Raw genomic sequence first — 53,940 nt, forward strand, 5'->3', positions numbered from 1 at the left:
TTAGAAGTATGGCACTGACCTTTGAGGCAGTTCACTACTCGAAAGAGAGTAGGACAAAAGCGAACGCTTTTGAACGTTGCGAAGCAACGGCCCGAAGGGTGAATCACAGAGTGATTCATAAACTGCCAGGCATCAAATTACGCAGTAAACTGATGTAAAAATCAGTAGTTGTAGAAAAATTCGGTGGAGCGGTAGTTCAGTCGGTTAGAATACCTGCCTGTCACGCAGGGGGTCGCGGGTTCGAGTCCCGTCCGTTCCGCCACTTATTAAAAGCCCTGAGCATTTGCTCAGGGCTTTTTCTTTTTCCGTCGTACTATTGTTGCTGTTTCAGCAAAAATCCTCTGCATTTATCGATCTTTTTCCCCTCTATCGCCTCAGTCATAATCATTCTCAATGAGTTAACACTAAGTAAAAAAGAGGAATTTTATGGCAATCCCTGCATTTGGTCTTGGAACCTTCCGCCTGAAAGATGACGTTGTCATCGCATCAGTGAAAACGGCGCTGGAACTGGGCTACCGTACGATAGATACCGCCCAGATCTATGATAATGAAGCGGCCGTTGGCCAGGCTATCGCCGAAAGCGGCGTGGCGCGTGATGAGCTGTTTATCACCACCAAAATATGGATTGAAAACCTGAGCCCGGAAAAGCTTATCGCCAGTCTTGAAGAGAGCCTGCAGAAGCTGCGTACAGATTATGTCGATCTGACGCTGATCCACTGGCCGTCGCCGAACGATACCGTTGCCGTCGAAGCATTTATGCCGGCGCTGCTGGAAGCGAAAAAGCAGGGGCTGACCCGCCAGATTGGTATCTCTAACTTCACCATCCCGCTAATGGAACGTGCGATTGCCGCCGTCGGTGCAGAAAATATCGCGACCAATCAGATTGAGCTCTCTCCGTACCTGCAAAACCGTAAAGTGGTGGAGTGGGCTGCGGAACACGGTATCCATATCACCTCTTACATGACGCTGGCTTATGGTAAGGCGCTGCAAGATGAAGTGATTGCGGGCATTGCGGCGAAACACAATGCGACGCCGGCACAGGTGATTCTGGCCTGGGCTTTGGGAGAAGGCTACGCGGTGATCCCATCTTCAACGAAGCGTGAAAACCTGGCGAGCAACCTGAAAGCTCAGGATCTTCAGCTGGATGAGGAGGATCGCAAAGCGATCGCCGCGCTGGATTGCAACGATCGTCTGGTGAGCCCGGAAGGCCTGGCGCCTGAGTGGGATTGATCGTCTGAATCAGTACAGTGCCTGGCCGAGTGCGCGAAAAGAGCGGTCGGGAACGCGCGTATCACAGCTCCTGCGGGAGCTGTTTTACGTGCTCGCTAAGAAAGTCGATAAATGCCCGGATGCGCGTGCTAACGGCTCTGTCACTGTAGTAAACCGCGCTGAACGGCATTTCAACCGGCAGGCGTTTCTCGGCCAGCAGTTCAACAAACTCCCCGCGCACAATTTCCTGGTTGACCATATAATCGGACAGACAGGCAATACCATTCCCCGCCAGACATAGCTGCTTAAGGGTTTCCCCGCTGTTCGACGAGATCTCACAATTCACTTCCAGCAGTTGGCCATCGCAGCAGGAGACAGGCCAGGTATTCAACGAGACCGGCTCGGTAAAGCCCAGGCACAGGTGATCTTTCAGGTCAGCGACATTTTTCGGCGTACCGTGGCGAGCCAGATAGTCCGGGGAGGCGATAATTTTGCGGTAGCTGTTAAAAAGCGGCCGGGCGCGAAGGCTGGAATCTGTTAACGTGCCGGCGCGGATCGCGACGTCGACCTTACGCTCAATCAGATTGATAAAGGTTTCTGATGACACCAGCGACAGGGTCATTTCCGGATAACGCTCGCGGAAAGGTTTCACCAGCGGCATCAGGAAATGCAACATCACCGGCGTAGCGGCATCAACGCGTAGCAATCCCCTCGGCGTCGTCCGGGTCTCCAGAAGCTCATTCTCCGCCGCCGCCATCTCCTGCAGAACAATCTGCATGCGACGAAAATAGCGCTCTCCCTCTTCAGTCAGGTTGAGCTGACGGGTTGTGCGGTTCAGTAGGCTGACGCCAAGTTTTGATTCCAGCTTCTTTACCGCCCGACTGACGGCGGAGTTAGCCTGCCCCAGCTGTTCGGCCGCCCGGCTAAAGCTCCCGCTTTCAACGACGGCGATAAAGATGGCTATCTCTTCTGAAGTGGCTCTCATTATTGCACCTGTAGCAAAATTCTATTGAGACTTTGATAGTTTTTGTTATTTAAACACCGCTTCATACTACGTGTCATCTTAATCCTGATGATATGGAGTAAATTATGCCACTGGCGCTACTTGCCTTAACAATCGGTGCCTTTGCTATTGGTACCACGGAATTTGTGATTGTGGGGCTGGTCCCCACGATTGCGGAACAATTGGCGATCTCGTTGCCTTCTGCCGGCCTGTTGGTTTCTATCTACGCACTGGGGGTCGCCATCGGGGCGCCGGTGCTGACCGCATTAACCGGACGTATGCCGCGTAAACAGCTGCTTCTGGCGCTGATGGTGCTCTTTACCGCCGGTAACCTGCTGGCCTGGCAGGCTCCTGGCTATGCGACGCTGGTCTTTGCACGTCTGCTGACGGGCCTGGCACACGGTGTGTTTTTCTCAATTGGCTCAACTATCGCGACGAGCCTGGTACCGAAAGAGAAAGCCGCTTCGGCCATCGCCATTATGTTTGGTGGCTTAACGGTCGCCCTGGTGACCGGTGTGCCGATCGGGACCTTTATCGGTCAGCATTTTGGCTGGCGAGAAACCTTTCTCGCCGTCTCCATTCTCGGCGTCATTGCACTGGTGAGCAGTCTGATTTTGGTACCGAACAACATCCCAGGCCGCGCCAGCGCAAGCCTGCGCGATCAGATAAAAGTCCTCACCCATCCGCGCCTGTTGATGATTTATGCCATCACCGCATTGGGATATGGCGGGGTCTTCACCGCGTTTACTTTCCTGGCCCCCATGATGCAGGAGCTGGCCGGATTTAGTCCATCAACGGTGAGCTGGATTCTGTTGGGCTATGGTATCTCGGTGGCCATTGGCAACGTCTGGGGCGGAAAACTGGCCGACAAGCATGGGGCCGTTGCGGCACTGAAATTTATCTTTGCCGCCCTGGTCGTCCTGCTGCTGGTGTTCCAGTTTACCGCCAGTATCCAGTATGCTGCGCTGGCAACGGTGCTGGTGATGGGGATTTTTGCCTTCGGTAACGTGCCGGGGCTGCAGGTTTACGTAGTGCAAAAAGCCGAGCAGTATACGCCGGGTGCGGTTGACGTGGCCTCCGGCCTGAATATCGCCGCATTCAACGTTGGCATAGCGTTAGGTTCCGTTATCGGTGGGCAAACGGTGGAGCGCTATGGTCTGGCCGAGACGCCGTGGATAGGGGCCATCATTGTCTTCGCCGCGCTGCTGCTGGTAGTGCGCAGTGGGCGTCTGGATAAGTACCGACCGGCAAAGACGGTGAACGTCGAAGGATAAAGGTTTCTCGCGAATTGCATTGAAAGTACCCGTGAAAGTCCCTATAACAGAAGAACCAGCCGCAGTCAGGCTGGTTTCCTGTTATCGAGGTTTGATGCCCAAATTGCGAAAGAACACTTATGCTATGCGCTACGTTGCCGGACAGCCCGCGGAGAGAATTTTGCCTCCGGGGTCATTCGCAAGCGTGGGCCAGGCATTTCCTGCCGGCGTGCCATTAAGCACAGATGAAAAGATCCGCGTCCTGGTGTGGAATATCTTTAAGCAGCAGCGCGCTGAGTGGAAGTCCGTTCTCAAGAACTTCGGTAAAGATGCCCATCTTGTGCTGTTACAGGAAGCACAAACGACCCCTGAAATGGTGCGATTTGCGACGACGAACTACCTGGCCGCCGATCAGGTTCCGGCTCTGGTGTTGCCGCAGCACCCCTCTGGTGTCATGACGCTGGCTTCGGCGCATCCGGTGTACTGCTGCCCGCTGCGCGAGCGTGAGCCGATTCTGCGGCTGGCAAAGTCTGCGTTAGTGACCGTGTATCCGCTGCCGGATACGCGTTTACTGATGGTTGTGAATATTCACGCAGTAAATTTCAGCCTCGGCGTCGATGTCTACAGCAAGCAGCTGCTGCCGATTGGCGATCAAATTGCCCATCACAGTGGACCGGTGATTATGGCCGGTGACTTCAATGCCTGGAGCCGCTCACGAATGAATGCGCTCTATCACTTTGCGCGAGAAATGTCGCTGCGTGAAGTCCGTTTCCCTGACGATCAGCGCCGCCGCGCGTTTGGTCGCCCGCTTGATTTTGTCTTCTATCGTGGGTTAAGCGTACACGATGCTTCCGTGCTGGTGACGCGCGCCTCTGACCACAACCCGCTACTAGTCGAATTCAGTCCCGGCAAGCCTGATTAATTAAGGTATGTCAGGCCTGCCATCGGGCAGGTCTGCGCTCAGCACGATGCTGCCCTTAATTACTCACACAACCGAAGGACAACACAATGACAACACGCTCTCACCATGACAATGTCGAAAAGCAGTTCGGCTCACAGGCTAGCGCCTACCTGACCAGCGCCGTGCACGCTTCCGGGCGCGATCTGCAGCGCCTGGCCGAACGGCTGGCCGATTTCCCACAGGCAACGTTGCTGGATATGGGATGCGGGGCAGGGCACGCCAGCTTTACCGCAGCGGGGCAGGTGGCGCAGGTCACGGCTTATGATTTATCGAGCCAGATGCTGGAGGTGGTTGCTGAAGCCGCAAAAGATAAAGGTTTCACCAATATTGCTACCCAACAGGGGTATGCTGAAACGCTGCCGTTTGCCGATGCCAGCTTTGATGTGGTGATAAGCCGCTATTCTGCCCATCACTGGCATGATGTTGGCCAGGCGCTGCGTGAGGTTAAGCGCGTCCTGAAGCCGGGCGGCGTGATGATTATTATGGATGTGATGTCGCCCGGGCATCCCGTGCGCGATATCTGGCTGCAAACCGTTGAAGCGCTGCGTGATACGTCCCATGTGCGTAACTACTCGAGCGGAGAATGGCTGGCGTTAGCGAATGAGGCCGGGCTGGCCGTCAATCAGCTGTTGACCGATCGCTTGCCGCTGGAATTTGCCTCCTGGGTCGCCCGGATGCGCACGCCAGCGCCGCTGGTGGAGGCCATCCGTTTATATCAGGAGAGCGCATCCGCAGAGGTCAAAGCCTATTTCGCTTTGCAGCAGGACGGCTCATTTACCAGCGATACGATTATGTTTGAAGCGCATAAAGCGCTTTAAAACAAAAAACGCGTTAAAACAAAAAGGCACCGGATTCCGGTGCCTTTTCTATTAAGTCGATATATCAGGAATCTGGCCTGTCGCTGTTCTTCACGTACAGCGTCAGCTGGTCGCCAGGCTTCAGATCACCCGTGCCGCTATTCCAGCGCATCACATCACGTGTATTCACGCCGTGACGTTTCGCGATGCTCGACAACGAATCGCCTTTACGCACGCGATAGGTGATGCTATCGCTGTTGTTGGCAAGACGCTGCGCGCTGCTACCGGCGCCAATCACCAGGTTTTGGCCCACTTTCAACCCAGACCCGCGCAGGTTATTCCACTGCTGCAGATCTTTCGTCGATACGCCAAGACGCGAAGCAATCCCGGAAACCGTATCACCCGAACGCACCTTGTAGCTACGGCTGGTCAACGGCGTGTTGTCCGCCAGCAGCGTAGGTTGCACGGCGGCAATGTCGCCAGAGGCCAGTGATTCACGCAGCTGAGCGGCGTGCTTTTGTGGCACCATAACGTACTTTGGCCCGCTGGCACCGAGGGTTGATCCCTTGACGCCGGCGTTGAAGGTTTTCAGCTTGCCGACGGGTATACCTGCCATATCTGCGAGCTGGCTAATCTCAACCGGACTGTCGAGGCGAACACGCGCCAGCGCACGGCTTTCGTCTGCCGTCGGCAGCTTCACGCCATAACGTTTGCTGTTTTTGAGAATATCACTCAACGCCAGCATTTTAGGCACATACACCTTGGTTTCCCGCGGTAATGGAAGTGACCAGAAATCGGTGGGTTTACCACGCGAACGGTTCGCTTTCATTGCCTTCAGCACCCGACCTTCGCCGCTGTTGTACGCTGCGACAGTTAACAACCAGTCGCCGTCGAACATCTTGTTCAGACGCTGCATCATATCCAGCGCCGCCGTTGTAGAGGCGACGACGTCACGACGCGCATCGTAGCTGCGGGTCTGTTTCAAACCATAATTGCGCCCGGTGCTCGGAATGATCTGCCAGATGCCTGCGGCATTGGCGCCAGACGTTGCGTGCGGGTCAAAAGCGCTCTCCACTATGGGTAGTAATACCAGTTCCATTGGCATGTTACGTTTCTTAACTTGCCCGGCTATCCAGTACATATACGGCTCTGCCCGTAAAGTTACATCGTGGAGATAGCTCTTATTACTTAAATACTTCTGTTTTTGTTCGCGAATCCGGGGATTTTCCGGTATTCCCATCTTTAGCTCGTCGCCTATGGAAGTCCACAGATCCTGGTCTTGCGCGTAGAAGGTTCCATCATCTAACCAGCGCGCTTGACTTGTGAACTTACCTGCTTCCCCTTGACCAGCTGCAGAAAGGCTCTGTGCGTGCTGTTGGACGTTGCCATCGTTTTTCGACGACTGGCACCCCACCAGCAGGACAGAGGCGAGTAAAATCGCTCGTGCCTTCATGTGTGTGTCAATAGTTGCTTAAAAGACGAGCAAGAATAACGGTGAAGGCGGCGAATGACAAGAATTAAATATCAGAAGTCATCTTTCTTTGACCTTAACCAGGCAAATCTCTGCGCAGAGTGTTGCAAATTTGTTTCTTTGGATATTTCTTTAATTAAATCATTGTCATCCGTGCGTAAAAAAATATTTATACGTCGCTCATTTTTCAGAGTTACGGGGAGTGTTTTTTGTTTTTTTGCACGTAACTCATTAACTTTATGGTAGTAATCATTTATATCCCTGTCATGAGGCAGGATACTCAATGCAAACTTCATATTTGCTAAAGTATACTCATGTGCACAACAAATCAGAGTATCCTCAGGAAGCGCGTTTATTTTCCTAAATGATTGATACATCTGATCCGCCGTTCCTTCGAAAAGTCTTCCGCAGCCGCCGGAAAACATTGTATCGCCACAGAAAAGATAAGGTTCGCTGTAGAAACAGATGTGTCCTAAAGTGTGACCGGGCGTGGAAAAAATAGAAAATTCGTGACCCAAAATCATCACCCGATCGCCATCGGCCACCAGGTGAGTGGTGCCTTTATCCTGGGTTTCTGCCGGTCCGTAAACCACAAGACCCGGGAACTTTTCACGCAGTTGTTTTACGCCGCCAACATGATCGTGGTGGTGGTGGGTCAGCAAAATGGCTTCGGGTTGCCAGTGATTGGTCTCGATGGCGGCCAGTACCGGCGCCGCTTCGCCGGGATCGACGATAAGACAGCGGCCGTTCTCCTCACTAAGAACCCAGATGTAGTTGTCCTGAAATGCGGGAATGCTGATAAGATTCATTAATTACCTCTCAAAGCGTAGCGGAAGGTTGCGATGAAGCCGGCAAGGATACCTCAGACAATCACAGCGCCCGAGCACTGGTCCAGTATGCCCTGGGGCGAATACTATCGCGAATCGCTGGAACGGCAGATGAAACCGTGGCTGGCTAAATTATATGGCTTTCATTTGCTTAAGATTGGCAATCTGAGCGCGGAAATCAATACGGAAGCCTGTGCTATCTCTCATCAGGTGAATGTATCTTTGCAGGGCAACCCGATTCAGGTGAAAGCCGATCCGCTGCATCTTCCTTTTGCGGAAAAATCGGTTGATGCCTGCCTGCTGGCGCATACTTTGCCGTGGTGCAGCGATCCGCATCGTTTGCTACGTGAGGCCGACCGGGTATTGATTGATGACGGCTGGATGATTTTGACCGGCTTTAACCCCGTCAGTCTGATGGGGCTGCGTAAGCTGGTGCCGGTATTACGTAAGACGACCCCCTACAACAGCCGGATGTTTACGTTGACGCGCCAGCTGGACTGGCTGGCGTTATTGAATTTTGAGGTGCTGCATTATGGCCGCTATCAGGTACTGCCCTGGTCCAGGCATGGCGGCAAACTCCTCAGCGCGCACCTGCCGGCTCTGGGCTGCCTGCAGCTGATTGTTGCCCGAAAACGGACGGTTCCGCTGACGCTAAACCCGATGAAATCAGGAAAAGCAAAAACGCAGCTGCGTCAGACGGTTGGCGCCACGCGGCAGTGGCGCAACGGGCAGAGTTAGCTTTCTGGCTGGTAGCCGGTGTCGCTCTGCGTCGGGCTGGAGGCGGCAGCGCGTGCCAGCTCATCACAGCGTTCATTTTCCGGGTGACCGGCGTGGCCTTTGACCCATTCCCATTTGATTTGATGCTGACCGAGCGCGGCATCCAGGCGCTGCCAGAGATCGACATTTTTAACCGGTTTTTTGTCAGCGGTTTTCCAGCCGCGTTTTTTCCAGTTATGGATCCACTGGGTGATCCCCTGACGCACGTACTGGCTGTCGGTGCTGAGGATCACTTCGCACTGCTCTTTCAGCGCTTCGAGAGCGACGATTGCCGCCATCATCTCCATCCGGTTGTTGGTGGTGAGGTGATAGCCCTGACTAAAGATTTTTTCTTTTCCGCGATAGCGTAAAATTGCCCCATAACCACCGGGCCCAGGATTTCCCAGGCATGAACCATCGGTGAAAATTTCTACCTGTTTAAGCATCTCTGGTAGACTTCCTGTAATTGAAATCGATAGATAAACGGCAAGTCTGACATAAATGACTGATATGAGCACTGCAATTACACGACAGATTGTTCTCGATACTGAAACCACCGGTATGAATCAGATCGGTGCGCACTACGAAGGACATAAGATCATTGAGATCGGTGCGGTAGAGGTGATCAACCGCCGCCTCACCGGGAACAACTTCCATGTTTATCTGAAACCGGACCGGCTGGTGGACCCGGAAGCGTTCGGCGTTCACGGGATCGCCGATGAATTCCTGATGGATAAACCGGTGTTTGCGGATGTGGCCGACGAGTTTATAGACTATATCCGCGGCGCGGAGCTGGTCATCCATAATGCCTCGTTTGATATCGGCTTTATGGATTATGAATTCAGCAAGCTGAATCGCGGCATTGCGAAAACGAATACTTTCTGCAAAGTCACCGATAGCCTCGCGCTGGCGCGGAAAATGTTCCCCGGTAAGCGTAATAGCCTGGATGCGCTGTGCTCACGTTATGAAATAGACAACAGTAAGCGTACGCTGCACGGGGCATTACTTGATGCCCAGATTCTGGCCGATGTCTATCTGATGATGACCGGTGGTCAGACGACGATGGCATTTTCAATGGAAGGTGAGGGGCAGCAGCAGGCCGGAGAAATGGGAATACAGCGGGTTGTTCGCGCCGCCAGCAAGTTACGCGTGGTTTATGCGACTGATGACGAGATCGTGAGCCATGAATCCCGACTCGATCTGGTGCAAAAGAAAGGCGGAAGCTGCCTGTGGCGCGCCTGAGCCACTGAGATATGCTGTAAAAATCATCTGACGGGTGATTTTTACAGCAAACGATTCAAAACTGAAGAAAAAGCGTTGACGGCGTTACGGGGAATCCGTAATATTCGCCTCGTTCCCAAGGGAACAGTAAGTGGAGCGGTAGTTCAGTCGGTTAGAATACCTGCCTGTCACGCAGGGGGTCGCGGGTTCGAGTCCCGTCCGTTCCGCCACTATTCAGAAAGCCTGAATCAGCAATGATTCAGGCTTTCGTCGTTTCGGCGCTCGTAAAAACAAACTCACCGAGTTCATTTCATATATTTCAATTGCTTGCGAATATGATGTTGCATAACGGCCAGCATGCAGGCGCCGGACAGACCGATCATCAGCGCCCCGTTGACCGCCTCCAGCGGGCCGAGCAGCTTCCATCTGGCGCTCATCACAACATCGCTATACCCCAATGTCGCGAAGTTAACCCCGGAGTGATACACCGCATCCAGCAGCGTCGGAAACTCGCCCAGCCAGACAAACAGCACTCCCCAGAGCAAAATCTGCAGCAAATTACCCATTAAAATGATGATGATGGTGCCAAACAGCGCCAGTACGCCGGCAAGTAGCTCCTCTTTGCTGTGGAAACGCTTGAGATAAAAGCGAATGCACCAGATGGACACCAGAGATTGCAGCAGCATATTACACAGGATAACGGGCATGCCCGTAATCAGCGGAAGCAACATGTTAATCTCCTGAGTGAAGTTCTGTTGAGGATGAGTCAAGGGGGCGCCAGCGCTCGAGAAGGGCGATGCAGGCCCAGCCATAGAGCGCGATGATGAGATATAACGTGCAGCGCATCGCGGCGGCTGTCCAGACATCTTTTGCGGAATCGCTGTCCTGAATCGCCGGCCCGAACAGAATGAGGGCGGTTATCCAGACATTGCTCCAGAAAGAGGGCGGAAACCGTCCCGCCACCAGGCGAACCAGTCGCCGGGCCACCCACAGACTGGCCAGACTCAGCCAGAGAACCAGCATTAGCAGCGACGGCCAGAGGCTAAGACCGAACCACAGCCCCAGCGCCAACAGCGCGCCCAGTAGCGTCGATAGCACCAGTTCTTTCCCCGACGTTTTCGTGGTGAGCGTCGTCGCCTGCTGCGCCAGCGTGACGGTTTTCATCACCGCCGGGATGTAGAACGTCGGGTGGCTCAGCGCCAGAAGCCAGACGGGGAGCACAATGATCACCGCCCGTAGCGCTCTGAGATGGGGAGCGCTGACCGCCGGCGACTCCCTGGGCGGGGGCGCCTGGCCCGGCGATGGCGGGAATAACGCCACCGCCAGCCCGTTGACCAGCGTACCGGTAATAAAACCGATCCCCAGCATTTGCGCCAGTCCTATCGCCAGCGCCTGCTCAATCAGCCCGGCAATGGGAATCACCGCTATCGCCACCACCAGCAGCATCGACAGCGTGGTCTTCCCGTAAAGGCCCATTAACATCAGCTGATACAGCAACAGCGCCGTGAGCAGCACGCCTGGTAGGGCGTAATAGGTCAGTAATGGCACCATCAGAATGCCAGCCGTCATGGTGACTATCAGGAGAGAACCCCTCACGAGACCTTTTTTCAGCGCTAAAGGTTTCCCCTGGCACAGCACAATCCAGGCCATGATGCATCCGAGGTGCGGCATCGGCAGCGCGCTGGCGTAGCAGACCAGCGCAGCCAGTCCGCTACCACAGCTTATTCTCAGTACGGCGCGGTCCACGTTATGCATCGCGCAGGTCTCCTAATAGAGCCAGGAGAACAGGCTCATGACTCGGATATACAGGTAGCCCGCAACGTTCAGCAGGCTACTGCCGCTGGTATAAACCAGCACATCCGCCTGCCCGCCAACCCGCAGGCTGGTGGGCGGCGGGGCATCATCTCTTGCAAAGGCGATTTTAACCGGGAAGCGCTGGGCCTGACGGAGCCAGTCACGATTGTTATCCACGGTAGGGAGGCCGCCGGCCGGCGGGGGTTGCGATGCGTTGATACCATAGCCGATGCTGAGTACCTGGCCGCTAAAAATGTGTCCCGGCATGCTGTCGAGAAGAATTGCCACCTTATTACCCGGCCGGATACGACCGAGGTTATTTTCGGTCATGTCTGCGTTGATCCAGACATCGTTCAGGGCAATCAATGTCATCACCGGGGCGCCTGCGCCAACAAACTGGCCAGCTTCGGTGCGTAAATCGGTAATCAGCCCGCGGCTGCCGGCAATCACGGTGCTTTTACTGCGGTCCAGTTCGGCTTTGCGCACCGCGGCCCGGGCGCTTAACAGCTGAGAATTATTGTCGCCGGCTGCACCGGCGGCTTCGATGGCTCGACGCACGTCGGCGGCGGCGGCGGCCATCTGACTACGGGCGGTTTCCCGGGTGGCCTGGGCAATCTCCAGACGCCGGACGGAAATAGTACCGGGATCTTCACGATAGAGCCGCTCCTGGCGCTCGGCATCTTTCGCGGCATTCTGGTAAGCGGTGGCGGCGGCCTGCAGGCCAGCCTTTGCCGCCACCACGCTTTCACCGTTGGCCTTCACGGCGCTGAGCACCGTGGCATAATCCGAACGTGCGCGCGCCAGGGCGATATCATAAGGTTCCGGATCCAGCTCAAACAGCGGTTCGCCCATAGCGACACGCTGATTGTCACGAACATATACCTTCTTTATTTGCCCGGTTACTTCCGCTGCGACCGGAATGACGAAGGCCTGTACCCTGGCCTGCGAGGTATAGGGCGTCACTCTGTCCGTGACTAAATACAAGCAGATCAGCAGTACAATCAGCACCACCAGGCCGATGGCCGTACGACGGCTGGCTTGTCCTGGTGAAGGGGAGGAGTCATTCATGGCGAAGGTCCTTCTGAAGGGGATGTGGCGGAAGGAAGCGGGGTATTCAGCAGCGGCAGCCAGTTATCACGCTGGCGTAGGTGCGATTCCGTCGCAGCATCGACCAGCGGGCGTGTTCGGCCACTTTCCCAGCCGCCGCCCAGCGCTTTATAAAGCGCGATCAGATCGCGCATCGCCGCACCGCGGCTGCTGACCAACCGTTCTTGTTGGTTGAACAGCGCCCGCTGTGAGTCAAGGACGCGCTGAAAGTCAGCCATTCCCTCACGATACTGTGTGTTGGCTATTTCGAGGGAGCGGCTGGCGGCTTTACCCGTTTGGGTCAGCAACACAATTTCATCTTTATCATTGGCGTAGGCGATGGCCGCATCGTCGACTTCACGCGCGGCCTGAAAGACGGTATCGCGATAGTGTTCGTGAAGCTGGAGAAAACGGGAATCCTGAACCAGAACCTGATTCCCGAGCCGCCCCTGATCCAGCAGATTCCAGCTAAACGTCGGGCCCGCCGCCCAGCTGAGCGTGCCATTACTCTCGCTCCTGCCGCTTATTCCGACGCTGCCGATCAGTGAGATGGACGGGTAGAGCTCGCTCTCCGTCACGCCGATAAGCGCCGACTGTGCGGCCATCTGTCGTTCAGCAGCCCTGACGTCGGGCCGCCGGCGCAGAAGGTTGGCCGGAAGTTCAGACACTAACGAGAGTTCGCCTGACGGGATATCGCCGGTCTGGCTCGCCATTTCCGGCAGGGGGCCGGGTTTGCGTGCCAGCAGCGCGCTCAGGGCATTCTGGCTCTGTGCGAGGCTGGTTTCCAGTTGGGGGATCGTCGAAAGCGTGGAGAGGTACTGGGTTTTTGCCTGCTGAACGTCCAGCTCTGCGCTGTTGCCGCTGAGGAATAACCGCTCGGTGATCTGCAGGCTACGTTGCTGAATCTTCGCATTGCCGCGGGTAATTTGCAGGCGGGCTTCCAGCATGCGGATATTGACGTACCACTGCGCCACCTCGGCTGCCATCAGCACCTGAATATCATCGTACTGCGCTAGCGTGGCGAAATAGCTGGCATCGGCGGATTCGACGCCGCGCTGAAACTTACCCCAGAAATCGATCTCCCATCCCAGATTGACCCCGGCGCTGTAGCGGGTCCCTGAGCTATAGTTTCCCGAACGTTGCTGGCCGGTGCGCAGCAGATCGCCGCTGCCGATCGTCGCCTGCGGTCCCAGTAAACTCTCGGCGATCCCCAGCTGCGCCCGGGATTCCAGCAGACGCAAACCGGCGATTTTGACATCCGGATTTTTTCGCAGCGCTTCGTTAATCAGCGCCGTTAAGGTCGGATCGTTGAGCTGCGTCCACCACCGCGCGTAATCGGCAGGCGTCGACCGGGAAGCCATCCGCTGCGTAGCCGGTTGCCAGTGGCTTAGCTCCGGCGTTTTCGGCGGATGATAGTCTGGCCCCAGCGTCGTGCATGCGGTGAGAACAAGGCCGGCGCCAGCGGTGAACAGGAGACGCCAGGCACGGCGCTCATTGAGCATCTTTGTCGTCCGGAACGACGGGAGTCTGGCTATCGCCGACCTGCCCATCGTTGACCCACGACATGAAGATACGATAGCCGATAGAGAGTAGGGTCGCGCCGATAAACATACCGAGAATACCGCTGGCCGCCATGCCGCCTAATGCACCAAGCAGTACCACAGGCATAGGCGCATCGACACCGCGCCCGAGCATTAGCGGTTTGAGCACGTTGTCAGCCATACCGGCCACAATCAGCAAGATCGTATAGACGATATTCATAGCCGTTCCGTGATCGCCGAGGCTCCACATCAACGCAATCGCCGGTGCGGTCACCAGAATCACCGGAATCTGCGCGATCCCGAGGATCAGCGCCAGAATAAAGAAGATCCCCACGGCCGGAATACCTGCCACGATCATAATGACGCCCACCAGCAGCGCCTGAATAAGTGCGACGCCGATAACGCCCTGCGCCACCGCACGGATCGTGCTGGTGCACAGTTTCACCAAAGATTGTCCTTTGTTCTCATCCGTCAGGCGGATGGCAATGCGCCGGGCGCTGTCTGCCCCGGCGGCGCCCCAGGTCATGATAATCCCCGCCACGATGAAGGAGAGGATAAAACCAAGCAATCCACCGCCCATACTGGCAAGAATGCCGAGGGTAGCTTTCGCGATGTCTCCTATCTGAGTGCGATAGTTGCTAATCAGCCCCGGCAAATCGTTGGACGCTTTTAACCACAGGACGCTAATTTTTTCTCCGACGATGGGAATGGTGGCGATATGTGCTGATGGCGGCGGAATGACGAAAGCACGACCGCTGAGCTTATCAATCATCACGCTGACGCTTTCGCCGAGAGAGCTAATCATCAGCACCGTGGGGACCACGATCAGCACAATGCCGAGCAGGACTATCAGGGTTGAGGACCAGCCCTGTTTTCCTCCCAGCCTGGTCGCAAAATACTGATGAAGAGGGTAGAGGGTGACGGCCAGGATAACGGCCCACAGCATCATATTAAGAAACGGAGAAAACACGGTATAGCAGAAAGAGGCTAATGCCAGGATAAGTCCAAAGCGAATGAACATATCCAGAAAACGGGCAACCAGTCTTTTTTCAACAACAAGCAGATTATTATTTTCCATGATGGTTTGTTCTCGCTGAGAATGCGCGCACAACCGTACCGGTCGGGTAATAAAACCGGACCAGGACCGAGATGGAATCGTTTTAAAAAAGCTGAAAGTTATTTGAAAATGAAGCTCGTTCTTGTTGAATTTTATCCACTTAATGAGTGTAGAACAGAAATAATCCCGCCGGAAAAATATTATTTCTCCCGCTTATTCTGCGGGCTGGTGGGGGAAAAAGAGGCGGCGGCGAGGTATAAAACGGGGTCCCCTCGGTTAACGAGGGGAGAGAAGACGATCAGTTCAGGGTGAACGGATCGGCATCCTGCCAGGCCGGAAACTTCTCACGATACTCTTTGAGCGCCGTCATCGACAGCTCTGCATCCAGACGCGTTGCCTGATGGGGTTCTGCCGTTGCCAGAATTTCTCCCTGCGGGCTGATAATGCGGCTATCGCCGCGGTAATGATGGCCGTTGCCATCGGTGCCGACGCGGTTACAGCCGGCAACATAGGCCAGATTCTCGATGGCGCGAGCCACCAGCAGGGACTGCCAGTGAAGTGAGCGTGGGGCAGGCCAGTTGGCCACATAGAGCGCTAAATCGTAGTCGTTATGGTTACGTGACCACACCGGGAAGCGCAGGTCATAACACACCAGCGGCAGAATTCGCCAGCCGCGCCACTCAAAAACAACCCGTTCGTTACCCGCCTCATAATGATGATGTTCTTCGGCCATGCGGAACAGATGGCGCTTGTCATAGAAGTGGGTTGTGCCATCGGGCTCGACCAGCAAGAAGCGGTTAACCGGCCCGCGATCGGTTTGCAGCGCCGCGCTGCCGGCAATCAGGGCATTTGTTTGCACCGCTTTACTCTGCATCCAGTCAATGACGTTTTCGGCTGACATCGACTGCTTTGCGGCCTCCATAGCGAATCCGGTCGTGAACATTTCCGGCAAGACTATGACGTCACGTCCGGTAATGCCTTCCAGTTGACGATCGAAGTGACGCAGGTTGGCGGGACCATCCATCCACACCAGGGGTTGTTGCAACAACGTAATTTTCAAACCAGGCACAGTGTTGAACTCCATCATCATGAGAGCATCAGGGTAATTTTAACACCATATCAGTCTCTCGCTGCTCAGCGGAATATGTTGTTAAAAAAATGATAACGCAGACAGCTGAATGTCGGTCGCCGGGTAAAAAAGAAAGGCGGGGAAATTCCCCGCCCTGGTCGTGATGTGGTAACTGTTATTGTTTTATGCGGCTTCAACCTTGCGGACTTTCTCCGGGAGCTTTACCGGTTTGGTCGCCAGCTCATCGGCTGCGAAATCGTCAACGTTAATGCTGCGCAGACGGCTGGTTTCCGCACGGGTCAGAATATCGGCTTCATCCTGATTGATTAAACCTTTTGCCAGCGCGTTGCGGGCCAGTTCATCCAGACGGGTAAACGGCAGGTTTTTACCCAGCTCTTTGCAGATACGCTGATGAATCGGATCGGCGGCCATGACATCGAGCAGGGCCTCTTCCAGCAGACCGACCGGGTTATGTTCACTCGGGGTCAGATACTGGCCGCGACCGATACGTGAACGCGTCGCGCTCGGGACCTGCAGGATTTTTGCCACCTTATGATCCAGCTTATCGGACGGCGCGTTGTAGTGACGGCCGGTCGGGAAGATAGCAATGCGCAGGGCGCCCGCGACAAAACGGTTCGGGAAGTTCTTCAGCAGATCGTCAATCGCCTGTTCTGCCTGATACAGCGCATCCTGGACGCCCCAATGGACCAGCGGGAGGTCGGCTTCATTGCGCCCTTCATCGTCATAGCGTTTCAGCACCGCAGAGGCGAGATAGAGCTGGCTCAGGACATCGCCGAGACGCGCGGAGATGCGCTCGCGACGCTTCAGGCTGCCGCCCAGCACCGCCATGGAGACGTCGGACAGCAGCGCCAGGTTCGCGCTCAGACGGTTCATGTGCTGGTAGTAGCGACGAGTGCCATCACGGGTCGGCGTGCTGCTTGTCAGCCCGCGGGTCAGGCCCAGCCAGAAGCTGCGGACTTTGTTACTGCCGACGTGACCAATGTGTTTAAACAGCAGTTTGTCGAAAGCGTTAACATCGTTGCTTTGCGCGGCGGCCATTTCATCCAGTACGTACGGATGGCAGCGAATCGCCCCTTGACCAAAGATCATCATGCTGCGGGTCAGGATATTGGCCCCTTCGACGGTGATAGCGATTGGTGCCCCTTGATAGGCGCGGGCGAGGAAGTTACCTTCGCCCAGCATGATGCCTTTCCCGCCGGTGATATCCATGGCGTCAATGATTGAGCGCTGGCCGCGATGGGTGCAGTGGTACTTGACGATAGCCGACAGCACCGCCGGTTTCTCTCCCAGCATGATGCCGTAGGTAATCAGCGAAGCGGCGGCATCCATCACGTATGCGTTACCGGCAATACGCGCCAGAGGCTCTTCGATGCCTTCCATTTTACCGATGGAGATTTTGAACTGGCGACGAATATGGGCATAGGCGCCGGTCGCCATCGCCACGGATTTCAGTCCGCCGGTGGCATTAGACGGCAGGGTGATGCCGCGTCCTACGGACAGGCATTCCACCAGCATCCGCCAGCCCTGGCCGGCCATCGACGGGCCGCCGATGATGTAATCGATCGGCACGAAAATATCTTTCCCCTGGGTCGGACCATTCTGGAACGGCACGTTCAGCGGGAAGTGGCGACGGCCAATTTCGACGCCCGGGGTGCTGGTCGGGATCAGCGCACAGGTGATGCCCAGATCTTCTTCGCCGCCCAGCAGACGGTCGGGATCGGAGAGTTTAAAAGCCAGGCCCAATACGGTCGCGATAGGGGCGAGGGTGATATAACGCTTATTCCAGGTCAGGCGCATGCCCAGTACCTGCTCGCCTTGCCATTCGCCCATGCAGACGACGCCGCTGTCCGGGATGGCGCCGGCGTCAGAGCCCGCTTCCGGACTGGTCAGCGCAAAGCACGGAATTTCCTGACCACGCGCCAGGCGCGGCAGATAGTGTTTTTTCTGCTCTTCAGTACCGTAATGTTGCAGCAGTTCGCCCGGGCCTAAGGAGTTCGGCACGCCGACGGTAATCGCCAGGATACCGGAAACGCCGGAGAGCTTTTGCAGCACCCGTGACTGAGCGTAAGCGGAGAACTCCAGGCCGCCGTACTCTTTCTTAATGATCATCGCAAAGAAACGATGCTCTTTCAGGTAGGCCCACAGCGCCGGCGGCAGATCGGCCATTTCATGGGTGATTTCAAAATCGTTCGCCATGCGACAGGCTTCTTCTACCGGCCCGTCGATGAACGCCTGTTCTTCGGCGGTCAGGCGCGGCTGCGGATAGTTGTGCAGTTTCTGCCAGTCTGGCGTCCCGCGAAACAGGTCGCCTTCCCACCAGGTCGTGCCCGCATCGATGGCCTCTTTTTCGGTACGCGACATCGGCGGCATCACCTTACGGAATGCGCGGAATGCCGGTGCCGAGAAAATTGACTTGCGCATCGGCGCAAAGTTGAACGGCAGCAGAATAATCGCCAGCGGCAGCAGCAGCCAGATATTCCACAGCCCGGCAACGCTGAGCGCCGCGGTCCAGGCGAGCAAAATCACGCTGCTCAGCAGGAGATTAATTCGGTGATAGAAGAGCGCACCGAGTAAAACAACGGTTGCAACAATACTCAAAATCATCATAGAGAAATGCTCCCTGTCTTGTAGGAGGTCTGACCACTTGTGATGATATGGTTGTAGTGGATGTTATTGGCTTTAGCAATGTGTTTACAAAATAATTACAACCTTGCTCACATTGTTGTACGTAAATGCGGCACGTAAAATCAAAACCACGGCGGATAACGTCGGCTGCTTCTTCTCGCTTCGGCGCCTATCCGGTACACTGCCAGGGTTATTCCAACCATACTGAAGGATTATCCTCATGTACCAGGATCTTATTCGTAACGAACTGAACGAAGCGGCGGAAACGCTGGCTAACTTTCTGCAGGACGAAGCCAATATTCACGCGATTCAGCGTGCCGCGGTGCTGCTGGCTGATAGCTTTAAGGCCGGTGGTAAAGTCCTCTCCTGCGGTAACGGCGGTTCCCACTGCGATGCGATGCATTTTGCAGAAGAACTGACCGGGCGCTATCGTGAGAATCGCCCCGGCTATCCGGCGATTGCGATTTCAGACGTCAGCCACCTGTCCTGCGTCAGTAACGATTTTGGCTATGAGTACGTCTTCTCCCGCTACGTCGAGTCCGTGGGTCGCGCTGGCGATGTGCTGCTGGGTATCTCCACCTCCGGCAACTCCGGCAACGTGATTAAGGCGATTGAGGCTGCCCGCGCGCAGGGGATGAAGGTCATCACGCTGACCGGCAAAGATGGCGGTAAAATGGCCGGTTCCGCCGATGTTGAAATTCGCGTGCCGCATTTTGGTTATGCCGATCGTATTCAGGAAATTCACATTAAAGTGATTCATATTCTGATTATGCTGATCGAAAAAGAGATGGTTAAGGCCTGATGACATGGTGTCGGGCGGCACTGTGTTTGCCCGACCTGCGGGCTGAGTTGTCGGCCGGGTAAGCTGCGCGCCACCCGGCACTGCCTGAAAGTGCGAAGAGGTGATGTATGTGCGAATTGCTCGGGATGAGCGCGAATGTGCCAACAGATATTTGTTTTAGCTTTACCGGGCTGGTTCAGCGCGGTGGAGGCACCGGCCCGCATAAAGATGGCTGGGGTATTACCTTTTATGAAGGTAAAGGCTGTCGCACATTTAAAGATCCGCAGCCCAGCTTCCAGTCGCCGATTGCGAAACTGGTACAGGACTATCCCATCAAATCGTGCTCGGTCATCGCCCATATTCGCCAGGCTAACCGCGGTATCGTTGCGCTGGAAAACACCCATCCCTTTACCCGCGAGCTGTGGGGACGCAACTGGACCTATGCTCATAACGGCCAGTTAGAGGGCTATGAGTCCCTGGATACCGGAAATCTCCAGCCGATCGGCGAGACCGACAGCGAAAAAGCCTTCTGCTGGCTGCTGCACTGCCTGACCGAGCGCTATTCGGGGACGCCGGACGATATGGTTGAAGTGTTCAGCTTTATCGCCACCCTCGCGGGCTCGCTACGGGAAAAAGGCGTCTTTAATATGCTGTTGTCGGACGGGCGTTACGTGATGGCGTTTTGCTCGACGAATCTGCACTGGATAACGCGGCGGGCGCCGTTTGGCGTGGCAACGTTACTGGATCAGGACGTAGAAATCGATTTTCAACGGGAGACCACACCTAACGATGTGGTCACCGTTATCGCCACTCAGCCGCTGACCGGCAACGAGACCTGGCATAAAATCATGCCAGGCGAGTGGGCGTTATTTTGCCTCGGGGACCGTGTAGTTTGAAGCCAGCTGCGGCTGGATAACTTCATGACTGAGCGGCTTGCTGACGATATAGCGGCCATCGGCCACTGAGATAACCGGCGGCTTATGGGTTTGCTGGAAATAGTCGTAGCCTGGCTTCAGCTGTTTCCAGAAATCCGCATAGTAGGAGTATTTGTGGCGTTCCATATTGGCATTGGTCATGCGGAAAGGATAAATGCTGACCTGCACGCTGGACTGGCCGAACACGAGCGCGCCGGTCACAAACTGGAAAATCTCATCAATGCCGGTATCGGTCATCGCGTAGCAGCCGATGGATACGCAGGCACCGTGAATCATCAGGTATTTACCTTCATAACCATGGGCGCGATCGTAGGCGTTCGGGAAGCCGATATTAATGGCTTTATAGAAACGGCTGTCAGGCTTGAGCTGATTGCGCGTCACGCTATAAAACCCTTCCGGACTTTTGAAGTCGCCCTGACGCTGCTTCGGCCCCAGACCGCCGGAATAGTTACAGATCCGGTAGCTGTCGAGTAGCTGGTAGGTTTCGCCCATTTTGACGTAGAGATCGAGCGTACGCTCTTCTTTGAAGATCTCAATGTAAACCGGGGAACCCATTAATTGTTGCTTGTATTCTTTGCTAACCGGCGTCGTCGAGCCGCTATTGCTGAGTAACCCAGCAAATGAAACGCACGGCAACAGAAGCATCGCAATAAATAATGCGATTTTGCGCATACTGCTTGTTCCTTGATAAATCAAAAACCACATTGCCAGGACGGCAAGAGATACCCGAAATCAGACTTTTCTGGATTTAGAGCGCTCACATTAGCATCACGGCATTTTTTCGCAAGCGCGGCCTTACCGCGTTTACAATTTAGTTGTCCTTTATAGCGAATCTGACGTCAAAGCGCAGTCAGAACTTTGCGCAATAGATCTCATTTTATAGGTAGTTAATCGTGGTTTATCTACTGACGCCGCTCACGAAATGTTACACTTGCGCCGCTTAACGATCAGGGTAAGAAAGGATGCTTCTCTCCCGTCTTGTGAACCGCCAGGACTCAGCTTTTCCTTTTCTCTGATTTCCCATCAATGTTGCTGGCCTCGGTCTGATATCGAGGTTTAAGTTACGGATACCTGCTAACGATATGATTAAAATCACGAAAGGGCTGAATCTGCCCATAGCTGGCATGCCATCACAGCAGAAAACTTCTCAGGTTGCCGTCAAACGCGTCGCGCTGCTGGGCGAGGAGTACGTCGGTATGCGCCCCTCAATGGCGGTGCGCGAAGGTGACCGGGTACAAAAAGGGCAGATCCTCTTCGAAGACAAAAAGAACCCCGGCGTCTGCTTTACCGCACCTGCGGCTGGGGTGATTGGCGCCATCCATCGCGGCGAACGTCGGGTTCTGCAATCCATTGTTATCGATGTCGACGGCGATGAGGCCGTCTCCTTCCCCCGCTATGCACCGGGCGACCTGGCTGGATTGGCGCGGGAAACTGTGCAGCAGCTGCTGCTGACTTCCGGCCAATGGACGGCATTCCGCACTCGTCCGTTTAGTAAAACGCCGGTGCCGGGGAGTGTACCGGCGGCGATTTTCGTGACCGCTATTGATACCAACCCGCTGGCGGCAGATCCGCAACCGATTATTCTGGCCCACCGCGAGGCCTTCGATGCGGGACTCACCGTGCTCACCAGCCTGACGGATGGCAAAGTGCATGTCTGCCAGGCCAGCGGCGGCAAGCTCGGTGGCCACCCCGCAGGGCAGGTGACCTTTAACCAGTTCGCCGGGCCGCATCCGGCCGGGCTGGCAGGCACCCATATCCATTTCCTTGAGCCCGTCAGCCTGAATAAACAGGTTTGGCACCTTAACTATCAAGATGTTATCGCCATCGGCCGGCTGTTTCTCGACGGGGAACTTTACAGCAAACGCGTGATTGCGCTCGGGGGCCCGCAGGTCAAAGAGCCGCGGCTGATCGAAACCTGCTGCGGCGCCAGTCTTGATGAACTGCTGGCCGGTGAGCTGCTGGAGGGGGAAAACCGGGTCATTTCCGGCTCGGTGCTGAGCGGTACCCACGCCCAGGGGCCGTATGCGTTCCTTGGTCGCTATCACCTGCAGGTGAGCGTCGTGAAGGAAGGGCGTGAGAAGGAGCTGTTTGGTTGGGTGATGCCGGGCAAAGACAAATTTTCGATTACCCGCACCACGCTCGGACATTTTCTCAAACACAAACTGTTCAGTTTCTCAACGGATACCAACGGCGGCGAGCGTGCGATGGTTCCCATCGGCAACTACGAGCGCGTGATGCCGCTGGATATTCTGCCGACGCATCTGCTGCGGGATTTGCTGGCGGGAGACACCGACAGCGCGCAGGCGCTGGGCTGCCTGGAGCTGGATGAAGAAGATTTAGCGCTCTGCACCTACGTCTGCCCGGCAAAATATGAATACGGCCCGCTGCTGCGTGACGTCTTAACCCGCATTGAGCAGGAAGGATAAGTGATGGGTTTGAAAAATCTGCTGGAAAAAATTGAGCCGCACTTCACCCACGGCGGCAAACTGGAAAAGTACTACCCGTTGTATGAGGCGGCGGCGACTATTTTCTATACCCCGGGTCAGGTGACGAAAGGGGCCTCTCACGTCCGTGATGCCATCGACCTCAAGCGGATGATGATCCTGGTGTGGCTGGCGGTGTTCCCGGCGATGTTCTGGGGCATGTACAACGTCGGGCTGCAAACTATCCCGGCGCTACACAAACTCTACGGCGCGGAGCAGCTGCAGCAGGTGATCGCCAGCCACTGGCACTATAGCGTGGCGCAGTGGCTGGGGGTGAACTTTGGCCCGGATGCGGGCTGGCTGAGCATGATGGGGCTGGGCGCAGTGTTCTTCCTGCCCATTTATCTCACCGTGTTTATCGTCGGCGGCTTTTGGGAAGTGCTGTTCGCCATCGTGCGCAAACACGAAATCAACGAAGGCTTCTTTGTTACCTCCATTCTGTTCGCGCTGATTGTGCCGCCGACGCTGCCGTTATGGCAGGCGGCGCTGGGCATCAGTTTTGGCGTGGTGATTGGCAAAGAGATCTTCGGCGGCACCGGGCGTAACTTCCTCAACCCGGCGCTGGCCGGGCGTGCATTTCTGTTCTTCGCCTATCCGGCGCAAATTTCCGGCGATCTGGTGTGGACGGCGGCGGACGGTTTCTCCGGCGCAACGCCGCTTTCTCAGTGGGCGAGCCGCGGCGGTGAAGCGCTGGTGAATGTCACCAGCGGCCAGCCGGTCAGCTGGATGGATGCCTTCCTCGGCAATATTCCCGGCTCCATCGGCGAGGTCTCGACGCTGATGATTCTGCTTGGCGGCGCCATCATCATTTTCGGTCGCGTCGCCTCCTGGCGCATTGTCGCCGGGGTGATGATTGGCATGATTGCCACGGCAACGCTGTTTAACTTTGTTGGCTCTGATACCAACCCGATGTTTGCCATGCCGTGGTACTGGCATCTGGTGCTCGGCGGTTTTGCCTTTGGCATGATGTTTATGGCGACCGACCCGGTGTCGGCGTCGTTCACCGACAAAGGAAAGTGGGCATACGGTGCGCTGATTGGCGCGATGTGCGTGCTGATCCGCGTGGTGAACCCGGCCTATCCGGAAGGGATGATGCTGGCCATTCTGTTTGCCAACCTCTTTGCGCCACTGTTCGATTACCTGGTGGTGCAGGCCAATATCAAGCGGAGGAAGTCGCGTGGCTGAGAAAAAAAGTAACGATAGCATCGGCAAAACGCTGCTGGTGGTGCTGGTGCTTTGCCTGGTCTGCTCGGTCATTGTTGCCGGTTCTGCGGTGGGGCTGAAGCCGCGCCAGCAGGAGCAAAAAGCGCTCGATAAACAGCGTAACATTCTCTCCGTTGCCGGGCTGATGCAGCCGGACATGAAGCAGGAGGAGATTGCCTCGGTGTTTGCCGAGCGCATCAGCCCGCGGCTGCTGGATTTGAAAAGCGGCGAACTGCTGGAAAAAGATCCGGACTCCTTTAATCAGGGGCTGGCGCTGAAAGATCCTGAGCAAAGTACCGTGCTGGAGGCCAGCCAGGATCCGGCGGGCATCAAGCGTCGTACTAACGTGGTGGAAATCTACCTCGTGAAAGACGAGCAGAAAAAGGTTCAGGAAGTGGTGCTGCCGATTTACGGCAACGGCCTGTGGTCGATGATGTATGCCTTTGTGGCGCTTGATACCGATGGTCGTACCGTGAAAGGCATCACCTATTACGATCAGGGCGAAACGCCGGGCCTCGGCGGCGAAGTGGAAAACCCCGCCTGGCGTAAACAGTTCATCGGCAAAAAAGTGCTCGACGACAGCGGCATGCCGGCGCTGAAAGTGGTGAAAGGCGGTGCGCGTCAGGGTGATGACTACGCGGTTGACGGCCTTTCCGGCGCAACGCTCACGTCCAACGGCGTGCAGCACAGTTTTGATTTCTGGATGGGGGAGCAGGGCTTTGGTCCGTTCCTCAAGCAGATTCGTGAAGGAGGCCTGAACAATGGCTGAGCTCGATGAGATGAAAGAAGTAAAACGGGTGCTGGTCGGGCCGTTGATTAGCAACAACCCTATTGCCCTGCAGGTGCTGGGGGTCTGTTCGGCGCTGGCGGTGACCACCAAGCTGGAAACCGCATTCGTCATGACTATCGCGGTAACGCTGGTGACGGCGTTTTCCAGCATGTTTATCTCGATGATCCGCCACCATATTCCCAACAGCGTGCGCATTATCGTGCAGATGGCGATCATCGCCTCGCTGGTGATCGTCGTCGATCAGCTGCTGCGCGCCTACGCCTACGAAGTCTCCAAACAGCTGTCGGTGTTCGTCGGGCTTATCATCACCAACTGTATCGTGATGGGGCGCGCGGAAGCGTATGCCATGAAGTCGCCGCCGCTGGCGAGCTTTATGGACGGTATCGGTAACGGTCTGGGCTACGGCGCCATTCTGATGATTGTCGGTTTCCTGCGCGAGCTTATCGGCAGCGGTAAACTGTTTGGCGTCACCGTGCTGCAAACCGTGCAGAACGGCGGCTGGTATCAGCCGAACGGCCTGTTCCTGCTCGCGCCGAGCGCGTTTTTCATCATCGGTCTGCTGATCTGGGCGCTGCGCAGCTGGAAGCCGGAACAGCAGGAGAAGGAGTAACCGAGTATGGCTCATTACCTCAGTCTTTTTGTACGCGCGGTGTTTGTTGAAAACATGGCGCTGGCCTTCTTCCTCGGCATGTGTACGTTTCTTGCGGTGTCGAAGAAAGTCTCCACGGCGTTTGGTCTTGGCGTAGCGGTGACGGTGGTGCTCGGCATTTCCGTGCCGGTGAACAACCTGATTTACAACCTCGTACTGCGCGACGGTGCGCTGGTGGACGGGGTGGATTTGAGCTTCCTCAACTTCATCACCTTTATCGGGGTGATCGCCGCGCTGGTGCAGATTCTGGAGATGATCCTCGATAAGTATTTCCCGTCGCTGTACAACGCACTGGGGATCTTCCTGCCGCTTATTGCCGTGAACTGCGCCATTTTTGGCGGCGTCTCCTTTATGGTGCAGCGCGACTATAACTTCCCGGAATCCATCGTGTATGGCTTCGGCTCCGGTATCGGCTGGATGCTGGCGATTGTGGCGATGGCGGGCATCCGCGAAAAAATGAAATACGCAAATGTGCCCGCGGGTCTGCGCGGGTTAGGGATCACCTTTATTACCACAGGTCTGATGGCGCTGGGCTTTATGTCATTCTCCGGTGTGCAGCTATAAGGGCGGAAAGTATGGAAATTATTCTTGGCGTCGTGATGTTCACGCTGATCGTGCTGGTGCTGTCGGGGCTGATCCTGGCGGCGCGCTCGAAGCTGGTCAACGCCGGTGATGTGGTTATTGAAATCAATAATGAAGCGGATAAACAGATTCGCACGCCGGCGGGCGATAAGCTGCTGAATACGCTGTCCAGCAACGGGATCTTTATCTCTTCTGCCTGCGGCGGCGGCGGTTCCTGCGGCCAGTGCCGGGTGACGGTGAAGGAGGGGGGCGGTGATATCCTGCCTACCGAACTTTCCCATATCAGCAAACGCGAGGCGAAAGAGGGCTGCCGTCTGGCCTGTCAGGTCGCCGTGAAACAAAACATGAAGATCGCGCTGCCGGAAGAGATTTTTGGCGTCAAAAAATGGGAGTGTGAAGTTATCTCCAATGATAACAAAGCGACTTTCATTAAAGAGCTGAAGCTGGCCATCCCGGAAGGCGAAAGCGTGCCGTTCCGCGCGGGCGGCTATATTCAGATTGAATGTCCGTCGCATAAAGTGGCGTATGCCGATTTTGACGTGCCGGACGAGTACCGCGCGGACTGGGATAAATTTAATCTGTTCCGCTATGTTTCCGAGGTTAAAGAGCCGACGCTGCGCGCCTATTCGATGGCGAACTATCCGGATGAGAAGGGCATCATTATGCTCAACGTGCGTATTGCGACGCCACCGCCGAAAGTGCCGGATGCGCCGCCGGGGATCATGTCTTCGTATATCTGGTCGCTGAAAGCCGGTGATAAGGTGACGATTTCCGGGCCGTTCGGCGAGTTCTTCGCGAAAGAGACGGACGCCGAGATGGTCTTTATCGGCGGTGGCGCTGGTATGGCGCCCATGCGTTCGCATATTTTCGACCAGCTTAAACGGTTGCACAGCAAGCGCAAAATCAGCTTCTGGTACGGCGCCCGTTCGCTGCGTGAAATGTTCTATGACGATGAGTTTGAACAGCTGGCACGTGAAAATCCGAACTTTACCTTCCACGTGGCGCTTTCCGATCCGCAGCCGGAAGATAACTGGAACGGCCACACCGGCTTTATTCACAATGTGCTGTATGAAAACTACCTGCGCGATCATCCGGCGCCGGAGGACTGCGAGTTTTATATGTGTGGGCCGCCGGTGATGAATGCCGCAGTGATCAAGATGCTAAAAGATCTTGGCGTTGAGGATGACAACATCATGTTGGATGACTTTGGAGGTTAATGATGTTGACGGTGTTTGTGGCAACCTTCGTCATTTTCGCGCTGGTTATTCTGGGGATGTCCTTAGGATATCTGATAAAGCGCAAAAGTCTCCAGGGCAGCTGCGGCGGTATCTCATCGCTGGGGCTTGAGAAGGTCTGCGACTGCCCGGAGCCGTGCGATGCACGTAAAAAGCGCATGGCTCGTGAAGCACAGCGCCAGCAAAATCGGATCCTCTGATCTCTCCGTAGGCCCGGCAAGCTTGCGCCGCCGGGCATTATTGCCTGATGGCGCAAGCTTATCAGCCCTACAAACCCCGCTTCTCATTCCTTGTATTATTACTGTATACTTAACCAGTAATCGTTGAGGGCTGAGTATGCGCAAAATTATCCATGTCGATATGGACTGCTTTTTTGCCGCCGTGGAAATGCGGGATAATCCAGCCCTGCGTGATATCCCCATTGCCATCGGCGGTAGCCGGGTACAGCGGGGGGTGATCAGCACGGCCAACTATCCGGCGCGCAAATTTGGCGTACGCAGCGCGATGCCGACCGCGATGGCCCTCAAGCTTTGCCCGCATTTAACCCTGCTACCCGGCCGCTTTGATGCCTACAAAGAGGCCTCGTCCCATATCCGGGAAATCTTCTCACGCTACACGTCGTTAATTGAACCGCTGTCTCTGGATGAGGCGTATCTCGACGTCAGCGATAGCGTTCACTGCCAGGGCTCTGCGACGCTGATCGCGGAAGAGATTCGCCAGACCATTTTTCACGAGCTTCAACTGACCGCCTCTGCCGGTATCGCGCCGGTAAAATTTCTGGCGAAAATTGCTTCCGATATGAATAAACCCAACGGTCAGTTTGTGATTGCGCCGCATCAGGTCGCGGAGTTTGTCCGAACGCTGCCGCTGGCGAAGATCCCCGGCGTGGGGAAAGTCTCAGCCGCAAAGCTGGAAAGCATGGGGCTGCGTACCTGCGAAGATGTGCAGAAAAGCGACCTGGCGATGTTGCTCCGCCGTTTTGGTAAGTTTGGTCGGATCCTGTGGGAGCGTAGCCAGGGAATCGATGAGCGGGAGATCAACAACACCCGACAGCGTAAATCGGTTGGCGTTGAGCGTACGCTGGTGGAGGATATCCACGAGTGGTCTGCCTGTGAGAGCATCATTGAGCACCTCTATCCAGAGCTGGAGCGGCGGGTGCTGAAGGTCAAACCGGACCTTCTGATTGCCCGTCAGGGGGTAAAGCTGAAATTCAATGATTTTCAGCTGACCACTCAGGAACATGTCTGGCCGCGCCTGAATAAAGAGGATTTGCTCTCCACCGCCTACAAAGCCTGGCACGAACGGCGGGGCGGTCGCGGAGTGCGGCTGGTCGGGTTGCATGTGACGCTGCTCGATCCTCAACTGGAGCGGCAGCTGGTACTGGGGTTATAACGATGCTGAAGATCAGACCTTATCGCGACGATGATTTTACTGCGCTGTGCGCCATTTTTCTGCGCGCGGTACAAGAGACCGCCAGCCATGATTATTCACCCCGCCAGATAGCCGCCTGGGCGCAGATAGACGAGACCCGCTGGCGGCACAAAATGAGGGAGTCTCTGGTATGGGTCGCGGCGATGGACCAGCGTCCTGTGGGGTTTATCACCGCCGTGGACCGCTATATCGATCTCCTGTTTGTGGCGCCGGAGTATGGCCGCCGGGGTATTGCCAGCGCGCTACTCCAGGAACTGTTTACGCAGATACCGCATGGCTCCCTGACGGTCGACGCGAGCATTACGGCAAAACCGTGTTTTGAACGGCATGGTTTCAGGGTCGTGGAAGAACAGCAGGTGGCGGTGCGCGGCGAGACGTTTATTAATTACCGTATGGAGAAGGTGAGACGGCCCGGATAAGGCGCCACGCGCCGCTATCCGGACCGTTTATTGCCGTAACTTACTTCGCAGGAATCGCTTTCAGCAGTTCCGTCAGCAGCGTCCAGTATTGACCAACGCTTTCGATATGCACCTGCTCATCCGGAGAGTGCGGGCCGGTAATGGTAGGCCCGATTGAGACCATATCCATATTCGGGTACGGTTTCTTGAACAGACCGCATTCCAGCCCGGCGTGGATAATCTGGATGTTCGGCGTCTTGTTGAACAGACGCTGATAGGTTTCACGCACCAGATGCATCACCGGTGAGTTCGCGTCCGGCTGCCAGCCAGGGTATGCGCCTTTGGCTTCGGTTTTCGCGCCCGCCAGTTTACCCAGTGAATCCAGCATGCTGACGACGTAATCTTTGCCGCTGTCGATCAGCGAACGAATCAGGCAGTGGATCTCAACATTATCATCGGTCATGGTCACGACGCCGACGTTCAGAGAGGTCTCGACAACGCCTTTTGCCACGTCAGAGTTACGAATAACACCGTTTGGCGTGGCGTTGAGCAGACGCACAAAGCCGTCACGGGATTGCACGGTCAGGGCCGCTTTGTCGTTGACGACAGAGTCCAGCAGCAGCACCAGATTTTTCTCTTTTGCCGCCAGTTCGTTTTTCAGGATGTCCTGATAGGTGGCGACCAGCGCTTTCAGCGCATCGACCTTATCGGCCGCGACCGCGACGGTAGCGAAAGCTTCACGCGGAATGGCGTTACGCAGGGTGCCGCCGTTGAAATCGACCAGACGCAGGTCCAGCTCTTGCGCGTGACCGGCGAGGAAACGGGCCAGCAGCTTGTTGGCGTTCCCCAGACCGACGTGAATTTCGCCGCCGGAGTGACCGCCTTTCAGCCCTTTTAAGGTCAGCTTAAAGCTCTGGAAACCTGCCGGCACCGCTTCGCGGGTTAAGGTCAGGTTGGAGGTAAAGTCGATACCGCCGGCGCAACCCATATAGATTTCGCCCTCTTCTTCAGAGTCGGTATTGATCAGGATATCGGCCTGCAGCCAGTTAGCCTGAAGACCAAACGCGCCGTCCATGCCGGCTTCTTCGGTCATGGTCAGCAGCACTTCCAGCGGGCCATGTACGACGCTGTCATCAGCCAGCACTGCCAGCGCAGAAGCCATACCGATGCCGTTATCCGCGCCCAGGGTGGTGCCGCGCGCTTTGACCCACTCGCCATCGATATATGGCTGAATCGGATCTTTAGTGAAGTCATGAACGGTGTCGTTGTTTTTCTGCGGCACCATATCGAGGTGCGCCTGCAGAACAACTGGTTTACGGTTTTCCATACCGGCCGTGGCGGCCTTACGAATCAGAATGTTGCCAACCTGATCGCGTTCTGCGTGTAAGCCTTTTTCTTTTGCCCAGCCCATGATGTGTTCAGCGAGTTGTTCTTCGTGATAGGACGGATGGGGAATGGAGCAGATTTTGGCAAAAATATCCCATAGCGGCTGCGGGGATAATTGAGACAATTCAGACACGATGAGTCTCCTTACGATCGCCTGCAAAAGTCTTTTGCAGGTCGAGGGTTAGCAATAAAAAATACAACAGGCGCAGGCTTGCGCGGTGGGGTTGAGAATACCACTTTCCACGCCGACTGGTAGTGTAAACAACGCAAAAAGCGCTGGGATGGCCGCTTAACACTGGTTTTTAGTGCGTCAGATCTCTATAATCTCGCGCAACCATTTTCCCCCTCGAACATCATTTAAGCCGTATAACACAGGCTGGGACACTTCACATGAGCGAAAAATACGTCGTCACCTGGGACATGTTGCAGATTCACGCCCGCAAACTGGCCAATCGTCTGATGCCTTCTGAACAATGGAAAGGCATTATTGCCGTAAGCCGCGGTGGTCTGGTACCGGGTGCATTACTGGCGCGTGAACTGGGTATTCGTCATGTTGATACCGTTTGCATTTCCAGCTACGACCACGATAACCAGCGTGAGCTGACCGTCCTGAAACGCGCTGAAGGTGATGGTGAAGGTTTCATCGTGATCGATGACCTGGTCGATACCGGCGGTACCGCCGTCGCTATTCGCGAAATGTACCCAAAAGCACACTTCGTTACCATTTTTGCTAAACCGGCTGGTCGTCCGCTGGTTGATGATTATGTTGTTGATATCCCGCAGGATACCTGGATTGAACAACCGTGGGATATGGGCGTGGTGTTCGTACCGCCGATCTCAGGTCGTTAATTTACAAGGTGAGTGCTATTTACCACGCCCGGTTATGCCGGGCGTGGTTTTTTTTGCCCGTATGCAGGTTACAATAGCCCGGAGTGGCAACACGATGGAGGCTGCACATGTCACAAGCTAACCTTAGCGAAACACTGTTTAAACCTCGATTCAAACATCCAGAAACGTCTACGCTGGTGCGCCGGTTTGCGTCGGGTTCGCAACAGCCGATCCACTCTGCGCTCGACGGGAGCAATGTCGATCACTGGTATCGCTTGATTAACCGTCTGATGTGGATCTGGCGCGGCGTGGCGCCACAGGAGATCCTGGATGTGCAGGCGCGCATTGTGATGAGCGATGCTGAGCGTACGGATCCGGAGCTTTATGACACCGTGGTGGGCTATCGCGGCGGCAACTGGATTTTCGAATGGGCCAAACAGGCGATGATCTGGCAGCAAAAGGCCGGGCAGGAAGCCGATCCGCTGAGCAGCGGGCGCCACTGGCTGCATGCATCCAATCTCTATAGCATTGCCGCCTACCCACATATTAAAGGTGATGAGCTGGCGGAGCAGGCGCAGGCGCTGGCTAATCGGGCCTATGAAGAGGCGGCTCTTCGCCTGCCGGGCGAGCTGCGCGAGCTGGAGTTTCCTGTGCCCGGCGGCGCGCCGGTGACCGGCTTTTTACATATGCCGAAAAGCGAAGGTCCGTTCCCGGTGGTCCTGATGTGCGGCGGTCTGGATGCGCTGCAGACGGACTACTACAGCCTGTATGAGAACTATTTTGCGCCGCTGGGGATTGCCATGCTGACGCTGGATATGCCTTCGATAGGCTTCTCGTCAAAATGGAAGCTAACCCAGGATACCAGCCTGCTGCATCAGCATGCGTTGCGGCACCTGACGAATGTGCCGTGGGTCGATCATACCCGGGTTGCAGCGTTCGGTTTCCGTTTTGGGGCGAATGTCGCCGTCCGTCTGGGTTATCTGGAGCCGCAGCGCTTAAAAGCCGTGGCCTGCCTCGGCCCGGTGGTGCATAACCTGCTGGTGGATCCGCTGCACCAGGGCCGGGTTCCGGAAATGTATCTCGACGTTCTGGCATCGCGGCTGGGCATGCACGATGCATCTGATGAAGCATTGCGCATAGAGCTGAACCGCTACTCATTAAAAACCCAGGGGCTTCTGGGCCGTCGCTGTCCGACGCCGATGCTTTCTGGCTTCTGGAAAAACGATCCGTTCAGCCCGGAAGAGGAATCGCGCTTAATTACGTCGTCATCCGCCGATGGTAAGCTGCTGGAGATTCCATTTAAGCCCGTTTATCACAATTTCGATCGCGCATTGCGCCAGATTGCCCGCTGGATCAATCAGAGATTTAGTTAATATATTGCTAAATTTTATTGATTTGGTAAAACAGTTGCATCACTAAAGGAGATCGCAATGACGTTACCGAGTGGACACCTCAAGAGTAAGCTGATTAAGAAATTCACGGCTCTTGGCCCTTATATTCGTGAAGAACAGTGTGAAGACAACCGCTTCTTTTTCGATTGCCTGGCAGTTTGCGTCAATGTAAAACCCGCCCCGGAAAAACGAGAGTTCTGGGGATGGTGGATGGAGATGGAAGCGCAGGCATCACGCTTCACTTACAGCTATCAGTTTGGCCTGTTCGATAAAGAAGGGAGCTGGCGGCCGGTGGCTATTGACGATCCGGAAGTCAGCGAGAAACTTGAGAAAACGCTGCGTGATTTCCACGATCGGGCTAACGCATTGCTGGCGACATTCAGCCTGAAGCTGGAACCCGCCGATGACTTTAGCGAGCCGCTCAGACTGCGCGCCTGATATCTCGCCGATTATCTGGTTATATCGAAAAAAATCCACGCCCGAGCGCGTGGATTTTTTTATTCCTTTACCCGCCCTCAAACTGCCAGATTTTCATTAATCACTGGTGTCGTTGAGTGATGTCGGACTTATTTCCATCACCCTGTTTATAGGATTTTTCTTAGAAGCGCGCCGTGCCGAGGAAATGTGTTCCAAGAGAATGCCTGAACAGGCTATCCGTGTTACCGTCACCACATGGCCCTGTAAAATAAAGATATTTATGAAGATTGTATTACTAATGAGTCTGTTAAGCCTGTTTCTTTCTCCGGCATTTGCCGGGACTGCAGTGAAATTGTCCTGCTCGTTACGCAAAAGCGTGACGATCTCAAAATTCCATTACCAGCTGTCGACAATGAAATGGGGCGATCACTTCCAGGTTGCTGCCGGAATAAGACAGGCGCAAACCAAAAGCAATGTCCCGTTTCGCGTGACGCGTTTTCAAAATGGCGACGATCTGGTCTTTTTCCCCGACAGCCAGGACTATTATTTCTTCTATTCCGGGATGGCGACACCTGACCGCTGCATTGTACAGGAGACGTATTCCTATCCGGTTGTTGAGCTACCGCGCTACAAGAAAAGCGAGTAGCCGGCGGCGCAAACAGAGCCCGAAGGGTTACCCCATCGGGACTCCGCTGCCTGGAACGGACGTGAATTAAAGGCCAATACACATGTATTTGATTTCTAAATAGTCTTCAATGCCATACTTCGAGCCTTCGCGGCCCAGACCGGAAGCCTTCACGCCACCAAACGGGGCGACTTCGTTGGAAATCAGCCCGGTATTGATGCCCACAATCCCATACTCCAGCGCTTCGCCGACGCGGAAAACGCGGCTCAAATCACGGGCATAGAAGTAGGCGGCGAGGCCAAATTCAGTATCGTTGGCCTGGCGGATGACATCCGCTTCATCTGTGAAGCGGAACAGAGGAGCCAACGGGCCGAACGTCTCTTCTTTCGCCACTTTTGCACCGTCGGGAACATCGACCAGAATAGTCGGCTGAAAGAAGTTGCCGCCGAGGGCATCCACTTTCCCGCCGGTGATGACCCGGGCGCCTTTCCCGACGGCATCGGCGATATGTTCCTGCACTTTGGCAATGGCTTTCTCATCAATCAACGGTCCGGTTGTGACCCCCGCCTGAAGGCCGTCGCCGAGGTGCAGCTGCTCCACCGCCTGCTGCAGTTTTTCGGCAAAACGCGCATACACCCCGTCCTGCACGTACAGGCGATTGGCGCAGACGCAGGTCTGCCCGGCGTTACGAAACTTCGACGCCATGGCGCCTTCTACCGCTTTATCCAGATCGGCATCGTCAAACACGATAAACGGCGCGTTACCGCCCAGTTCGAGCGAAACTTTTTTGATGTCCTGGGCACACTGCGCCATCAGCTGGCGGCCGATTTCCGTGGAGCCGGTAAACGACAGCTTACGCACCAGCGGGTTGCCGGTCAGTTCATTACCTACCGCGCTGGCGGAGCCGGTCACCACGTTAAATACGCCGTCAGGGATCCCGGCGCGTCTGGCCAGTTCGGCCAGCGCCAGCGCGGAAAAAGGGGTCTGGCTGGCGGGTTTGAGTACCATTGTGCAGCCGGCGGCTAACGCCGGGCCGGCTTTACGGGTGATCATCGCCGCTGGAAAATTCCACGGCGTGATCGCGGCGGTAACGCCAATCGGCTGTTTAATCACGATCAGGCGCTTATCGGCCTGATGACCGGGAATGGTATCGCCATAAATGCGTTTTCCCTCTTCGGCAAACCATTCGATAAATGAAGCGGCGTAGCCAATCTCGCCTTTTGCTTCTGCCAGCGGTTTGCCCTGCTCCAGGGTCATCAGCCGGGCCAGATCGTCCTGGTTTGCCATCATCAGATCGAACCAGCGGCGCAGGATCGCGGCGCGCTCTTTTGCCGTTAGCTGTCGCCAGGCGGGAAGGGCGCGATGGGCGGCCTGGATCGCATCGCGCGTCTCTTCTGCGCCCATTTTAGGGACTGAGCCCAGCACCTCTCCGTTCGCCGGGTTGGTCACCGTAATGACATCGCTGCTGAGGGCATCACGCCACTCACCATTGATAAATGCCTGCTGGCGGAACAAGGTTAGGTCATTCAGTTGCATGGTTATTTCCTGTCTCAGAAGGTTAACGGTTGAACGGCGTACTCCAGCGTAGCGGAGAATCAAAAGCGGCGTTTGCGATAGCCTTCACGTTTACCAACGTCTCTCGGCGCGAACCCGCGTCATGCCCGGTAAAGACTTTTCCGGCCCTCTTCTTTTACGCCAGCCAGGTACGCCTGTGTTTGTTTAGTGTAGTCGCCAGAGTCAGATGACAGCAGCGACTAAACAGTGACTAAACAGCGATGACGACGTTTTCACGATGTGAAACCAGCGACTGAATTCGCGACGCCTGCCACAAAATTCACACATCATGCGCGATGACGGGGGGAAGCAACTTGCTTTTATCTGGCGAGGCGAATACGGTCTGTAACGTTACACTAAAACGTTACAGTAGAAATTTACCCTCCGGTTATGAGTGAAGTCCCTGGCGATTTAGCGAGGCCCGAAGGTGCTACAGACACCTCAACGGTACGTGAAAGGATAACGATGATGAAAATGACACAGTTTTGTTCGGCCAGACGTTTTTTAGCTTTTGCTTGTTTGAGCTCGGCCCTGATAGCGGGAAGTGCGGTGAGCGCCTTAGCCCATGCGGCGCTCAACTTCCGCGTTTATTCTTCTCTCCCCGCGGACGACTCCTCGGCGCACTACATCTGGTTCAGCCGTTTTCAGGAAAACATTAACAACAATGCGAAATTGAAAGGGCAAATTAAGCTCAACTATTTTGCCAATGGCATGTTGGGCAAAGAGGCCGATGCGACGCAGCAGGTTCGCATTGGCGCAATTAATATGATGATCTCCGGTACATCCATTTGGGCCACGCTGGTACCTGAAATGGGCGTCCTGGATCTGGGTTATTTATTTAAAGATTACAGTCAGGTAGGGAAAGCGCTGGACGGCAGCGCCGGGGAAAAACTCTCCGCCTTAATGATGGATAAAGCCAACGTGATGGTGCTCGGCTACGGCTTTAACCTCGGCGCGCGTAATATTTATACCAAAAAGGTGATTGAAAAGCCGGAGGATTTAAAGAACCTGAAAATTCGCGTGCTGCCGGTGCCTAATTTCATTGCCACGTTAAACCATATGGGGGCGGTGGCGATCCCGATGCCGGGCGGTGAAGTCTATTCCAGCCTGCAAATGGGCGTTATTGACGGCGTAGAGCACGATGCCCCGACGATTTATGCGAGCAAATATTATGAAATCATCAAAAACGGCACCCTGACTCGCCACAGCTACAACCCGCTGATGATTGCGATGAATAAAAAGAGTTTCGAACAAATCCCGCCGGAGCTGCGTGCGGACGTGCTGGCGGCGGCGAAAGAGGCGACGGACTATGAACGCATGCAAGCGGGTAAAAAAGAACAGGAAGCAATAAAGAACCTTGAAGCAAAAGGGGTGACGTTCCGCGAAACCGATCGCCAGTTCTTCTATCAGCAGGTGCAGCCCGTGTGGCAGTCGTTCCTCAAGCAATATCCGGATATGAAGCCCATCGTTGATGAAATTACCGCGGCGGCAAAAGACCCGTCATGATCGGCGCCGCTTAACCCGCCCGTGCCACGGCGGGGTTAAGCGGTGAGATTGGCAATCTTGTGGAGAAGATTCAACATGGCTGATATCTCTATTAAAGCAAAGGACGGGTGCGTTGCCCTTGCGCTATTGGGCAAACTGAGCCGCTTTTTAACCACCTTAACCGCCTGGGCCGGAGCGCTGGTGCTGTTTATCAACGTGCTGGTGGTGTTTGCATCCGTCATCTGGCGCTATGCGCTGCACTCGCCCATTCATTGGGCCGAAGAGGTGGCTCGCGCGCTGATGATTGCGCTGGTGTTTTTCGGCGTGGCCACCTCGACGGCGAAAGGGGGTCATATTGGCGTCGATCTGTTCCTGCGTTTCCTGCCTGAACGGGTTCGACCCTATGTCGTTCATGCCAGCCGCTGGATCCTGTTTCTGGTCTCGGTTGGGCTCGTCGTTTCCAGCTACGACCTGGTGCAGGCCGCGCGATTGCAAACCACGGAGACCGGTTTACCGCAGACAATCTACGTCATTCCGGTGCTGATTGGTTCGCTGGTTATGATGGTGGCGGCGCTGGAGCTGGCCTTGCGAGAACGTGTTCGGGTTGTGCTGTTCAGCGGCCTTGGCATTGTGGTTCTGGCCGCCATTGGCTATATGAAACTTTCGCTCATGGCCGATCCCGCCAGCGCTGCTGCCGGGCTAATGCTGATCTGCTTTGTGCTCGGTATTCTCGCCGGCGTACCGATTGCGTTTACCCTTGGTCTGTCGGCGATGGTGTTCTTTATCTGCGATCCGTCATTACCGTTTGTCTTTTTCTCCCAGCAGGTCGCGGCGGGGGTAGATCACTTCGTGCTGTTGGCTATTCCGTTCTTCCTGCTTGCCGGTGCCGCCATGGAGATCAACGGGATGTCAACGCGGCTCGTTGAACTTATCGTGCGTGGCATGGGGCGCTTTCGCGGCGGCCTCAATATGACTACCGTACTGTCGATGGCCTTTTTCTCCGGGATCTCCGGCTCCAAACTGGCAGATGTTGCGGCGGTTGGCGGCGTGCTGATGCCAGCGGTGCGTCGGGCTAAACAGGATGGCGAAGAGGCCGCCGGGGTGTTTGCCGCCTCGGCCGTGATGGCCGAAACAATCCCACCTTGCGTGAATCTGATTGTTATGGGCTTTGTCGCGAACATCTCGATTGGCGCGCTGTTTATTGCAGGCCTGGTGCCCGCCGTCTGCCTGCTGGTACTGCTGATGATTGCCGCCAACCGGTTTGGCGGCAAAATCAACGTTAGCGAAGCGTATCCGGTATTACGGCCGCGCACGCAGCTCTACCTTGGTGCCGCCGTTGGGCTGGTGATGATCTTTATGATTGGCCGCGGCGTCATGATGGGGATCGCCACCTCGACAGAAATCTCCGCTTTTGCAGTGATTTACGCCATCGTCGTCGGTCGCCTTGCATTTCGTGAACTGACGTTCAAAGCGACGGTAAAAATGTTTATCGATATCGCCGCCATGTCCGGAGTGCTGCTGTTTATCGTCGCCTGCGCCACCAGCCTTTCTTATGCGCTGACGATACAGATGATCCCGCAGCAAATAGCGGAATTACTGGTCAGCATTGGGGTCGAGCAGGGAGCCTGGCTGTTTCTGCTATTAACCATCGTTATTCTGGTTATTTTTGGCGCCGTTCTGGAAGGAGCTCCGGCGCTGATTATCTTTGCGCCGATTCTGGTACCGATCGCCGTTCAGCTTGGTTTCAGCCCGCTGCATTTCGGCATCATTATGATTATGGCAATGGGTTTTGGTCTCTTTTCACCGCCTATCGGACTCGGTCTTTATACCACTTGCGCCATTTGCGGCGTGGAGATGAAACACGTTATTCGGCCCATGGCAAAATATCTGGCGGTAGTCTTCGTCGGGATTATTATCGTGGCTATGGTCCCACCATTAACAACATGGTTGCCGGGGCTCGCTGGTTATTAATTGTGAATCCAGTCGTCAACAGTATTCCGTTATTTAAACACGGTTAAAAGAGGCGTCCTGTCAATATCGGCAGGGCGCAAGGTCAACAGGTATCGCTCAGGTTCTGATATTTAACACGCCTGCAGGTGGGGATAACAACGTCCTGAATCTCTCGCTGATAAATATTATGCGCCGATGGCGGATTTATTCTGAAACAGGAGTATGCAATGGGGTCATTAACGGGAAAGAAAGTTTTTATTACTGGCGCTGAGCAAGGTATTGGTAAAGAGACTGCGAGAAAATTAATTGAGGCCGGATGTGATATCTATATTCACTATTTCAGCGGTGAAGAAGGCCCCAGAGAATTAATCGCGATTGCCCAACAGCGGGGAGGCAAGGCCGCCTGCGGCTATGCGGATTTGACCAACGAGGCGGATGCGGCGCGCTGCGTTGCCGAGGGGGCAGCGTTCTTAGGTGGCATCGATATTCTGGTGAATAACGTCGGGGGAATTATTGCCCGCAAATGGCTCGGTGAAATTGACCCGCAGTTCTGGCGTACCGTCATTGATGTCAATATGACGACCATGCTCAATGTGACTCAATCGGCGCTGCCGTGGTTAAAAGAGGCGACTGACGGCGCGAGTATCGTCAATCTCGCCTCGTTAGCCGGACGCTCCGGCGGGCACTCCGGATCGCTGGTCTATTCGATGACTAAAGGCGCGGTGCTGACGTGGACCCGCTCCCTTGCCGCAGAGCTTGGCGAGTTTGGTATTCGGGTGAATGCGGTGGCGCCAGGGCTGATTCTGGGGACACGTTTTCATAACCAGCATACCACTCAGGCCTCGGCCGATCGGACTATCGAAGATATTCCGCTGGGAAGAGCCGGTACGCCTGAAGATATCGCACGCGCGATCTGCTTCCTTGCCTCGGAATACGATGGCTTTATCTCCGGGGCGACTCTGGATATTAACGGCGGTATTTATCGGGCATAAATCTCAGGGCGGGTTATATCCCGCCCATATTAAGAGAACGTAGTCATGATCAAAACAGAAATTATTCATCCGGATTTGCTCCAGGCGTTGGCCCAGTGTGGCCATAAAGCCAATATTCTTATCGCCGATGCTAATTATTCATTTTTAACCAACTCATCTCCGCGGGCGCGGATTATTTATCTCAATTTTTCCCCGGGTTTGATTAGCAGCGTGGTCATCCTGCAAAAAATGCTCGGCTACATCAATATTGAAAAAGCGGTGCTGATGTCCTGCCCGGATGATTTTGATAATACGATTGCGCGTGAATATCGCACTCTGCTTGCTGAGTCGACCGCAGTGGAATATGTGACCCGGGAGGCCTTTTACGCGCTGGCGAAATCGTCGGATACCCTGCTGGTTGTCGCCTCTGGCGAGACCCGCCGCTTTGCCAATATTCTGCTCACCGTCGGCCCAACGCTACTGTGACGCGGGAGAAGGGCAACGTGTTCTTCTCCCGTCACAGGCACAAACACAGCGGCGCGAGAGTCAGACCTCGGGCGCATCGCGTACCGACTGACGGCACACCAGGGAAGGCGTAAACAAAAACTCCTGCGGCGGGAGGGAGGGGTTGTCCGTCCGCTCAATCAGGCGTTGTACCATGACCTCCGCCATATCACTCAGCGGAGGCATCACCGAACTTAATCTGGGATAAACCAGCCCGGAGAGCGGGATGTTATCGATGCCGATGATGGAGATCTCTCCCGGCACGCTAATCCCGGCTTCGTGCAGGCCGGCCATCAGCCCAATGCCGAGCGCGTCATTAATTGCCACAATACCGTCAGGACGGCGCGACTGGCGGCAGATTTTTTGCGCCAGCGATCGGCCCAGTTCGGTCATTTCCGCATCACCGTACGCCGCTTGCGTCTTCTCCTCGACAATCATGCCCTCACGAAATAGCCCGTGGCGTTGCACCGCGCTGAGAAAGCCTTCGATTTTATGGGCGCGGCTCGGGATCATACCGGCGACGGTGGCGAAGGTCAGGTGTCGGCACCCGCGCGCAATCAGATGCTCTGTGGCTAAACGTCCGGCTTCGACGTTATCCATGGATACGCTGTCGAGCGCCAGACCGCCGGAACCGGCGCTGGCCGGCATACGACTGTCGTAGTTGACCATGATCATGCCCTGAGAGGCGGCACGCACAAAATGCGGTTTTTCAATATCACCGGCGGCGACAATAATGCCGCGCACGCCGTGGGCAAACATATCTTCCAGAAAGGCTTCTTCTTCTTCAATCTGACGGTAGGTGTTACCAATCAGCACGCGATAAAAGCGCTTTTTTGCCGCCAGATCCACTTCACGGACCAGCGAGGCGAAGCTGGGGTTGACGATGGACGGAACCAGCAGGCCGATCATTTTGGCCTGGCCCGTTTTCAGCTGCTGGGCGACGCGATTAGGAAAGTAATTGAGCGTTTGCATGCTTTGCTGGATACGCGCCAGCGTCTCTTCGCGCATCTGGTCGGTACGGCCATTGAGCACGTTGGATACGGTGCTGACGGACACGCCAGCATGCTTTGCGACATCGCGAATGTTTGCCATACATCTCCTTTGCAGCGGTGGGCGAGGCGCGGACGAGAGCGATTCTCCGCGCCGCTTTATACGGGGTCGACAAGCCTGATCCTGCATCGTTTTCTGATGAGGATCATCAACAATAACGGTTTAGTGTAACGTTACAGCTGGTGCTGTCAATGCGCTTGCAAACGGCAAGTGATGTCAGCCACGCGACTGCGCCCCTGGCTGCGGGAAACCGCAGGCCCTTTATTTAACCCGGTCCGACACACCGTCGGGGATGTTTCCCGTCGGCATAGCCATCCATGCAGACAGTGAGGAGGTGCGAAAGGAGACAAACGAGAGCGGGTGGCGTCTCGTGGTCATCGTGAGGCTTCCTGACCTGCGATGGTAAACTAATTACCCGTTGATATTAAAAGATTTATTGCTGGCGACAATGCGTTACGCTGTGCACGGCAGCGCGTTAAGCGCGACGTTAACTGCCGCTAACAATCGCGCTTCTGAGACACCGTCGCGCGCCTGAACGGAAAGACCATGCAAAAAGACGGCGAAATAGTCTCCCAGACTGTCGGCATCGGTTGTATCCGGTAGCTCGCCGTTATCCACCGCCTGTCTCAGTCGGTCGATGATCTGTTGCGTGCGTTGCAGGCGGTGCTCGGCCAGCCAGGTTTTGATCTCATCATTTTCCGCGCTGACACTCGCGGCAGAGGCGACGACCATACATCCTCGCGGTAATTCCGCCTGGCTGTACAGGCGCACGGCGTCGACAAGCATCTTTTTGATCGCCTCCTGCACGTTGTTCTCAGCGGCGAAGGCCCGATCTGCAAACCCGCCTTCCTGGCTTTCATAATGGGCGATGGCCTGTCGGAACAACTGTTCTTTTGAACCGAACGCTTTGTAAATGCGCGCGGAAGCGATGCCAAGTTCTGCCACTAAATCCGACATTGACGTACCTTCATATCCCTGTCGCCAGAAGAGATTGCGCGCCTTCAAAAGCGCATATTCGCGATCAAATTCGCGCGGTCTGCCTGCCATTGTGCTGCTCCATTTTGCCTGCCGTTCAGTCACACAGGATCGCTTAAACCTGCGCTATTACCAAAGAATTTATAAATTTTTCTTGTGGTTCTCCGATTTTATTCCTATTGTTTGTCAATCGACAAACAATAGGAGTTTACGATGAAAACCATCAAAGGCCCAAGCCTGCATCTCGCCCAATTCAGTGATGGGATAGCCCCGTTCAACAGCTTGCCTGCGATTGCCCGATGGGCTTCGGAAACCGGCTTCAAAGCATTGCAAATTCCGGCATGGGATCGGCGTCTGTTTGATGTAGCCACCGCGGCGGAGAGCCAGACCTACTGCGATGACCTCACCGGAATGCTGGCGGAACATGGCCTGGTCGTCAGTGAACTGACCAGCCATATTTTCGGCCAGCTGATGGCGGTACATCCGGCTTACGACGCCATGTGCGACAGTTTTGCGCCGTCGGCACTGCATGGTGATCCGCAGGCGCGCGGTGAATGGGCGCGGCAGCAGCTGCTGTTGGCCGTCAAAGCCTCAGCACGGCTTGGTCTCAGCGAGCTGGGCACGTTCTCCGGCTCGCTGGCCTGGCCCTATCTGTTTCCGTTCCCGCAGCGTCCGGCAGGGTTAATCGAAGCGGCTTTCGACGAGTTGGCCAGACGTTGGCTGCCGGTACTCAATGCCTGCGATGAGCAGGGTATTAACCTGTGTTATGAAATCCACCCGTGCGAAGATCTGCATGATGGGGTGACGTTCGAAATGTTTCATCAGCGGGTAGGGGAACACCCTCGCTGTCAGGTACTTTTCGATCCCAGCCACATGGTGCTTCAGCAGCTTAACTATCTGGAGTTTATTGATATTTATAAAGATGTTATTGGCATGTTTCACGCCAAGGATGCCGAGTTTAATCCCACCGGTCGCCAGGGCATCTATGGTGGCTATCAATCGTGGATTGACCGTGCAGGCCGTTTTCGCTCGTTGGGGGATGGTCAGGTTGATTTTAATGGCATCTTCTCGAAGCTGGCACAATATGACTATTCCGGCTGGGCTACCCTGGAGTGGGAATGTTGCCTGAAACACCCGCAGGACGGCGCCCGGGAAGGTGCTGCTTTCATCCGCGACCACATCATTAACGTCACTGATAAAGTGTTCGACGATTTCGCCGGCGCACAGGTTAATCCTCATCAGATCAATACATTACTCGGCATTCGCTAAGCCGTAATATCACAGGGAGTCCCCCATGAAACAGCCATATGACGAGATCCTGGAACAGGATCCCGGGACGCAACACGTCTATACGAAGGTAAACGGACAACGCATCCACTGCGTTGTCGCAGGGAAAGGGCAGCCAGTCCTGCTGATCCCCGGATGGCCGCAGACCTGGTATACCTGGCGCCATGTTATGCGTGCGCTGGCCGCGGCTGGTTTTCAGGCGATAGCCGTAGACCCGCCCGGCATCGGCGATTCGGACAAACCGCGCGACGGTTACGACACCGGAAGTATCGCCGTGATGTTGCATACGATGATGACGCAACTGGGACATTCGCGTTACTGTCTGGTGGGGCACGATGTCGGCATGTGGATTGGCTACGCTATGGCGAGCGATTTTCCGCAGGCCGTCGAGCGCCTGGTGCTGACAGAAGCGGTGATCCCTGGTCTTGCTCCGCCACCGCCGATTTTTGTCGCGCCGGAGGAGAACATTTTTCTGTGGCACTTCATGTTCAATCAGTTGACTGATTTACCTGAAACCTTGACTTACGGGCGTGAATCACAGTATCTCAACTATATTTTCAACCGCTGGTCCCATCGCCGCGATCGGGTCGCCGCAGAGGTTTACATTGACTCTTATTCGACTCCGGGTGGATTGCGAGCGGGCTTTGAGTACTATCGGGCGATCCCGGAAACCATTCGACAGAATCAATTACGCGCGCAAACGCCATTAACCATGCCGGTACTAACAATCGGTGCGGAGCACGCGACGGGCGATGCGCCGCTGGCCACCTTACGAGGCAACGCGCATGATTTGCGCGGCGAGACGGTGGCCGACTGCGGACATTTTATTACCGAAGAGTGCCATGAGGTTTTTATCGCGCTGATTGTGCCATTTCTGTCAGAGGGGACCTGTTATGCCGCTTGATAAGCGTATTGCCGAGTTTTTGGCCTCTTTGGCGGGAACACCGGCGCCCGTGTCGCTGACCGATATGAGAATGGCGATAGAAACGGGTTTGCGCCAGCTGCAGGGCAAAGGGGAAATGAGCGGAGGTATTAAGGATTATGTCGTTGTCGCTGATGACGGCCATCGCATTACGCTTCGCGCCTATAAGCCCGTAGCGGCAAATGACGGGAGCGCCCGGCCAGCAATGCTGTTTGCCCACGGCGGCGGTTGGTGTCTGGGGTCTCTGGCGCTGTACGATCAACCTTGCCAGGCATTGGCTAACGCGACGGGCCGGATAATTCTGTCGGTTGATTACCGGCTGGCGCCAGAATATCCGTTTCCTCGCCCCCTGGAAGATGTCTATCAGGCACTATGCTGGGTTTACGAGCAGGCGCATCGTCTGGGTATAGATGCCAGTCGGTTAGCGGTGGGCGGCGATAGCGCTGGAGGAAATATGGCTGCGGCTACGGCATTGTTGGCTCGGGACCGCGGGGGGCCTCATATCGAGCATCAGCTGTTGTTGTATCCAGCGTTAAGTCGCGATATGGCGACGGAGAGCTACCGGGAGTTTGCCGAAGGCTACTTTTTAACGCGAGATGCGATGGCGTTTTGCTGGGACAACTATCTTGGCCTGCGTCGTCATCCCTACGCCGAACCGCTGCATGCCGCTTCACTCAGTGGCTTACCTCCGGCCACCATTTTGAGCTGCGAATATGATCCGTTACGCGATGAGGCTGAGGATTATGGGCAACGGCTTCAGAAAGCTGGCGTTAAGGTGCGCAGCGAGCAATTGCAGGGGATGGTCCATGCCTGTATCCATATGTCAGGTCTGACCCCGGCGACAGGCCAGCTATTCGAGCTCGCCCGCGGTTAACGGAAGGCGTGCAGCCAAAAAAGCACATTGCAACGGCGCGGCCGGTGGTTTACAGCCGCTGATAATCATCCGCTCAGGCATTTTTGCCCTCCCGATTTTCAGCTCGCATTAGCTGTAATCAGTGCCGGTTCAACCCCACAATGCCTGCAAATGGACCGGCATTTTCCGCCCCGACATGCATCGCAATTTTACTTAACATGTTGAGCCGCACTGACGGTTTAACCTCAGCGACTGGCTGCGCCTGCATACGGGAAAATAGCGTTGGAAATGTCTCTATGATGGCGGAGGCATCTGGTGCCGATGTAAGCATCCCTGCCCCCTCTGATAAATAGCAGTGTCTGTGATGCATCATTGAACGTTACTGAAAGCGTGGATAGAATTAAGAAAACTCTTATAAATGGAATGGCGTTTATGGTTAAGAAAATCTCATGGCTGGGCTTGTCGGTACTTCTTCTGTCACAGGTTGCTATTGCAGAAAATTCAAGTAACTGGATTTCGGTTGCATCTAATGACACCACTGAGTATTCAGCTAAAAAGGGTACTTTCAAAAACATCAAAGGCGAGTCATCTATCCTTATGATGTTCGATAACAAAAGCGATAAGACAATCAAATACTACAAAGTCAGCATCAAAAATGCGGATTGTGACAATGGCTTCGGAAAGCTGAGTTTCTTCGGTATGGATGGGAGATTAGATTTTCAGGGCGATTACGTAGCCGATGGTAACAGCGTTGGTGCTGGCATGGGGGATTTTATCTGTGGCGTGAGAATTGCGGCCGCAAACGCACAAAATAGCTAATATATCAGGGGCGTTGGTTATCATCGCCTCTCTGTTAACTCCTCCTCTGCTGATTCATTTAGGTATACCTCAGGAAGCACTGTAAGGGGCATCGGAGCTGAATGCGTAACTTTTAAGCGTTTATTGGGCAATTTTGAGACATTGGAAGTCATCAGCTTCGAGTTGAGCTTGCACCTGTTCGAGCGGTACAACGACAGGCCGTTACAGTTAACATCCCAATTGCCATATCAACCATAACGGCAGCTATGAGGGATGATTTACCGATTCTTATAGATGAATTAAAGGCAGACCTTTAAGTTTAACATATTGATTTATAAGGATCTTTAAGTGATGGTGCCGATAATAGGAATCAATAAATTGAATCAAGGTGTTGATATATAAGTAAAATTTAAGTTCGATAAATAAAACTATACACATCCCTATACACATCGTCGATGGCGTTCTTTTTTTGAGCTCAATTCTCAGTAAGAAAAAGTTTTTTTGCATTTAACTGTTCACACTGTTCACCTCCTTATTTTTCTTTTTAATATCATAGTGATAGATGGTGATTAGTTGGTGAAGAGTGAACAGTCAACTCTTCACCTTAGCGCATCTCCGGTCTGTTTCCAGCGACCATCACGGCATACGATGGTGATGAGGGGGAAGTAAAAAGTTTTTTTGGTGAAAACTGTTCACACTGTTCACTGCATGTTTTTGTTATTTATTTTCAAGGTATTAGCGCGTGAATACTCGGTGAACAGTGAACACTTTACTGTTCACTTCCACAAATTATAGATACAAGCGTTTTGTCTGCTGTGAGCGTGAAGTGGATTTACTAACTTTATCATGTATAAGAACTGTAAAGTTACTCAGGGCCTCTATACTCAAATGAGAGCATATTGATAATTCCAAAATATTCCGATAACCTACTATTATAAACCGGTTATTATTGATAAGGAACTGCCAAGTGTTTTTTTTGGCAACTCACTTACGAATCCTACATCAAGCTGTTTACTACTTAAGTCGCAGTGTGCACAATTTATTTTCTTCGCTATGCCCTTTTTTTATAAAGAGGTTTTTTTTATGAATTTTTTGCACTACAACCTTAATTTAACTAGCGGTAATGTTGTTGAAGTTACATTAGATAAACAAGCAAATGTACGTCTGATGGATGATATTAATTTTACAAAGTATAAAAAAGGCATGCAACATCAGTACTATGGTGGATATACAACTAAGTCTCCCGCAAGGTTAACTGCTCCACGTTCTGGACACTGGAATTTGGTTATTGATTTGGGAGGGTATCCTGGCACAGTTAATGCATCAGTTAGGGTTCTATAGGAATAATTATGACGCAGACACCAGAGAAAGAAGATGGGTTTACTGTCGCCATACTCCGTGCAAAAATTGATACGCTCACTATATATGAGATATCTGAAGAAGAATTGCTGACTATAGAGCGTGGTTCACCAGATTCTATTTATCTTACGATTGCAATCGCTTTACTCTCTTTCGCATTAGCAATTTTTTGCTCATTGCTTGTTACAGAAATAAAATCAACGGTAGTTATGATCGTCTATGTGCTAATAGTTATTGTTGGATTTGTCATTGGGGTTATATTGTTGATTTTATGGAAAAGAACGGAAAGTTCTGTTTCAGCATGCGTGAATGTTATACGTAAAAGATTACCTCCTCCAGGAGGAGAGCAGAAAAAATCATAAGATACTAATAATGGATGTTATTTCAATACCCGATATAAGTACTAAAATATTGGGACTCTAATGTTGACCTGCTCACGAATGCTGATAATTGACTTACCCGACTGATTAACATATCGAGTTATTGGTAATGTCGAATTTTGGCACTGGGCGGTCTGATAACGTTTAAGGGTAAAAAAGTTTTTTTCTGGAAAAACTGTTCACACTGTTCATTCGGTGTTTTTATTGTTTATTTTCATTGTGTTATCTGGTGAATACTCGGTGAGCAGTGAACGCTTTACTGTTCACTCGGGTCGGTGTGCAGGTAAAAAAAGACCGGCAATGCCGGTCCGGGTTGGTTATGTTGCGGTAGGTTCGTCGCACTTCGGCAGCCAGTCGGCGTTGCTTTCCTCCCTGAGCGCGAGATTGGTCTGCATGCCCTGATTTGTGCGGCGCTTCTCATAATTCAGACCGTACTCTTTCAGCATGGCTGAGAGCCCCTTGCCGAACATGGTCAGGCTGAGCGCGTTCCTGTAGCCGTGGGCCTCCATGTATACCAGATAGGCGTGATACAGATACAGGCGCGGCTGGCGCGGGATAATGTTGGCGTTCCCCATATACATCCCGTCCGGCTCCGGCAACATTTCCAGATAGCCGCAAAAATCAAACGTCGGGTCAGCATCGCGCTTGATGCTGAGCGCCTCGTCGGAGTTCTGCTGCGACTGGAGAAGCGCGCGGGCACTCATCGGGTCGCTGAACTGCTGCATTAACTGGCGCACGATGACGGCCAGCTCGCGGGCGATTTTATCCCTGAGCTGCGGGTCGCGCTCCTCCGGGGCTATCTGCTCCGGGAAGTGGATAATCACCCGGCGACGTGACACGCCGCCGCTGCGGTCGGTGAAGCGCATCGGGTTATTGTTCACGGCCAGAATCACCGCCGGAATATGCGTCGAGTACGGGTTCTGGTATTTCGGGTCAACGGAGACCGCATCGCCGCCGGTGATGGCCTTGAGCCCCGCACCGTCACCGCTCCATTTCTCCTGGTCTGGCAGACGAATGAGCGAGAAGCCAATCAGGGAGGCACGCTTGCGGGGGTCTTCCAGCGTGTCGATATCGGCTGACGTGGCGTTATCCTCTCCGGCCAGCATCGTGGCAATTTCGGCGAGGATACTTTTCCCGCTGCCGCCGGGACCGGTCACTTCGAGAAAGAGCTGCCAGTCGTAGCGGTTCGCCAGCACCATAAACAGCGCGGCCAGAATCACGTTACGTTTTGTCGGGTTGCCGCTGGCCGCCCGGTCGAGCCAGCGCCAGAAGTTCGGCGCGTGGGTTTCCAGTGTTTCCCCCTCGACCGGCGGGGTAAAATCCACGTCGCACAGGGTGCGCAGCCAGTGCGATTTGCTGTGCGGGCTGAACAGACCGCTTTGGGTGTCGAGCACGCCGTTGCGAAAACCAATCAGACGGCGTGCCGGTGCCTCCTGCTGCGGAATAATCAGCTTCAGGGTCTCCACCACCGAGGCAATTCTCCCCGATGAGAACGGGGCGCGCAGGCGCTGGAACAGTCCGGCCACATCGCGGGCAAAGTCAGACGGCGGAATCACCTTCCAGATGCCGCTTTCATAGCGGGACAGGAGCTGGCCGTTGGCGTCCACGGCCAGCGCTTCGCCGTAATGCTCGTGCACCCGCATCGCCTTATCGCTGGCGCTCATGGCGGTAAATTCCGCCTCGCTCATGGTGTCAAACGGGCTTTGTGCCGCTGGCCGGATGGCGGCATAAATGGCGTTCCGCGTAACGTCCTCCCCCTTCAGCATCACCGCATCATTCCAGTCACCGAACACCGGCGGCAGGGCGACAATGCCCTCACAGGACTGAGCGGCTGCGGTGGCTGTGTTCTGGCCGGTGCCGTTCAGGTCACGGTCAGCGGCGAGGATAATCTGACAGGTCGGGTGTTTCTGACGGGCCAGGCTCGCCAGAGAAAGAAGGTTCACGGACGACAGCGCCACCATGACGGTTTCGCCGGTCAGGTGATGCACGCTAAGGGCAGTCGCATAGCCCTCCGCTATCCACAGGCGTTTTCCCGCCTGTTTCTGTCCGTCTATAAGATGGCATACCCCTTTGACCTGCCCGCCCTTCAGGGTGCGCTTGAGCCCCTCAGCATTAATAAGCTGGAGGTTAACCAGCGCGCCAGCCCCGTCATACAGCGGCACCACCACATCACCGGCGCGGTAGGCCACGCCGCCGGTTTTGTGCGACGTGGTCAGCGTCAGACACTCACGACCGGCAAAGCCCTTGCGGGTCAGGTAGGCGTTGCCGGTGGCCGGGCGCGTTTTCTCCAGCAGTCTGACGGCCAGCGCGGCTGCCGCCTTGCGGTCGGCTTCCGTTCCGGCGTCTGAGGCCGCAATCACTTCCGGGGCCACCGGCGGCATATTGCCGGTGACGGCGTTCACCTTCCCGGCGGCCTCGGATGCCGATATGCCGAACACCTTCTCGACCAGTTTCAGGCCGTCACCGGCGCCGCACTGGTTACAGAACCATGTGCCACGCCCCTCTTTATCGTCAAAGCGGAACCGGTCAGCGCCGCCGCACACCGGGCAGGCCTGATGGCGGTTTTTTATCACCTTCATGCCCAGCGCCGGGAGAATGCGCGGCCAGTGGCCGCACGCCTGTTTTACGGTGTCCGTTACGTTCATTTTCATGGTTTTCTCCCTCAGTGCAGTACAGGCGATGTCAGATGGCGGGCGCAGAGTTCATCCATCACGGCGAGCCCGAGGAAGGACAGCGACGGGGCGGCTTTCAGCGGCCCGGCCTGCATCAAATCTTCCAGTAATGCACAGGCAATCAGACGGCCTTTTTCCTCGCCGTGCTGGCGCAGATAGAAGCCCTCCAGCTCGGCGGCGATGGCACTTTCCAGCGCGTCGAGGGTGAGGTGGGGATAGCGGTGCTGACGTTCGCACAGGGTCAGCCAGGCACAGGCCACGGCGCGGCGATACAGGGCAGCACGCAATACAGGCGGCAGAGGCGTTTTCATACGTTGCCCTCCCCGGTGAACCAGCGGTGGTTGCAGCGCTCGACCACGCCGTCGAGCTGGGCGGTCATCAGGTAAATCACGGAGGTGAGCTGTAACTGCTGAGTCGGGTCACGACGCAGGGAAGTACAGTCCTGCACCTGCATCAGCTCGCCGACGAACTGGCCGACGTTACGCAGGTGCTCCAGGCATTCGAGGTCTTTGACGGTGATGGCGGGCTGTTTCATGCACGCACCTCCGCCACCGGCAGACGCCCGGCAAACGAGAGGACGTAATCGCGGACGAGGGAAAGGCGTGCGGCGTGTTCATCCCCGGCGACGGCGCGGAGCATACAGATACGGGGCTGACGGTCTGCGCGACGAACGGCGGCAAATACAAAGACAAACTGCGGGTGTGACGGGACGAGGATAGTAGCCATGATGGCAGCCTCCAATGTTTGCATGTGACTGCTGCCACCGGAAACGCCAATTTCACTGGTGGTAGCCCAAACGGGGTTGGCGTAACCGGCAACATTGGAAACCGGCGCTTCGTGAGAAGCCCCCGCCTGAGCCACCATTACTCGATGGAGCCAAAGATTTTTAAATCTTTGGATCAAAAATGGTTGCGCTAAGGCATAGACACAAAAAAAGACGCAAGGCGCGTCTGGTGTCGCCAATGTTGTAAACGGGACGCCAATCCCGGCTGCCGATTTTGCGGCAGCGACAAAACTATACCTGGAAACGGCGAAGGGAAGCAAGCCAGAAAAAGGGGCTTTTTGCGGAACGGGCATCATCATGCGTCATAGCCCCGGTTGCGTTCGGCGATACGGTCGGCCATCCACCCGGTGATTTCCGACTGAGCCCACGCCACATTTTTTCCGCCGAGGGAGATTTGTTTCGGGAAAGCCTCCCGGCTGATGAGGTCGTAAATCGTGGAGCGAGACAGCCCGCACAGATGCATCACTTCGGGCAGGCGGATAAAGCGCTCGTGAACGGCGTCAGAGACTGGCATCAGCGGCGCGGCAGGGGCAGAAGACGGGGAAGAAAAAGCGGTGTGCATCGGGCTACCTCATAAAGTCCATACAGTGCCGGTCGTGTCCGTCCGGCCTCGGGTAGCTCTCTATTTTGTGAATATTTTCTCTGAGGGCAACAAGTCATTTTGTAGTGGCCCACCACACAACAGAACGACTTTTAGACAGTGGCAAACGTTGGCCATCTTTTGGTAAACGTTGGCAAACTGGTGGCCCATTCCTGATTACTTTTATTTATATATTATTGGTTTTTAATCGCAAAAAAGACTAAAAGAGCAAGGCTTCGTCAAAGCAGAAAGGTGAACAGTAGTGAACAGTCGGTGAACACTTTTACTCTCAACTGTTCACCACTTAACTTACTGTATTATTTATCTTTTTATTTAAAGTGAACAGTAGTGAACAGTTATATGTAAAAAAACAAACGGTGAGTATGCTTTTCCTGAGACCTTTCTCTGGCAAGCCGGGTTTTGACGTCCTGTTTGTGCCAGAACTGCCACAACCGCAACAGGTCGTGTTGTTGTGTGTGCCCCGGCAGAATCACCTCATGTTGAAATCACGAGGAAACCTGCCATGACCGACACCACCTTTATCCCTGATTACCTGAAACCGGCGCTGGAGCGACTGGCCGCAGCCCGAGAAGCCCATCTTGAACAGGCCCGCCGGATGGAGGACACCCTGACGGCCATTACCCGCGCGGAGGAGCAGAAAGCGGCGCTGGAGCAGGACAACGGCAGCGACACCCGCACATGGCGCGCCGCTTTCCGTGCCGGGGGTGCCATGCTGACCGATGAGCTGAAAAGCGGCCATATCGAGCGAGTGGCCCGCCGGGAGCTGGCGCAGGAATGCCACAACCTGACCGAAGTGCTGGCCTTTGAACGTGACCAGCTGAAAGCCACCTGCAACAGCACTGCGCGGGCATTCCGCCAGGCGCATCATGCTGTGCTGAGTAAATACGCTGAGGAAGAGCTTAACCGCGCGCTGAATGACACCCTCGGGCCACTGGTCCGGGCGATGGTGCTGAAAGCAGAGGTGATGGAAAATCCGCTGGCCAACACCACCGGCCATCAGGGGTATATCGAGCCGGAGAAAGAGGTCATGCATCAGGTGGTGACCTTCCTGACCAGGAAAGTGAGCGCCTTCTCCGTCACGCCAGCCGATGAGCCGGTGCTCTCCCTGACCGGCTTCCCGGCCGTCGCGCTTGCGCATATGGACCACGACGCCGCCAGCACGCCCGGCGAGCGTAAGGTCTGGCAGGAGAAAATGCGTCAGCGCGAGGCTGACCTGAAAGCGCGGGGGCTGCTGCCATGATGCACTGTCCGTTCTGCAAAAAGTCGGCGCATGCCCGCACCTCCCGCTATCTGTCGGAGAACGTCAAACAGCGCTATCACCAGTGCACCAATATTGAGTGCTCGGCGACGTTCCGCACCACTGAAGCCATCGACGAGGTTATCCGGCCCCCGGCGGAGAAAGCGCCGCCTGTCGCGGAGCCGGTCACACCCCCGGCACCCCGTAAAGTGCAGGGCTGCTACAGCTCGCCATACCGTCATTAATCAGGGGAGAACTGACCATGACCACCCTTACGCTACAGCAGGCCTTTGAAGCCTGTCAGAAGAACGAAACCGCCTGGCTGAACCGTAAAGCCGAACTGGCGGCCGCAGAGCAGGAATATCAGGAACAGGTGCTGGCCGGGGATGACCGTATACCGGACAGAATGCAGACACTGCGCGACATTATCGATGTCAAAAAATGGGAGATAAATCAGGCCGCCGGACGCTATATCCGCTCTCATGAAGCGGTGCAGCGCATCAGTATCCGCAACCGGCTGAATGACTTTATGCAGGCGCACGGGACAGCGCTGGCCGCCACGCTTGCCCCGGAGCTGATGGGACTCAGCCAGCAGCCCGCACTCCTGACCGGCCATGCGCTCGACCGCTCGGCGCATTACCTGAGGGAAGCGCTGTCCGTGTGGCTGAGTACCGGTGAAGAAATTAATTATTCGGCAGAAGACAGCGATATTTTAACGGCCATCGGATTCAGG

At 55.1% G+C, this 53,940-nt stretch carries 55 protein-coding genes, 2 tRNA genes and 1 pseudogene; 36 read left to right on the forward strand and 22 right to left on the reverse strand.

All coding sequences use genetic code 11. From position 1 onward, the window contains the following. The first annotated feature begins 185 nt into the window (after nt 1–185). Together ROR01S_RS23665 and dkgB are read left to right on the forward strand one after the other, a co-directional pair. A tRNA-Asp gene (locus ROR01S_RS23665) sits at nt 186–262 on the forward strand. A 164-nt stretch (nt 263–426) separates the two neighbouring features. After that, nucleotides 427–1,230 (forward strand): 2,5-didehydrogluconate reductase DkgB, encoded by an 804-nt coding sequence (gene dkgB, locus ROR01S_RS23670; protein WP_004858179.1) that lies wholly within the window; start codon nt 427–429, stop codon nt 1,228–1,230. A 61-nt stretch (nt 1,231–1,291) separates the two neighbouring features. Here dkgB and yafC read toward each other — a convergent pair whose 3' ends face one another. After that, on the reverse strand, nt 1,292–2,194 hold the full coding sequence (yafC, locus tag ROR01S_RS23675) for a DNA-binding transcriptional regulator YafC (RefSeq protein WP_004858181.1): 903 nt from the start codon (nt 2,192–2,194) through the stop codon (nt 1,292–1,294). Nucleotides 2,195–2,298: 104 nt separating this feature from the next. On the opposite strand from yafC, the gene ROR01S_RS23680 reads away from it, so the two are divergent. From ROR01S_RS23680 to ROR01S_RS23690, 3 genes are all read left to right on the forward strand, one after another. Further along, entirely contained in the window at nt 2,299–3,486 is a 1,188-nt protein-coding gene (locus ROR01S_RS23680) for an MFS transporter (RefSeq protein WP_004858184.1), read from the forward strand. A gap of 103 nt (nt 3,487–3,589) precedes the next feature. Continuing rightward, nucleotides 3,590–4,387 carry an endonuclease/exonuclease/phosphatase family protein gene (locus ROR01S_RS23685; protein WP_015585098.1) on the forward strand — a complete coding sequence of 266 codons (798 nt, stop codon included), beginning with the start codon at nt 3,590–3,592 and terminating at the stop codon, nt 4,385–4,387. A gap of 86 nt (nt 4,388–4,473) precedes the next feature. After that, entirely contained in the window at nt 4,474–5,244 is a 771-nt protein-coding gene (locus tag ROR01S_RS23690) for a class I SAM-dependent methyltransferase (protein ID WP_004858189.1), read from the forward strand. Between the two features lie 64 nt (nt 5,245–5,308). On the opposite strand, the gene mltD is transcribed toward ROR01S_RS23690, so the two are convergent. Together mltD and gloB are read right to left on the reverse strand one after the other, a co-directional pair. Further along, the gene (gene mltD, locus ROR01S_RS23695; protein WP_004858192.1) at nt 5,309–6,676 is read right to left on the reverse strand and encodes a murein transglycosylase D; all 1,368 of its coding nucleotides are present in this window, start codon (nt 6,674–6,676) and stop codon (nt 5,309–5,311) included. 71 nt (nt 6,677–6,747) lie between these two features. Continuing rightward, a complete protein-coding gene (gene gloB, locus ROR01S_RS23700; protein WP_044349653.1) occupies nt 6,748–7,503 on the reverse strand; it encodes a hydroxyacylglutathione hydrolase in 756 nt (251 codons plus the stop codon). 33 nt (nt 7,504–7,536) lie between these two features. Here gloB and ROR01S_RS23705 point away from each other — a divergent pair, with 33 nt between their 5' ends. Then, on the forward strand, nt 7,537–8,259 hold the full coding sequence (locus ROR01S_RS23705) for a class I SAM-dependent methyltransferase (RefSeq protein WP_004858196.1): 723 nt from the start codon (nt 7,537–7,539) through the stop codon (nt 8,257–8,259). On the opposite strand, the gene rnhA is transcribed toward ROR01S_RS23705, so the two are convergent. After that, nucleotides 8,256–8,723 (reverse strand): ribonuclease HI, encoded by a 468-nt coding sequence (rnhA, locus tag ROR01S_RS23710; RefSeq protein ID WP_004858198.1) that lies wholly within the window; start codon nt 8,721–8,723, stop codon nt 8,256–8,258. The genes ROR01S_RS23705 and rnhA overlap by 4 nt on opposite strands. 64 nt (nt 8,724–8,787) lie before the next feature. Between rnhA and dnaQ the strand changes: the two genes are divergently transcribed. Beyond that, nucleotides 8,788–9,519, forward strand: a complete 732-nt coding sequence (dnaQ, locus tag ROR01S_RS23715) for a DNA polymerase III subunit epsilon (protein WP_015585096.1) — start codon at nt 8,788–8,790, stop codon at nt 9,517–9,519. Between the two features lie 132 nt (nt 9,520–9,651). Continuing rightward, nucleotides 9,652–9,728: transfer RNA gene (locus ROR01S_RS23720), tRNA-Asp, on the forward strand. 75 nt (nt 9,729–9,803) lie between these two features. Here ROR01S_RS23720 and ROR01S_RS23725 read toward each other — a convergent pair. The 7 genes from ROR01S_RS23725 to fadE form a co-directional block, all read right to left on the reverse strand. Further along, entirely contained in the window at nt 9,804–10,229 is a 426-nt protein-coding gene (locus ROR01S_RS23725) for an ion channel (RefSeq protein WP_064359930.1), read from the reverse strand. A 1-nt stretch (nt 10,230) separates the two neighbouring features. Continuing rightward, nucleotides 10,231–11,253 (reverse strand): DUF2955 domain-containing protein, encoded by a 1,023-nt coding sequence (locus ROR01S_RS23730; protein ID WP_064359931.1) that lies wholly within the window; start codon nt 11,251–11,253, stop codon nt 10,231–10,233. 12 nt (nt 11,254–11,265) lie between these two features. Further along, nucleotides 11,266–12,360, reverse strand: a complete 1,095-nt coding sequence (locus tag ROR01S_RS23735) for an HlyD family secretion protein (protein ID WP_064359932.1) — start codon at nt 12,358–12,360, stop codon at nt 11,266–11,268. Beyond that, nucleotides 12,357–13,880 carry an efflux transporter outer membrane subunit gene (locus ROR01S_RS23740; protein WP_064359933.1) on the reverse strand — a complete coding sequence of 508 codons (1,524 nt, stop codon included), beginning with the start codon at nt 13,878–13,880 and terminating at the stop codon, nt 12,357–12,359. The genes ROR01S_RS23735 and ROR01S_RS23740 overlap by 4 nt, the downstream gene beginning before the upstream one ends. Then, complete coding sequence (locus tag ROR01S_RS23745; RefSeq protein ID WP_015585092.1) at nt 13,870–14,997, reverse strand: AI-2E family transporter; 1,128 nt, start codon at nt 14,995–14,997, stop codon at nt 13,870–13,872. The genes ROR01S_RS23740 and ROR01S_RS23745 overlap by 11 nt, the downstream gene beginning before the upstream one ends. Nucleotides 14,998–15,274: 277 nt before the next feature. Beyond that, nucleotides 15,275–16,045: an amidohydrolase gene (locus ROR01S_RS23750; RefSeq protein ID WP_015585091.1), complete on the reverse strand. Its 771-nt coding sequence runs from the start codon at nt 16,043–16,045 to the stop codon at nt 15,275–15,277. A 183-nt stretch (nt 16,046–16,228) separates the two neighbouring features. Further along, a complete protein-coding gene (gene fadE, locus ROR01S_RS23755) occupies nt 16,229–18,673 on the reverse strand; it encodes an acyl-CoA dehydrogenase FadE (protein WP_064359934.1) in 2,445 nt (814 codons plus the stop codon). 238 nt (nt 18,674–18,911) lie between these two features. Here fadE and lpcA point away from each other — a divergent pair, with 238 nt between their 5' ends. Next, nucleotides 18,912–19,493: a D-sedoheptulose 7-phosphate isomerase gene (gene lpcA, locus ROR01S_RS23760; protein WP_004099149.1), complete on the forward strand. Its 582-nt coding sequence runs from the start codon at nt 18,912–18,914 to the stop codon at nt 19,491–19,493. A gap of 107 nt (nt 19,494–19,600) precedes the next feature. After that, nucleotides 19,601–20,368 (forward strand): class II glutamine amidotransferase, encoded by a 768-nt coding sequence (locus ROR01S_RS23765; protein ID WP_004858226.1) that lies wholly within the window; start codon nt 19,601–19,603, stop codon nt 20,366–20,368. Here the strand turns inward: ROR01S_RS23765 and dpaA are convergent. Beyond that, on the reverse strand, nt 20,339–21,079 hold the full coding sequence (gene dpaA, locus ROR01S_RS23770; protein ID WP_015585090.1) for a peptidoglycan meso-diaminopimelic acid protein amidase: 741 nt from the start codon (nt 21,077–21,079) through the stop codon (nt 20,339–20,341). The two genes, ROR01S_RS23765 and dpaA, sit on opposite strands and share 30 nt — an antisense overlap. Nucleotides 21,080–21,489: 410 nt before the next feature. Here dpaA and ROR01S_RS23775 point away from each other — a divergent pair, with 410 nt between their 5' ends. The 9 genes from ROR01S_RS23775 (at nt 21,490) to ROR01S_RS23815 (ending at nt 29,199) form a co-directional block, all read left to right on the forward strand. Next, nucleotides 21,490–22,833 carry a Na(+)-translocating NADH-quinone reductase subunit A gene (locus ROR01S_RS23775; RefSeq protein WP_044349667.1) on the forward strand — a complete coding sequence of 448 codons (1,344 nt, stop codon included), beginning with the start codon at nt 21,490–21,492 and terminating at the stop codon, nt 22,831–22,833. Between the two features lie 3 nt (nt 22,834–22,836). Next, nucleotides 22,837–24,075 (forward strand): NADH:ubiquinone reductase (Na(+)-transporting) subunit B, encoded by a 1,239-nt coding sequence (locus ROR01S_RS23780; protein ID WP_004858236.1) that lies wholly within the window; start codon nt 22,837–22,839, stop codon nt 24,073–24,075. Continuing rightward, complete coding sequence (locus ROR01S_RS23785; protein WP_004858241.1) at nt 24,068–24,862, forward strand: Na(+)-translocating NADH-quinone reductase subunit C; 795 nt, start codon at nt 24,068–24,070, stop codon at nt 24,860–24,862. Before ROR01S_RS23780 ends, ROR01S_RS23785 begins: the two co-directional genes overlap by 8 nt. Further along, the gene (locus tag ROR01S_RS23790) at nt 24,855–25,493 is read left to right on the forward strand and encodes an NADH:ubiquinone reductase (Na(+)-transporting) subunit D (RefSeq protein WP_004858245.1); all 639 of its coding nucleotides are present in this window, start codon (nt 24,855–24,857) and stop codon (nt 25,491–25,493) included. The genes ROR01S_RS23785 and ROR01S_RS23790 overlap by 8 nt, the downstream gene beginning before the upstream one ends. 6 nt (nt 25,494–25,499) lie before the next feature. Then, nucleotides 25,500–26,096, forward strand: coding sequence for an NADH:ubiquinone reductase (Na(+)-transporting) subunit E (nqrE, locus tag ROR01S_RS23795; RefSeq protein ID WP_004858248.1), 597 nt, complete (start codon nt 25,500–25,502; stop codon nt 26,094–26,096). An 11-nt stretch (nt 26,097–26,107) separates the two neighbouring features. Further along, a complete protein-coding gene (gene nqrF, locus ROR01S_RS23800) occupies nt 26,108–27,331 on the forward strand; it encodes an NADH:ubiquinone reductase (Na(+)-transporting) subunit F (RefSeq protein ID WP_004858252.1) in 1,224 nt (407 codons plus the stop codon). Nucleotides 27,332–27,333: 2 nt separating this feature from the next. Beyond that, the gene (gene nqrM, locus ROR01S_RS23805; RefSeq protein ID WP_004858255.1) at nt 27,334–27,549 is read left to right on the forward strand and encodes a (Na+)-NQR maturation NqrM; all 216 of its coding nucleotides are present in this window, start codon (nt 27,334–27,336) and stop codon (nt 27,547–27,549) included. A gap of 136 nt (nt 27,550–27,685) precedes the next feature. Continuing rightward, nucleotides 27,686–28,741, forward strand: a complete 1,056-nt coding sequence (dinB, locus tag ROR01S_RS23810; RefSeq protein WP_044349669.1) for a DNA polymerase IV — start codon at nt 27,686–27,688, stop codon at nt 28,739–28,741. 5 nt (nt 28,742–28,746) lie between these two features. Beyond that, nucleotides 28,747–29,199 (forward strand): GNAT family N-acetyltransferase, encoded by a 453-nt coding sequence (locus ROR01S_RS23815; RefSeq protein ID WP_032724333.1) that lies wholly within the window; start codon nt 28,747–28,749, stop codon nt 29,197–29,199. Nucleotides 29,200–29,239: 40 nt separating this feature from the next. Here the strand turns inward: ROR01S_RS23815 and pepD are convergent, their stop codons facing one another. After that, nucleotides 29,240–30,697: a cytosol nonspecific dipeptidase gene (gene pepD / locus ROR01S_RS23820; RefSeq protein WP_004858263.1), complete on the reverse strand. Its 1,458-nt coding sequence runs from the start codon at nt 30,695–30,697 to the stop codon at nt 29,240–29,242. 257 nt (nt 30,698–30,954) lie between these two features. Between pepD and gpt the strand changes: the two genes are divergently transcribed. The 4 genes from gpt (at nt 30,955) to ROR01S_RS27620 (ending at nt 33,846) form a co-directional block, all read left to right on the forward strand. Continuing rightward, a complete protein-coding gene (gene gpt, locus ROR01S_RS23825) occupies nt 30,955–31,413 on the forward strand; it encodes a xanthine phosphoribosyltransferase (RefSeq protein ID WP_004858267.1) in 459 nt (152 codons plus the stop codon). Between the two features lie 107 nt (nt 31,414–31,520). Further along, nucleotides 31,521–32,765: an esterase FrsA gene (gene frsA / locus ROR01S_RS23830; protein WP_004858270.1), complete on the forward strand. Its 1,245-nt coding sequence runs from the start codon at nt 31,521–31,523 to the stop codon at nt 32,763–32,765. Nucleotides 32,766–32,822: 57 nt separating this feature from the next. After that, nucleotides 32,823–33,221, forward strand: coding sequence for a sigma factor-binding protein Crl (crl, locus tag ROR01S_RS23835; RefSeq protein ID WP_004858274.1), 399 nt, complete (start codon nt 32,823–32,825; stop codon nt 33,219–33,221). A 259-nt stretch (nt 33,222–33,480) separates the two neighbouring features. Beyond that, entirely contained in the window at nt 33,481–33,846 is a 366-nt protein-coding gene (locus tag ROR01S_RS27620) for a hypothetical protein (protein ID WP_032717161.1), read from the forward strand. A gap of 66 nt (nt 33,847–33,912) precedes the next feature. On the opposite strand, the gene gabD is transcribed toward ROR01S_RS27620, so the two are convergent. Continuing rightward, nucleotides 33,913–35,361 (reverse strand): NADP-dependent succinate-semialdehyde dehydrogenase, encoded by a 1,449-nt coding sequence (gabD, locus tag ROR01S_RS23845; RefSeq protein ID WP_004858280.1) that lies wholly within the window; start codon nt 35,359–35,361, stop codon nt 33,913–33,915. A 567-nt stretch (nt 35,362–35,928) separates the two neighbouring features. Between gabD and ROR01S_RS23850 the strand changes: the two genes are divergently transcribed. The 4 genes from ROR01S_RS23850 to ROR01S_RS23865 all read left to right on the forward strand — a co-directional run bounded on the left by ROR01S_RS23850 (nt 35,929) and on the right by ROR01S_RS23865 (nt 40,271). Then, nucleotides 35,929–36,885 carry a TRAP transporter substrate-binding protein gene (locus ROR01S_RS23850; RefSeq protein WP_224050084.1) on the forward strand — a complete coding sequence of 319 codons (957 nt, stop codon included), beginning with the start codon at nt 35,929–35,931 and terminating at the stop codon, nt 36,883–36,885. A 75-nt stretch (nt 36,886–36,960) separates the two neighbouring features. Continuing rightward, nucleotides 36,961–38,835, forward strand: a complete 1,875-nt coding sequence (locus ROR01S_RS23855; protein WP_004858284.1) for a TRAP transporter large permease — start codon at nt 36,961–36,963, stop codon at nt 38,833–38,835. A gap of 206 nt (nt 38,836–39,041) precedes the next feature. Continuing rightward, nucleotides 39,042–39,806 (forward strand): SDR family NAD(P)-dependent oxidoreductase, encoded by a 765-nt coding sequence (locus ROR01S_RS23860; RefSeq protein WP_015585083.1) that lies wholly within the window; start codon nt 39,042–39,044, stop codon nt 39,804–39,806. A 45-nt stretch (nt 39,807–39,851) separates the two neighbouring features. Next, nucleotides 39,852–40,271: an RbsD/FucU family protein gene (locus ROR01S_RS23865; RefSeq protein ID WP_015585082.1), complete on the forward strand. Its 420-nt coding sequence runs from the start codon at nt 39,852–39,854 to the stop codon at nt 40,269–40,271. 60 nt (nt 40,272–40,331) lie between these two features. On the opposite strand, the gene ROR01S_RS23870 is transcribed toward ROR01S_RS23865, so the two are convergent. After that, on the reverse strand, nt 40,332–41,381 hold the full coding sequence (locus tag ROR01S_RS23870) for a LacI family DNA-binding transcriptional regulator (RefSeq protein WP_004858294.1): 1,050 nt from the start codon (nt 41,379–41,381) through the stop codon (nt 40,332–40,334). Nucleotides 41,382–41,792: 411 nt separating this feature from the next. Beyond that, nucleotides 41,793–42,386 carry a TetR/AcrR family transcriptional regulator gene (locus tag ROR01S_RS23875; protein ID WP_032716719.1) on the reverse strand — a complete coding sequence of 198 codons (594 nt, stop codon included), beginning with the start codon at nt 42,384–42,386 and terminating at the stop codon, nt 41,793–41,795. A 141-nt stretch (nt 42,387–42,527) separates the two neighbouring features. Between ROR01S_RS23875 and ROR01S_RS23880 the strand changes: the two genes are divergently transcribed. From ROR01S_RS23880 to ROR01S_RS27180, 6 genes are all read left to right on the forward strand, one after another. Next, nucleotides 42,528–43,583 carry a sugar phosphate isomerase/epimerase family protein gene (locus ROR01S_RS23880; RefSeq protein ID WP_032716721.1) on the forward strand — a complete coding sequence of 352 codons (1,056 nt, stop codon included), beginning with the start codon at nt 42,528–42,530 and terminating at the stop codon, nt 43,581–43,583. A gap of 25 nt (nt 43,584–43,608) precedes the next feature. Continuing rightward, nucleotides 43,609–44,505: an alpha/beta fold hydrolase gene (locus ROR01S_RS23885; RefSeq protein WP_064359935.1), complete on the forward strand. Its 897-nt coding sequence runs from the start codon at nt 43,609–43,611 to the stop codon at nt 44,503–44,505. Further along, the gene (locus tag ROR01S_RS23890; protein WP_064359936.1) at nt 44,495–45,397 is read left to right on the forward strand and encodes an alpha/beta hydrolase; all 903 of its coding nucleotides are present in this window, start codon (nt 44,495–44,497) and stop codon (nt 45,395–45,397) included. Before ROR01S_RS23885 ends, ROR01S_RS23890 begins: the two co-directional genes overlap by 11 nt. A 411-nt stretch (nt 45,398–45,808) precedes the next feature. Next, nucleotides 45,809–46,195, forward strand: a complete 387-nt coding sequence (locus ROR01S_RS23900) for a hypothetical protein (RefSeq protein WP_004858320.1) — start codon at nt 45,809–45,811, stop codon at nt 46,193–46,195. A gap of 1,062 nt (nt 46,196–47,257) precedes the next feature. Continuing rightward, the gene (locus ROR01S_RS26625; RefSeq protein WP_158662247.1) at nt 47,258–47,515 is read left to right on the forward strand and encodes a DUF1883 domain-containing protein; all 258 of its coding nucleotides are present in this window, start codon (nt 47,258–47,260) and stop codon (nt 47,513–47,515) included. A gap of 8 nt (nt 47,516–47,523) precedes the next feature. Beyond that, nucleotides 47,524–47,895, forward strand: coding sequence for a hypothetical protein (locus ROR01S_RS27180; protein ID WP_142245001.1), 372 nt, complete (start codon nt 47,524–47,526; stop codon nt 47,893–47,895). 335 nt (nt 47,896–48,230) lie between these two features. On the opposite strand, the gene ROR01S_RS23910 is transcribed toward ROR01S_RS27180, so the two are convergent. The 6 genes and pseudogenes from ROR01S_RS23910 to ROR01S_RS23930 all read right to left on the reverse strand — a co-directional run bounded on the left by ROR01S_RS23910 (nt 48,231) and on the right by ROR01S_RS23930 (nt 51,931). After that, nucleotides 48,231–50,564 (reverse strand): primase-helicase zinc-binding domain-containing protein, encoded by a 2,334-nt coding sequence (locus tag ROR01S_RS23910; protein ID WP_064359938.1) that lies wholly within the window; start codon nt 50,562–50,564, stop codon nt 48,231–48,233. Between the two features lie 11 nt (nt 50,565–50,575). Continuing rightward, on the reverse strand, nt 50,576–50,896 hold the full coding sequence (locus tag ROR01S_RS23915) for a DUF5375 domain-containing protein (protein ID WP_002889897.1): 321 nt from the start codon (nt 50,894–50,896) through the stop codon (nt 50,576–50,578). After that, nucleotides 50,893–51,120 (reverse strand): hypothetical protein, encoded by a 228-nt coding sequence (locus ROR01S_RS23920; RefSeq protein WP_004098168.1) that lies wholly within the window; start codon nt 51,118–51,120, stop codon nt 50,893–50,895. Before ROR01S_RS23920 ends, ROR01S_RS23915 begins: the two co-directional genes overlap by 4 nt. Beyond that, nucleotides 51,117–51,311: a host cell division inhibitor Icd-like protein gene (locus ROR01S_RS27835; protein WP_501161682.1), complete on the reverse strand. Its 195-nt coding sequence runs from the start codon at nt 51,309–51,311 to the stop codon at nt 51,117–51,119. The genes ROR01S_RS23920 and ROR01S_RS27835 overlap by 4 nt, the downstream gene beginning before the upstream one ends. Before the next feature lie 24 nt (nt 51,312–51,335). Next, nucleotides 51,336–51,668: pseudogene (locus ROR01S_RS27840) on the reverse strand (ash family protein); the annotation flags it as partial. Then, the gene (locus ROR01S_RS23930; protein ID WP_004174792.1) at nt 51,665–51,931 is read right to left on the reverse strand and encodes a helix-turn-helix transcriptional regulator; all 267 of its coding nucleotides are present in this window, start codon (nt 51,929–51,931) and stop codon (nt 51,665–51,667) included. The gene ROR01S_RS23930 and the pseudogene ROR01S_RS27840, both read right to left, overlap by 4 nt. A gap of 541 nt (nt 51,932–52,472) precedes the next feature. Between ROR01S_RS23930 and sid the strand changes: the two genes are divergently transcribed. The 3 genes from sid to ROR01S_RS23945 form a co-directional block, all read left to right on the forward strand. Beyond that, complete coding sequence (sid, locus tag ROR01S_RS23935) at nt 52,473–53,210, forward strand: capsid size-determining scaffold Sid (protein WP_064359940.1); 738 nt, start codon at nt 52,473–52,475, stop codon at nt 53,208–53,210. Next, the gene (locus ROR01S_RS23940) at nt 53,207–53,452 is read left to right on the forward strand and encodes an ogr/Delta-like zinc finger family protein (protein ID WP_004185270.1); all 246 of its coding nucleotides are present in this window, start codon (nt 53,207–53,209) and stop codon (nt 53,450–53,452) included. Before sid ends, ROR01S_RS23940 begins: the two co-directional genes overlap by 4 nt. Before the next feature lie 17 nt (nt 53,453–53,469). Further along, a partial coding sequence (locus tag ROR01S_RS23945; RefSeq protein WP_064359941.1) for a phage polarity suppression protein occupies nt 53,470–53,940 on the forward strand: 471 nt, incomplete at its 3' end.

It is taken from the genome of Klebsiella ornithinolytica NBRC 105727 = ATCC 31898 (assembly GCF_001598295.1).
GTDB classification, from domain to species: Bacteria; Pseudomonadota; Gammaproteobacteria; order Enterobacterales; family Enterobacteriaceae; genus Klebsiella; species Klebsiella ornithinolytica.

Coding starts and splice junctions, on each gene's coding strand:
- dkgB (WP_004858179.1), top strand. CDS start 427: ATGGCAATCCCTGCATTTGGTCTTGGAACCTTCCGCCTGAAAGATGAC.
- yafC (WP_004858181.1), bottom strand. CDS start 2,194: ATGAGAGCCACTTCAGAAGAGATAGCCATCTTTATCGCCGTCGTTGAA.
- ROR01S_RS23680 (WP_004858184.1), top strand. CDS start 2,299: ATGCCACTGGCGCTACTTGCCTTAACAATCGGTGCCTTTGCTATTGGT.
- ROR01S_RS23690 (WP_004858189.1), top strand. CDS start 4,474: ATGACAACACGCTCTCACCATGACAATGTCGAAAAGCAGTTCGGCTCA.
- mltD (WP_004858192.1), bottom strand. CDS start 6,676: ATGAAGGCACGAGCGATTTTACTCGCCTCTGTCCTGCTGGTGGGGTGC.
- gloB (WP_044349653.1), bottom strand. CDS start 7,503: ATGAATCTTATCAGCATTCCCGCATTTCAGGACAACTACATCTGGGTT.
- ROR01S_RS23705 (WP_004858196.1), top strand. CDS start 7,537: ATGAAGCCGGCAAGGATACCTCAGACAATCACAGCGCCCGAGCACTGG.
- rnhA (WP_004858198.1), bottom strand. CDS start 8,723: ATGCTTAAACAGGTAGAAATTTTCACCGATGGTTCATGCCTGGGAAAT.
- dnaQ (WP_015585096.1), top strand. CDS start 8,788: ATGAGCACTGCAATTACACGACAGATTGTTCTCGATACTGAAACCACC.
- ROR01S_RS23725 (WP_064359930.1), bottom strand. CDS start 10,229: ATGTTGCTTCCGCTGATTACGGGCATGCCCGTTATCCTGTGTAATATG.
- ROR01S_RS23730 (WP_064359931.1), bottom strand. CDS start 11,253: ATGCATAACGTGGACCGCGCCGTACTGAGAATAAGCTGTGGTAGCGGA.
- ROR01S_RS23735 (WP_064359932.1), bottom strand. CDS start 12,360: ATGAATGACTCCTCCCCTTCACCAGGACAAGCCAGCCGTCGTACGGCC.
- ROR01S_RS23740 (WP_064359933.1), bottom strand. CDS start 13,880: ATGCTCAATGAGCGCCGTGCCTGGCGTCTCCTGTTCACCGCTGGCGCC.
- ROR01S_RS23745 (WP_015585092.1), bottom strand. CDS start 14,997: ATGGAAAATAATAATCTGCTTGTTGTTGAAAAAAGACTGGTTGCCCGT.
- fadE (WP_064359934.1), bottom strand. CDS start 18,673: ATGATGATTTTGAGTATTGTTGCAACCGTTGTTTTACTCGGTGCGCTC.
- lpcA (WP_004099149.1), top strand. CDS start 18,912: ATGTACCAGGATCTTATTCGTAACGAACTGAACGAAGCGGCGGAAACG.
- ROR01S_RS23765 (WP_004858226.1), top strand. CDS start 19,601: ATGTGCGAATTGCTCGGGATGAGCGCGAATGTGCCAACAGATATTTGT.
- dpaA (WP_015585090.1), bottom strand. CDS start 21,079: ATGCGCAAAATCGCATTATTTATTGCGATGCTTCTGTTGCCGTGCGTT.
- ROR01S_RS23775 (WP_044349667.1), top strand. CDS start 21,490: ATGATTAAAATCACGAAAGGGCTGAATCTGCCCATAGCTGGCATGCCA.
- ROR01S_RS23780 (WP_004858236.1), top strand. CDS start 22,837: ATGGGTTTGAAAAATCTGCTGGAAAAAATTGAGCCGCACTTCACCCAC.
- ROR01S_RS23790 (WP_004858245.1), top strand. CDS start 24,855: ATGGCTGAGCTCGATGAGATGAAAGAAGTAAAACGGGTGCTGGTCGGG.
- nqrE (WP_004858248.1), top strand. CDS start 25,500: ATGGCTCATTACCTCAGTCTTTTTGTACGCGCGGTGTTTGTTGAAAAC.
- nqrF (WP_004858252.1), top strand. CDS start 26,108: ATGGAAATTATTCTTGGCGTCGTGATGTTCACGCTGATCGTGCTGGTG.
- nqrM (WP_004858255.1), top strand. CDS start 27,334: ATGTTGACGGTGTTTGTGGCAACCTTCGTCATTTTCGCGCTGGTTATT.
- dinB (WP_044349669.1), top strand. CDS start 27,686: ATGCGCAAAATTATCCATGTCGATATGGACTGCTTTTTTGCCGCCGTG.
- gpt (WP_004858267.1), top strand. CDS start 30,955: ATGAGCGAAAAATACGTCGTCACCTGGGACATGTTGCAGATTCACGCC.
- frsA (WP_004858270.1), top strand. CDS start 31,521: ATGTCACAAGCTAACCTTAGCGAAACACTGTTTAAACCTCGATTCAAA.
- crl (WP_004858274.1), top strand. CDS start 32,823: ATGACGTTACCGAGTGGACACCTCAAGAGTAAGCTGATTAAGAAATTC.
- ROR01S_RS27620 (WP_032717161.1), top strand. CDS start 33,481: ATGAAGATTGTATTACTAATGAGTCTGTTAAGCCTGTTTCTTTCTCCG.
- gabD (WP_004858280.1), bottom strand. CDS start 35,361: ATGCAACTGAATGACCTAACCTTGTTCCGCCAGCAGGCATTTATCAAT.
- ROR01S_RS23855 (WP_004858284.1), top strand. CDS start 36,961: ATGGCTGATATCTCTATTAAAGCAAAGGACGGGTGCGTTGCCCTTGCG.
- ROR01S_RS23860 (WP_015585083.1), top strand. CDS start 39,042: ATGGGGTCATTAACGGGAAAGAAAGTTTTTATTACTGGCGCTGAGCAA.
- ROR01S_RS23865 (WP_015585082.1), top strand. CDS start 39,852: ATGATCAAAACAGAAATTATTCATCCGGATTTGCTCCAGGCGTTGGCC.
- ROR01S_RS23870 (WP_004858294.1), bottom strand. CDS start 41,381: ATGGCAAACATTCGCGATGTCGCAAAGCATGCTGGCGTGTCCGTCAGC.
- ROR01S_RS23875 (WP_032716719.1), bottom strand. CDS start 42,386: ATGGCAGGCAGACCGCGCGAATTTGATCGCGAATATGCGCTTTTGAAG.
- ROR01S_RS23880 (WP_032716721.1), top strand. CDS start 42,528: ATGAAAACCATCAAAGGCCCAAGCCTGCATCTCGCCCAATTCAGTGAT.
- ROR01S_RS23885 (WP_064359935.1), top strand. CDS start 43,609: ATGAAACAGCCATATGACGAGATCCTGGAACAGGATCCCGGGACGCAA.
- ROR01S_RS23890 (WP_064359936.1), top strand. CDS start 44,495: ATGCCGCTTGATAAGCGTATTGCCGAGTTTTTGGCCTCTTTGGCGGGA.
- ROR01S_RS23900 (WP_004858320.1), top strand. CDS start 45,809: ATGGTTAAGAAAATCTCATGGCTGGGCTTGTCGGTACTTCTTCTGTCA.
- ROR01S_RS26625 (WP_158662247.1), top strand. CDS start 47,258: ATGAATTTTTTGCACTACAACCTTAATTTAACTAGCGGTAATGTTGTT.
- ROR01S_RS27180 (WP_142245001.1), top strand. CDS start 47,524: ATGACGCAGACACCAGAGAAAGAAGATGGGTTTACTGTCGCCATACTC.
- ROR01S_RS23910 (WP_064359938.1), bottom strand. CDS start 50,564: ATGAAAATGAACGTAACGGACACCGTAAAACAGGCGTGCGGCCACTGG.
- ROR01S_RS23915 (WP_002889897.1), bottom strand. CDS start 50,896: ATGAAAACGCCTCTGCCGCCTGTATTGCGTGCTGCCCTGTATCGCCGC.
- ROR01S_RS23920 (WP_004098168.1), bottom strand. CDS start 51,120: ATGAAACAGCCCGCCATCACCGTCAAAGACCTCGAATGCCTGGAGCAC.
- ROR01S_RS27835 (WP_501161682.1), bottom strand. CDS start 51,311: ATGGCTACTATCCTCGTCCCGTCACACCCGCAGTTTGTCTTTGTATTT.
- ROR01S_RS23930 (WP_004174792.1), bottom strand. CDS start 51,931: ATGCACACCGCTTTTTCTTCCCCGTCTTCTGCCCCTGCCGCGCCGCTG.
- sid (WP_064359940.1), top strand. CDS start 52,473: ATGACCGACACCACCTTTATCCCTGATTACCTGAAACCGGCGCTGGAG.
- ROR01S_RS23940 (WP_004185270.1), top strand. CDS start 53,207: ATGATGCACTGTCCGTTCTGCAAAAAGTCGGCGCATGCCCGCACCTCC.